This window comes from Pseudomonas sp. Sample_20 (assembly GCF_004307585.1).
Taxonomy (GTDB): domain Bacteria; phylum Pseudomonadota; class Gammaproteobacteria; order Pseudomonadales; family Pseudomonadaceae; genus Aquipseudomonas; species Aquipseudomonas atacamensis.
The window spans coordinates 1-55,958 of sequence record NZ_RCOA01000043.1; the positions used below are offsets into that span (position 1 = coordinate 1).

The window sequence follows — 55,958 nt, forward strand, 5'->3', positions numbered from 1 at the left end:
GCCGACCGAGTTGTCTTGCGGGATACATCGACCTGAAAGACCGAGTTGATTATGGATTCAATACAAATCGTTCAAGTCGGTGAGCCTCTCCAATATTCCCCATTCAGTCCCCTCTCCCTCTGGGAGAGGGCTAGGGTGAGGGGCTTTTGCTTTTAGAGGTCGCCAAGGCCGTCGATCAACGCCTGATTCTGCTCCGGCGTACCCACCGATATCCGCAGGAACTGCGCAATCCGCTCCTGCTTGAAGTGCCGCACGATCACGCCCTGCTCGCGCAGCTTGGCCGCCAGGCCCGCCGCGTCATGCTGCGGGTGGCGAGCGAAGATGAAGTTGGCCGCCGACGGCAGCACTTCAAAGCCTTTAGCCTGCAATTGCGCCACCACCCACTCGCGGCTTTCGATCACCTGACGGCAGGTCTTGTCGAAATACTCGCGATCGGCAAAAGCCGCCGCCGCGCCGACAATCGCCAGACGATCCAGTGGATAGGAGTTGAAGCTGTTCTTGATCCGCTCCAGCGCTTCGATCAGGTCCGGATGCCCTACCGCCAGACCGACACGCAGGCCGGCCAGCGAGCGTGACTTGGACAGCGTCTGCGTCACCAGCAGATTCGGATAGCGGTCCACCAGACTGATCGCCGTCTCGCCGCCGAAGTCGATGTACGCCTCATCCACGACTACGACCGAATCAGGACTGGCCTTGAGGATTTGCTCGACCGCGTCCAGCGCTAGCAGGCATCCGGTCGGGGCGTTCGGGTTGGGGAAAATGATCCCGCCATTCGGTTTGGCGTAGTCGGCCGGGTTGATCTGGAACTGCGCATCCAGTGGCACCGCATCGAATTCAATCCCGTACAGACCGCAGTAGACCGGATAGAAGCTGTAGCTGATGTCCGGGAACAGCAGCGGCTGATCGTGTTGCAGCAAGCCGTGAAAGATGTGCGCGAGCACTTCGTCCGAACCGTTGCCGAGGAACACCTGACTGGTTTGCACTCCGTAATATTCGGCCACGGCGTTTTTCAGCAGATCACTGTTCGGGTCCGGATACAGGCGCAGGTTGTCGTTGAGCTCGGCTTGCATCGCCGCCAGTGCCTTCGGCGAGGGACCATACGGATTTTCGTTGGTATTGAGCTTGACCAGTTTGGTCAGCTTCGGCTGTTCGCCCGGCACGTAGGGCACCAGATCCTTGACGAACGGGCTCCAGAATTTACTCATCGCTCAGTTCCCCTGCCCTTTCAGAAAGTCTTGGTCTTTGATGCGGTATTCGGCGCTGCGCGCGTGGGCGCTCAGCGATTCACCACGGGCCAGTACCGATGCAGTTTTGCCCAGCTCGGAAGCGCCGGCCTCGGAGCAGAAGATGATCGACGAGCGCTTCTGGAAGTCGTAGACGCCCAGTGGCGAGGAGAAACGCGCGGTGCCGGAAGTCGGCAACACGTGGTTCGGACCGGCGCAGTAATCGCCCAACGCTTCGGAAGTGTGGCGGCCCATGAAGATCGCACCGGCGTGACGAATCTGCGGCAGCCAGGCTTGTGGATCAGCGACCGACAATTCCAGGTGTTCCGGGGCAATGCGGTTGGCGACTTCGATGGCTTGGGCCATGTCGCTCACCTGAATCAGCGCACCACGGCCATTGATCGAAGTTTCGATGATGGTCGCGCGGTCCATGGTCGGCAGCAGTTTGTCGATGCTCGCGGCGACCTTGTCGAGGAACTCGGCGTCGGGGCTGACCAGAATCGCTTGCGCGTCTTCGTCGTGCTCGGCCTGGGAGAACAGATCCATGGCGATCCAGTCCGGATCGGTCTGGCCGTCGCAGACCACAAGAATTTCCGAAGGGCCGGCAATCATGTCGATGCCGACCTGGCCGAACACATGACGCTTGGCCGTGGCCACATAGATATTGCCCGGGCCGACAACCTTGTCGACACGCGGCACGCTTTCGGTGCCATAAGCCAGTGCGGCAACCGCTTGCGCGCCGCCGATGGTGAACACGCGGTCGACACCGGCGATGCAGGCAGCGGCCAGCACCAGCTCGTTGATTTCACCGCGCGGGGTTGGCACGACCATGACCACTTCGGTCACGCCGGCCACCTTCGCCGGAATCGCGTTCATCAATACCGACGACGGATACGAAGCCTTGCCGCCCGGCACGTACAGGCCTGCGCGATCCAGCGGCGTGACCTTCTGGCCGAGCACCGTGCCGTCAGCTTCGGTGTAGCTCCAGGAATCCTGCTTCTGTTTTTCGTGATAGCTGCGCACCCGGGCGGCGGCTTTTTCCAAGGCCTCGCGTTGCGGCACAGTGATGCGGGTCAGGGCCAGTTCAAGGCGCTCGCGCGGCAGGATCAGGTCGGCCATCGAGGCGACTTCGAGGCCGTCGAACTTCTGGGTGAACTCGACCAGCGCCGCGTCACCGCGCTCGCGCACAGCCTTGATGATGTCCAGCACGCGCTGATTGACCGAGTCGTCAGACACACTTTCCCAGCTCAGCAGATGATCCAGATGATGCGCGAAATCCGGGTCAGCAGCGTTGAGTCGGCGAATTGCAGTGGTTGCGGTCATAGCGAGAGCCTCATAGGAATGGCAAATAACTCAGGCGCCCGAAACTAGCATTCGATCCGCTTGGGCACCTGAGAATTCTGGCTATGAGGCGGATAGACGGCGCGGCCTCGGGCCGCGCAGGTAGATCAGCCGCGGTGTCGCGATTCCACTGCGTTGCGCAGGGTGTCGATCAACGCCTGGATCCGGGCGTGCTGCATTTTCATTGAAGCCTTGTTGACGACCAGACGCGAGCTGATCGTGGCGATCAGTTCCTGGGGTTCCAGGCCGTTGGCGCGCAGGGTGTTGCCGGTGTCGACCACGTCGATGATCTTGTCGGCCAGCCCGATCAGCGGCGCCAGCTCCATCGAGCCGTACAGCTTGATGATGTCGACCTGACGGCCCTGCTCGGCGTAATAACGCTTGGCAACGTTGACGAACTTGGTCGCCACGCGCAGACGGCCCTTGGGCTCGGCCGCGCCGATCTTGCCGGCGGTCATCAGCTTGCACTGAGCGATCTGCAGGTCCAGCGGCTCGTACAGGCCCTGGCCGCTGTATTCCATCAGCACGTCCTTACCGGCGACGCCGAGGTCGGCCGCGCCATGCTCGACATAGGTCGGCACGTCGGTGGCACGCACGATCAGCAGACGCACGTCGTCCTGGGTCGTGGGAATGATCAGCTTGCGGCTCTTGTCCGGATTCTCGGTCGGCACGATGCCCGCTTCAGCGAGAAGCGGCAGGGTGTCGTCAAGGATGCGGCCCTTGGACAGTGCGATGGTCAACATGGGAAACGTCAGTCCTTATCAAGGTACTCATGCCCGGTCGCAATCGGCGCCGGACACACATCGAGGGTGCGCACACCCTTGACTCGAAACGAATTCAGTGGACACGTCCGTGTGTCCCGATGCAGCGATCAGCCCGGAACGCGACGGATCTTGGCACCCAGCATTTGCAGTTTTTCTTCGATGCACTCGTAACCACGGTCGATGTGGTAGATGCGGTCGATCAGCGTGTCGCCTTCGGCAACCAGCGCCGAGATCACCAGGCTGGCCGACGCGCGCAGGTCGGTAGCCATGACTGGCGCGCCCTTGAGCTTCTCGATACCGGTGACGATCGCGGTGTTGCCTTCAACCTGGATGTGCGCGCCCATGCGGTGCAGTTCGTACACGTGCATGAAACGGTTTTCGAAGATCGTCTCGATCACCGCACCAGTGCCTTCGGCAATGGCGTTGAGCGAGATGAACTGGGCCTGCATGTCGGTCGGGAACGCCGGGTACGGCGCGGTGCGCACGTTGACCGCTTTCGGGCGCTTGCCGTGCATGTTCAGCTCGATCCAGTCTTCACCGCAGGTGATTTCCGCGCCGGCTTCACGCAGCTTTTCCAGCACTGCTTCGAGAATGGTCGGATCGGTGTCCTTGACCTTGACGCGGCCACCGGTCACGGCAGCAGCGACCAGGTAGGTGCCGGTTTCGATACGGTCAGGCATGACCTTGTAGAAAGCCGAACCCAGGCGCTCGACGCCATCGATGGTGATGGTGTCGGTGCCGGCGCCGGAAACCTTGGCGCCCATGGCATTGAGGAAGTTCGCCAGGTCGACCACTTCAGGCTCGCGCGCGGCGTTCTGCAACACGCTGCGGCCCTTGGCCAGAGCAGCGGCCATCATGATGTTCTCGGTACCGGTCACGCTGACGGTGTCGAAGAAGAAGTGCGCGCCGCGCAAGCCACCTTCAGGTGCCTTGGCCTTGATGTAGCCGCCTTCGACGTCGATGACCGCGCCCATGGCTTCCAGACCGCGAATGTGCAGATCGACCGGACGCGAACCGATGGCGCAACCACCAGGCAGTGCGACTTCGGCTTCACCGAAACGCGCGACCATAGGACCCAGTACCAGAATCGACGCACGCATGGTTTTCACCAGTTCGTACGGGGCGATCAGGGTCTTGATGGTGCGCGGGTCGATTTCGACGCTGAGCTTCTCGTCGATCACCGGCTCGATGCCCATGCGCCCGAACAGCTCGATCATGGTGGTGATGTCGTGCAGGTGCGGCAGGTTGCCGACGGTGACCGGGCCATCGCACAGCAAGGTCGCGGCCAGAATCGGCAGGGCGGAGTTCTTCGCGCCGGAAATGCGGATCTCGCCATCAAGACGAGCGCCACCGGTAATAATCAATTTATCCATTAGTATCTCGACGCCCTAGGGCTCAGGTGCGCTCGGCCCAGGCCGCGCGGCTGAAAAATTTCATAGTGACCGCATGGATGCTGCCATCGGTGATCCATGGGTTCAAATGGGCATAGACCTGCTGCTGACGCTTCACCGGGCTCAACGCCGCCAGTTCATCGCTAATCACGTTCAGCTGGAAGTTGCAGCCTTCGCCTTCAACTTCTACCAGCGTTCCTGGCAGCTTTCCTTCAAGGAAGCTCTTCACTTCTACGGCCTGCATGCTCAACCTCAATCGGCGCCCTGTGCGCACGGGTCGGACATCATACAAAAAAGCCCCGCGCCTGCGAACCCCGCAACGCAGGACTCTGACGGGGGGCTTCTTTATAGATGATGGTTCAGGGTTGCGCCAACAACTCGGTCAATTCACTGACCTGAGCGATTTCACACATGTCGTCAGGCATCGCGCGAATGCTGACGGCCTTGCCGGCCGCCTGCGCATCACGCATGAAGCACAGCAGCAACGACAGGCCGACGCTGCTGGACTTCTGCACCGCCGAACAATCGATGACCAGCGCCGATGCCTTGCTCGACTTGATCAGCGCCTGCCCTTCCTTGCGCAGGTCGGGCCCGGTGCGGTAATCCAGCACGCCACTGAGCACCAGCTCGTCGACATCACTCATACGAACTGCCGCCTCACTCATTGCGCTGGCTTCGCGGCGGCTTTGTCGGTTTCCTGCTTGGCCTTGGCCACTTCACCGGCCCAGCCATCGATGGTCTTGTCCAGATCGTTGCCATTGCGTTGCATGGCGTCGGCGAACTGGTCACGGAACAGCTTGCCGATATTGATGCCGTTGATGATCACGTTGCGCAGTTTCCACTCGCCGCTGATCTTCTCAAGCGTGTATTGCACCGGATAGATCGCGCCGTTGCTGCCCTTGACGGTCATGTTGACGCTGGTGCGGTCGCCCGATTCGTCTTTGGCCGGGTCAACAGTGATGCCCTGGTTGTTGTATTCCAGCAAAGCGTTGCCGTAGAACTGGAACAGACCGCGCTTGAAGTTTTCCTGAAAGCGCTGCATCTGCTCAGGCGTGGCCTTGCGCGAATACTTCACGGTCATGATGCTTTTGGAGATGCCCTCGGCATCCACCACCGGACCGACAATGTTATTCAGCGCCGCATAGAAATCCTGCGGATCCTGCTTGTACTTCTCTTTGTTCGCCTGCAAGTCGGCAAGCATCCGGTTCGTGGTGTCCTGAATCAGGTCATGAGCCGATTGCCCCGGTGCAGCGTTAGCCATCAACGGCAGGGCCGCGAGCAACACCAACAGGCCACGTCGCAAGATAGAGATCATTCAAAAGCTCCTCATTTGGCGTCTTTGCTAACGGTATTGAGCAGGAATTTACCGATCAGGTCTTCCAGTACCAGTGACGACTGCGTGTCGTGGATGGTTCCACCGTCTTTCAACTGGGTGTCTTCACCGCCGACGCTGATACCGATGTATTTCTCGCCCAGCAGACCCGCGGTCAGGATAGACGCTGTGGAATCGACCGGCAGGTTGTCGACCTTTTTATCCACTTGCAGCGTGACCCGACCGGTGAAGCTGTCGCGATCCAGATCGATTGCGGTGACCTTGCCGATGGTCACACCGGCCATGGTCACTTTGGCTCTGACCGTCAGACCGGCGATATTGTCGAAATACGCATACAACTTGTAAGTGTCGGTGGACGAAGTCGGAGACAGGCCGCTGACGCGCAAGGCGAGCAGCAGTAAAGCCAGGATCCCTGCCAGCAGGAACAGGCCGACACCGATTTCCAGGGTGCGGTTTTGCATCAGAAATCTCCAAACATCAAAGCGGTCAGAATAAAGTCCAGGCCGAGCACTGCCAGCGAGGCAAATACCACGGTCTTGGTGGTGGCACGACTGATCCCCTCGGAAGTGGGCTCACAGTCATAGCCTTGGAATACGGCGATCCAGGTCACCACAAAGGCGAAAACGACACTTTTGATCACGCCATTGAGCACGTCACTGGTGAAGTTCACGCTGTTCTGCATGTTCGCCCAGTACGAGCCTTCATAAACGCCCAGCCAGTCGACTGCGACCCACGAACCGCCCCAGATGCCGACGACGCTGAAGATCATCGCCAGCACCGGCAGGGAAATGAAGCCGGCCCACAGGCGCGGGGCAATGATGTACTTGAGCGGATCGACACCGATCATTTCCAGGCTGGACAACTGCTCGGTGGATTTCATGTTGCCGATCTCGGCGGTCAACGCCGAACCGGCGCGCCCGGCAAACAGCAAGGCGGTGACCACCGGCCCCAGTTCACGCAGCAGCGTCAGGGCGACCATCTGCCCCACCGCCTGCTCTGAACCATAGCTGGAAAGAATGCTGAAGCCCTGTAGCGCCAGGACCATGCCGATGAAAATGCCGGAGACCACGATGATCACCAGCGACATGACGCCGACCGAATGCAGCTGCTTGACCAACAGGCCAAAACCACCGCTGATACCGCCACGGCCCAGCAGGGCGTGAAACAGGAACAGGGTCGCCCGACCAAACACCGCGACCGCGTCGATCGCCGATTCGCCGAACCGACGCACGCGTTCCATCAATGAAATTCTGCGCATCAACGCTTCCCCAGAAGATCTGCGCGGTAATCCGTCGCTGGAAAGTGATACGGCACCGGGCCATCGGGATCACCGGTCATGAACTGGCGGATACGCGGATCATCGGAATTCATCAGCTCATCCGGTGTGCCTCGGCCCAGCACCTGACCATCGCCCACTACATAGATGTAGTCGGCAATGCTCGCGGTTTCCGCCAGATCGTGCGAAACCACGATGCTGGTGATGCCCAGAGCATCGTTGAGCAGGCGGATCAGGCGCACCAGCACGCCCATGGCGATCGGGTCCTGGCCCACGAAGGGCTCGTCGTACATGAGAATCTGCGGATCGAGGGCAATCGCCCGGGCCAGCGCCACGCGGCGCTTCATGCCGCCGGACAGTTCGTCCGGCATCAGCTCGATGGCACCACGCAGGCCCACCGCCTGCAATTTGAGCAGGACGATGTCGCGGATCATGTCTTCCGGCAACTGGGTGTGGACCCGCAGCGGAAAGGCCACGTTCTCGAACACATCGAGGTCGGTGAACAGCGCACCGCTCTGAAACAGCACGCCCATGTGCTTGCGCGCATCGAACAGATCACTGCGCGACAGCGTCGGCAGGTTCTGCCCGTTGACCCAGACCTCGCCAGCGGACGGCCGCAACTGTGCGCCCATCAGGCGCAGCAGCGTGGTCTTGCCGCAGCCGGAAGGCCCCATGATGCCAGTGACCTTGCCGCGCGGGATGCGGATATCGACGTTATTGAAAATGCTCCGCGCACCGCGCTTGAAGGAGACTCCCTTCAGCTCGACCGCGTAGGCGTTATCGGCACTCATCTAAACTCCTTGCGATGCAGCCTCTCACTGGGATGCCAGACTTTCCTCGGAAACACCTGCATCCCGGGCAGGCCGAACTGGCGGCGAACTATATCACTGCAAAGGCTGAGCGCCCAAGCGAGAACCCGGCCAAGATCGCCGACTGAAGAGGGCCCGAGCGAGTTTCAGAGGGTTTTGGTAACCAGTAATGACAAAGCACGTCGAACTTGCGTGAGGCTTTGCCACATAACCGCTATAATCGCCGCCTTTTCATCGGCCCATACGATTCTGACATGAGCAAAACCCGCGACCTGATTCAATCGGCACAACGCACCATCCGCCTCGAAGTGGAAGCCGTCCAAGGCTTGATGGCCCATATCGACGCCGATTTCGTACGCGCCTGCGAGATGATTCTGGCCAGCAAGGGCCGCGTGGTCGTAGTGGGCATGGGCAAATCCGGGCATATCGGCAACAAGATCGCCGCCACCCTGGCCAGTACCGGCACCCCGGCGTTTTTCGTGCATCCGGCCGAAGCCAGCCATGGCGACATGGGCATGATCACCCGCGACGACGTGATTCTGGCCCTGTCGAACTCTGGCTCGACCAACGAAATCGTGACGCTGCTGCCATTGATCAAACGCCTCGGCATCCAGCTGATCAGCGTCACCGGTAATCCGCAGTCGCCATTGGCGAAGGCTGCGGAGGTCAATCTCAATGTGCATGTCGAGCACGAAGCCTGTCCGTTGAATCTGGCACCGACCTCTTCGACCACGGCCGCGCTGGTCATGGGCGACGCTCTGGCCGTGGCCTTGCTGGAAGCGCGCGGTTTCACTGCTGAAGATTTTGCCTTCTCGCATCCCGGCGGCGCCCTTGGCCGTCGCCTGCTGCTGAAAGTCGAAAACGTCATGCACGCCGGACAGGAGCTGCCGCAGGTACAACGCGGCACCCTGCTCAAAGACGCGCTGATGGAAATGACCCGCAAGGGTCTGGGCATGACCGCTATTATTGAAGCCGATGGCAAGCTCGCCGGGATCTTCACCGACGGTGATTTGCGCCGCACCCTGGATCGCGCCATCGACATCCGCAGCGCCACCATCGACCAGGTAATGACTGCACGCGGCAAGACCGCCCGGCCCGACATGCTCGCCGCCGAAGCCCTGAAAATCATGGAAGACCATCGAATCAACGCTCTGGTAGTCGTCGACGAGGAGGATCGCCCGATCGGCGCCTTCAACCTCTCCGATCTGCTGCGCGCAGGAGTCATGTAATGAGCAACGATCTGCTGCAACGCGGCAAAGCAATCAAACTGGCTGTGTTCGACGTCGACGGTGTGCTCACCGACGGGCGCCTGTACTTCCTTGAAGACGGCAGCGAGTTCAAGACCTTCAACACGCTCGACGGCCAGGGCATCAAGATGTTGATGAATGCCGGCGTGCAGACGGCGATCATAAGTGGTCGCAAGACCCCGGTGGTTGAGCGCCGCGCGAAGAACCTCGGCATCCCGCATCTGTTTCAGGGGCGCGAGGACAAACTGGTGGTACTCGACGGTCTGCTCGCGCAACTGGGCCTAAGCTATGAAGAAGTCGCCTATCTCGGTGACGATCTGCCAGACTTGCCGGTGATCCGCCGTGTAGGGCTGGGCATGGCGGTGGCCAACGCTGCCGATTTCGTCCGCGAAAACGCCCACGGCGTTACCCGCGCCCGTGGCGGCGAAGGTGCCGCCCGCGAATTCTGCGAATTGATCCTGCGCGCCCAGGGCCGCCTCGAAGCGGCCAACGCCGCGTACCTGTGAGCCTGACCATGTTTAGCAAAAAGTTTCGCAACTTCCTGCTGTTCGGCTGCATCGCGGCGATTTTCGCTGCGGTCGGCTATTGGAACATCAGCCCGGAACGCTTCCTCGACAAGCCACCGGTTTCGGCTGCCGAGAATCCGATCGACTGGTACGCGACCAACACGCATACCATTCAGTACCTGCCGGACGGCAAGGTGCAGTACGAGATGACTTCCGACAAGGCCGAGCACGTCAAGGCTACCGATGTCACCCTGGTGACCAAGCCTGATTTGAACATGTACCGCGGCACCGACTTCCCGTGGCACGTGACCAGTGAGCGCGGCGAGGTGAATTCCGGCGGTACCGAAGTGGAATTGATCGACTCGGTACGCGTACAGCGCACCGACGAGAAACAGCGCGGCACCCTGATCACCAGCACCCGCATGACCGTGTTCCCGCAGCAGGAATATGCGCAGACTGCGCAACCCGTTAGAATCGAGGGCGCTGGCGGTGTATCGACTGGCGTCGGAATGAAAGCGTACCTGAAGGACAGCAGGATACACCTGCAATCGAACGTAAGAGGACAGTATGAGGCTCGTTAAAACCCTCCCTATTTTGCTCAGTCTGGGCGCAGCACTGGGAAGCGCGAGCGCCTGGTCCCTGCCGAACGATCAGGAGCAGCCGATCCGCATTCAGGCCGACGACGCCCAACTGGACGACAAGAATGGCATCGCCACCTATAAAGGTGACGTGGTCATTACCCAGGGTTCGATGATCGTCAAAGGCAACACCGTGACCATGACTCGCGCGCCCAATGGCGACATCGACGTGGTGACCTCGGTCGGCAACCTGGCTTACTTCGAGCAGTTGCAGACCCAGGGCGACGCCAAACCGGTTCAAGGCTGGGGCGTGACCATTCAATATCACGCTCAGCAGAATCGCGTCGTGCTGATCGACAAGGCCAAGGTTGTCGACAAGGACAACAACACCACCCAAGGCGAGAAAATCGTCTACGACACCGTGAAGAAACTGGCCAGCGCCGGTCGCGCCACGGGCAGCAAGGTCACCGAAGCGCGTCCGCGCATCGACATGGTGATCCAGCCGAAGAAGAAAACCGAAGAGAAATCCCAGTAATGGCAACTCTGAAAGCTCAGCACCTGGCCAAGGCCTATAAAAGCCGCCAGGTCGTGCGTGACGTCAGCCTGTCGATCGACAGTGGGCAGATCGTCGGCTTGCTCGGCCCGAACGGCGCCGGCAAGACCACGTGCTTCTACATGATCGTCGGCCTGGTGCAGGCGGATCAGGGTCGTGTGCTGATCGATGATCTGGACGTCAGCCACCAGCCGATGCATGGCCGCGCCAAGGCCGGTATCGGCTATCTGCCGCAAGAAGCGTCGATCTTCCGCAAACTGTCGGTTGCCGACAACATCATGGCGATCCTCGAGACTCGCCCGGAGCTCGACAAGGCCGGTCGTCGCAAGGAGCTGGAAAGCCTGCTGCAGGAATTCCACATCAGCCACATCCGCGACAACCTCGGCATGAGCCTGTCCGGTGGTGAGCGCCGCCGGGTGGAAATCGCTCGTGCCCTGGCCACTGCGCCGAAATTCATCCTGCTCGACGAACCGTTCGCCGGTGTCGACCCGATCTCGGTCGGCGACATCAAGCAGATCATTCACCACCTCAAGGCCAAGGGCATCGGTGTGCTGATCACCGACCACAACGTCCGTGAGACGCTGGATATCTGCGAAACCGCTTACATCGTCAACGACGGTCAACTGATCGCCGAAGGTGATGCCGAGACCATCCTGGCCAACGATCTGGTCAAGGAAGTGTATCTGGGTCACGAGTTCCGCCTGTAAGCGCGACAGCGCTGTATCGATTCAAGGCGCATTTATCCGCTTTAATTGTTACAGCGCTCTAGGCAAACACTTCAGTTTCAGGCATATAATTTGCTTAAGTTTGGCGCTTCGGCGCCCTGTAGTGGATGGCGCAAAGCGCCGGCGAATAAGGTGTTAAGCCCCTGCCATGAAACCATCGCTAGTCTTGAGAATGGGCCAGCAGCTGACGATGACACCGCAGCTGCAACAGGCCATCCGCCTGCTCCAATTGTCGACCCTGGACCTGCAACAGGAGATCCAGGAGGCTCTGGAATCCAATCCGATGCTCGAACGCCAGGAAGAAGGCGACGACTTCGACAACGCCGATCCTCTGGCCGACAACGCCGAACAGAAGCCCGCCGAAATCCAGGAACCCTCCTACCAGGAAACCGCCCCGACGGTGGACAACCTCGAGGATGGCGAATGGAACGAGCGCATCCCCAACGAACTGCCGGTGGATACCGCTTGGGAAGACGTCTACCAGACCAGCGCCAGCAGCCTGCCCAGCAGCGATGATGATGAGTGGGATTTCACCACCCGCACGTCCGCCGGCGAGAGCCTGCAGAGCCATCTGCTCTGGCAACTGAACCTGGCGCCGATGTCCGACACCGATCGCCTGATCGCCGTGACCCTGATCGACTGCATCAACAATCAGGGCTATCTGGACGAAACCCTCGAAGAAATTCTTGAAGCGTTCGATCCGGAACTGGACATCGAGCTCGACGAGATCGAGGCCGTCCTGCATCGCATCCAGCAATTCGAGCCCGCCGGGATCGGCGCCCGCAACCTCAGCGAATGCCTGCTGCTGCAATTGCGCCAGCTGCCCGCGAAGACGCCGTGGCTGACCGAGGCCAAGCGTCTGGTCGCCGATTACATCGACCTGCTCGGCAGTCGCGATTACAGCCAGTTGATGCGCCGGATGAAGCTCAAGGAAGACGAGCTGCGCCAGGTCATCGAACTGGTGCAGAGTCTCAATCCGCGTCCCGGTTCGCAGATCGAGTCGACCGAAGCCGAATATGTCATTCCCGATGTGATCGTGCGCAAGGACAACGAGCGCTGGCTGGTCGAGCTGAACCAGGAATCGGTGCCACGTCTGCGCGTCAACGCCCAGTACGCCGGTTTTGTGAAACGTGCCGACACCAGCGCCGACAACACTTTCATGCGCAACCAGTTGCAGGAAGCCCGTTGGTTCATCAAGAGCCTGCAGAGCCGCAACGAAACCCTGATGAAAGTGGCCACGCAGATCGTCGAACATCAGCGCGGCTTCCTCGAATACGGCGACGAAGCGATGAAGCCGTTGGTATTGCATGACATCGCCGAAGCGGTCGGCATGCACGAATCGACGATTTCCCGGGTGACCACGCAGAAATTCATGCATACCCCGCGCGGTATTTATGAGCTGAAATACTTTTTCTCCAGCCACGTCAGCACCTCCGAAGGCGGCGAATGCTCGTCCACGGCGATCCGCGCGATCATCAAAAAACTGGTCGCCGCGGAAAATCAGAAAAAGCCGTTGAGTGACAGCAAGATCGCTGGTTTACTGGAGGCACAAGGCATTCAGGTGGCTCGCCGCACCGTCGCCAAGTACCGCGAATCCCTCGGAATCGCGCCTTCGAGCGAACGCAAGCGGTTGATGTAAGCCACGTTACAGCGTTCCAGTGGCAGGCTTTTCGGCCTGCCGCTTTATGCACTGGCAACGAAGGAGAAGCTGTATGCAAGTCAACATCAGTGGACACCAACTGGAAGTGACCGAACCTCTGCGTTCCTACATCGAGGAAAAACTCGACCGATTGGAGAGGCATTTCGACAAAATCACTAACGTGCAAGTCACGATGTGCGTCGAAAAACTGCAGCAGAAGATCGAAGCCACACTGCATATACCCGGCGGAGAAGTAGTTGCCAACGCAGAAAATACCGACATGTACGCTGCGATCGACTCACTCACCGATAAGCTGGATCGCCAACTCAAAAAGCATAAGGAAAAGACCCAGAGCCTCCTCCAGGGCGCGACCGGTCGTTAACACCCCTATCCCATGATCCGACTTGAAACCATCCTGACCCCCGGCCGTTCCCAAGTGAACGCGCCGGGCGGCAGCAAGAAAAAAGCCCTCGAACAGATTGCCAACCTGATCCACCGCGAAGTGCCGGATCTGGCGATGCAGGAAGTCTTCGAGGCGCTGATCGCCCGCGAAAAACTCGGCTCCACCGGTTTTGGCAACGGCATCGCCATTCCCCACTGCCGCCTCAAGAGCTGCACGGCGCCGATCAGCGCCCTGCTGCACCTCGAAGCCCCGATCGATTTCGACGCCATCGACGGCGCTCCGGTAGACCTGCTGTTCGTGCTGCTGGTCCCGGAAGCCGCAACCGACGCGCATCTGGAGTTGTTGCGCCAGATCGCCAGCATGCTCGACCGCAAGGAAGTTCGTGAAAAACTGCGCAGCGCCGCGAGCAACGAAGCCTTGTACCAGGTTGTACTGGACGAGCAGAACGGGCACTAATCATGCGTTTGATCATTGTCAGTGGCCGTTCGGGCTCGGGTAAAAGTACCGCCCTGAATGTCCTTGAGGACAACGGCTACTACTGCATCGACAATCTGCCGGCCGGTTTGCTGCCGGAACTGGCCGAGCGTGCGCTGATTCACACGGAACTGGCGCAGCCGCTGGTCGCCGTGTCGATCGATGCGCGCAACCTGCCCAGCCATCTGTCACGCTTTCCCGAATTGCTCGAAGACGTGCGTGCCAAACACATCAAGTGCGATGTGCTGTACCTGGACGCCGATGAAGAAACCCTGCTCAAGCGTTTTTCCGAGACCCGTCGTCGTCACCCGCTGAGCAACGCCAATCGCTCGCTGGCCGAGGCGATTCACGATGAAACCGCCCTGCTCGGCCCGATCGCCGACCTGGCTGACCTGAAAATCAACACCACCAGCCTGAATCTGTATCAACTGCGCGATACCCTGAAGTTGCGTCTGTTGAATCAGCCTGAGCCCGGCACGGCGTTTCTGGTTGAATCATTTGGCTTCAAGCGCGGCATGCCGGTCGATGCCGATCTGGTCTTCGATGTGCGCTGCCTGCCCAATCCGTACTGGAAACCCGAATTGCGCGCTCAGTCCGGCCTCGATGCCCCTGTGGCCGAGTATCTGGCGCAGCAGCCGGATGTCGAAGAAATGTATCAGGACATCTACGCCTACCTGAACAAGTGGCTGCCACGTTTCGCCGCCAGCAACCGCGCCTACGTGACCATTGCCATTGGCTGCACCGGCGGGCACCACCGCTCCGTCTACCTGACCGAACGTCTGGGTCAGGCCCTGCAGAAAACCCTGAAGAACGTCCAGGTTCGCCACCGCGACCTCACCTAAAGGATTCACACCGCGATGCCTGCTCGTGAAATCGAAATCATCAATAAGCTGGGTCTGCATGCTCGGGCATCGGCCAAATTCGTCGGCGTGGCCGGTCAGTATCCAGACTGCACGATCCGGGTGGGACGCAGCCCTGAAACGACTGTCGACGGCAAGAGCATCATGGCAATGATGATGCTCGCGGCGGGTAAAGGCACCAAAATCCATTTGAGCACCGAAGGCGAACAGGCTCAGGAAGCCATGGACGCATTGGTCGATCTGATCGAAAGATATTTCGACGAAGGTGAATAATCCTTGAGGCGGGGACACTGTTCCTCGCCTCCATTCACCCCAACGCCGTATCCATCACCATCATCAGACAAAACCCGATCAGAAGGCCCAGACTCGCCAGCTTGTCATGCCCATGACGGCGCGACTCCGGAATCACTTCGTGGGTCACCACCAGCAACATCGCCCCGGCCGCCAATGCCAGTCCCAGCGGCAACAGCACTTGAGCCAGACTCACCAGCCACGCGCATAACAGTGCAAATACCGGTTCGACCAGCCCAGACGCCGCGCCGATCAGAAACGCCCTGAACCGTGACATTCCCGCCCCGGCCAGCACCAACGCAATCACCAGGCCTTCCGGCACATCCTGCAACGCAATGCCCATCGCCAGACTGTCGGCGTCCGCCATCCCACCGCCGGCAGACACGCCGACCGCCATGCCTTCCGGAATGTTGTGCGCGATGATGGCGAACACGAACAGCCAGATTCGTGGTGGAATCACCGGATGCTCCAGCGTGCCGACGAGCATCTCCGGCGAGGCACCCGAAACGCGCCGATCCACCAGATACAGACCGAACGCGCCGAGCAGGATGCCGAAGCAGATCAGGCCACTGGCGGCCCACGGCGTAAGACCAAGACTCTCCGCCGCAGCAATGCCCGGCACGATCAGCGAAAACGCCGTCGCCGCCAGCATCACCCCGGCACCAAATCCCAGCAAGGTGTCGCTGAGTGCCTGCGGCATGCGCCGGATTACCAGCACCGGCACCGCGCCAAGCGCCGTGCCCAATGCGCAGATGGCACCGCCGTGCAAGGCGCGCAACAGCTTCGGTTCCAGATTCAGCCACTGCAAACCGTGGGCGACCAGCAAAGCCATCCCCGCCAGCAGCAACAGCGAGCCCACCGCGTAACGAAACATGCGTCCGCTGCCAATCGCCAGTGTTTCCGTGCCCATAGTCAGCCCTGGATTGTTTTTATTGAAGGCTTAAACCAGTGCGGCGTGATAGCGCGCAGCAACTTCCGGCCAGTTGATCACGTTGTAGAACGCGTTGATGTATTCCGGGCGACGGTTCTGGTAGCGCAGGTAGTAGGCGTGCTCCCAGACGTCGAGACCGAGGATTGGGGTATTGCCGTTCATCAACGGGCTGTCCTGATTGCCGCTGCTTTCCACGACCAGTTTTTTCTCCGGTGTCACGCTGAGCCAGGCCCAACCGCTGCCGAAACGGGTCAGCGCGGCCTTGGTGAAGGCTTCCTTGAAACTGTCGAGTCCGCCCAGTTGCTCATCAATAGCCGTGGCCAGCGCGCCGTCGGGCTTGCCGCCTCCGTTGGGCACCATCACTTCCCAGAACAGCGAGTGATTGGCGTGACCGCCGCCCTGATTGATCACCGCCGCGCGAAGCTTTTCCGGCAGTTGCTGGACGCTGGCGACAAGTTTTTCCACCGGCCACTCGGCGAATTCGGTGCCTTCCACGGCGGCGTTGAGGTTGTTGATGTAGGTCTGGTGATGCTTGGTGTAATGGATTTCCATGGTCTGCGCATCGATGTGCGGCTCAAGGGCATCGTAGGCATAAGGCAAGGCAGGCAAGGTAAAAGCCATTTCAGTGGACTCCATACTGATGGGGATTTGAGGCGCGGCGGGCATTGCCGGTGTCCGGATGCAGCAGGCGCTGGGTGCGCGGGTACTCGCCGTGCTCGCTGATGAAATTCAACAGTTCGACGTAGGTCTTGCTGCTCTGGCGCAACGCCGCCTCACGCAGGGCCGGACGCAGGCGTTCGTCCTGCATGGTCTGCAACAAACGTTGATGAATAGCGCACAGGTATTCGGCGCTCTCCTCCGGTTGATTCAGGCGCAAATGCAGGTCGGCGAGGTTGTGATGAGAGACGACGCAGGCCGCCACCGCTTCGTCGGCATCCGCCCAGCGTTCGAACAACACTTGCGCCAGGGCCAGGGCTTGCAGGTAAGCCTCGCGGGCGTCGATCAGTTCGCCCAGCATGAAGCAGCGATTGGCCCGTTCGATCGTGCGTTTCCAGTGCTCCATGGTGAGCCTCCAAAGCGGTTACGGGGTTTACACGCCGCCGGCGGTGAGCTTCTCGGGGTTGAGCAACTCTTCCAGCTGGCTGCGCGACAGGTCGGTGTGTTTCAGGGCGACGTCGATCACCGCGCGGCCTTCCTTGTAGGCCTGCTTGGCGATTTCGGCGGCTTTCTGATAACCGATGATGGGGTTGAGTGCGGTGACCAGAATCGGATTGCGCGACAACGCTTCTTGCAAGCGCGATTCGTTGACCTTGAAAGTAGCGATTGCCTTGTCACCAAGCAGGCGACTGGAATTGGCCAGCAGTTCGATGCTGCTCAGCAGGTTCTGCGCGATGATCGGCAACATCACGTTCAGTTCGAAGTTGCCGGATTGACCGGCGACGGTGATCACCGAGTCGTTGCCGATCACTTGCGCAGCGACCATCGCGGTGGCTTCCGGGATCACCGGGTTGACCTTGCCGGGCATAATCGATGAACCCGGTTGCAGCGCTTGCAGTTCAATTTCGCCGAGGCCGGCCAGGGGACCTGAGTTCATCCAGCGCAGGTCGTTGGCAATTTTCATCAGCGACACCGCAGTAGCTTTGAGCTGGCCGGAGACAGAGACCGCGGTGTCCTGCGAGCCAATCAGCGCGAACAGATCCTTGCCCGGGGTGAACTGCACGTCGGTCAGTTGGCTCAGATGCCGACTGAATCGCGCGGCGAACTCCGGATGCGCATTGATCCCGGTACCGACCGCGGTGCCGCCCTGCGCCAGCGCTTGCAGGCTTGGCAGCAAATCCTGCAGATGGCCGATATTGGCCTTGAGCTGCTGCGCCCAACCGTTGAGCACCTGGCTCATGCGCACCGGCATCGCGTCCATCAGGTGGGTGCGCCCGGTCTTCACATGGTGATGCACTTGCTCGGCCTTGCGCTCGATCACCTGGACCAGATGCAACAGCGCCGGCAGCAATTGTTCATGCAGCGCCAGCGCGGCGCTGACGTGGATGGTGGTCGGGATGATGTCGTTGCTGCTTTGCCCGCAGTTGACATGATCGTTGGCGTTGACCGGCTCGCCGAGCATGCGAGTGGCCAGCGTCGCGATCACTTCGTTGGCGTTCATGTTCGAGCTGGTGCCGGACCCGGTCTGGAAGATATCCACCGGGAAATGCTGCATGAAATCGCCTTCGAGCAGACCTTGCGCGGCATCACTGATGGCTTTGCCCTGGGCCGCGCTGATCTGGTTCAGCTCGACGTTGGCCCGGGCAGCGGCGGCTTTGGCGAGGATCAGCGCGCGGATGAACTGCGTCGGCATCGGCTTGCCGCTGATCGGGAAGTTGTCCACGGCGCGCTGGGTCTGCGCGCCATAGAGCGCATCGACCGGCACCTGCAGTTCGCCCATGCTGTCGCGCTCAATACGTGTCTTGGTCATGCGAATGTCCTTGCAGCAAATCAATGAGAGGAATCGACGGTTGCAACTCGCAAGTGGCGAGCTGCCAGGTGTAGCGTTGCCAGCGCCGCAAGCGGCATTGGCATAGCGACAGACGCTCCATTTCACGCAAGGGGCGCCAGGCTTGATCGAGACAGACGCTGCGCCAGTGCCACGGCAACGCGATGTCGGTGGCGGTATCGAGCAGCAGACGGAAAGACGTTTCGGCGACAGTCCAGGGCGAAGTGGCTGTGCAACAGGACAGATAGCGCCCTTCGGCGAGGTAGTGTTCGATCAGGCGCGGTTCGTCAGGATCCAGCGCGCAACGGATCTGGCGACTCATCCAGCGCCAGCTTTCGAGGTAGGGCTGCTCGTGCAAGGCAGAACTCATGATCCGGGACTCGTTCGGAGATGAGATTTATTATTAGATGATAATGATAACCAACACAAGCACTCGAGTTTGCGCTGCACACTTGTGGGAGCGAGCCTGCTCGCGAATGCGCTGTGTCAGTCAGCACATTTACAACTGATCCACCGCTTTCGCGAGCAGGCTCGCTCCCACAGGGGATTTGTGCGAAGCGAATAAAAAAGGCGCGGCATCCAGAACGGATGGCGCGCCTTTTTTTGTTGGCGGATTCGCGGCTTAGCTGCCGGCGACAGTCATCCGCTCGATCAACACCGAGCCGGTGCGGATGTTGCTGCGCAGCTCCAGATCATTACCCACCGCGACAATTTGCTTGAACATGTCGCGCATGTTGCCGGCGATGGTCACTTCCTGCACGGCGAACTGGATCTCGCCGTTTTCCACCCAGAAGCCCGCAGCGCCGCGCGAATAGTCGCCGGTGACCATGTTCAGGCCGTGGCCCATCAATTCGGTGACCAGCAGTCCTCGGCCCATGCGCTTCAACAGCGCTGCCTGATCCTCGTCGCCATGGGTGACGAACAGGTTGTGCACGCCGCCCGCGTTGGCGGTGCTCGGCATGCCCAGTTTGCGCCCGGAATAGGTGCCGAGGATGTACGAGACCAACTCGCCCTTCTCGACGAACGGTTTCGCGTAAGTCGCCAGGCCATCACCGTCGTAGGAAGCACTGCCCATGGCACGCATCAGATGCGGGCGCTCATCAATGGTCAGCCATTCCGGGAACAGCTTCTGCCCGAGGGTGCCTTCGAGAAACGACGATTTGCGATACAGGCTGCCGCCCGACACGGCCGAGAGGAAGCTGCCGAACAGACCACCCGCCAGTTCGGCGGAAAACAGCACCGGCACCTCGCATGTCGGCACCGGCCGCGCGCCCAGACGGCTCGCCGCCCGTTGCGCGGCACGCTGGCCGATGCTCACCGGATCGGCGAGCAGACTGCCCTGGCGATTGACGTCATACCAGTAATCGCGCTGCATCTGGCCGTCGGCTTCAGCGATCATCACGCAACTCAGGCTGTGCCGGGTCGATGCGTAACCGCCGATGAAACCGTGGCTGTTGCCGTAAACCCGGCAGCCCTGATGGGTGCTGAGGGTGGTGCCGTCGGCGTTCTTGATTCGCGCATCGGCATCGAACGCCGCGGCCTCGCAGAGCAACGCCTTCTCGATGGCCTGCTCCGGGGTGATGTCCCACTCGTGGAACAGGTCGAAATCCTGCACATCCCTGGCCATCAGTGCGGCGTCGGCGAGGCCCGAGGCTTCATCTTCGGAAGTGTGCTTGGCGATGGCCAGTGCTGCTGCGACGGTTTCACGAATCGCCTCCGGCCCGGTGGCCGAGGTGCTGGCCGAGCCTTTGCGCTGGCCGACGTACAGGGTGATGCCAAAACCCTGATCACGATTGAATTCAACGGTTTCGACCTCGCGCTGACGCACCGAAGTCGACAGCCCCTGCTCCAGCGACACCGCGACTTCACAGGCGCTGGCGCCCTGGCGCTTGGCTTCGGCGATGATCTGCTCGACCTGTTCTTGCAGTGCCGGCAATGCCTGCGGGCCGACGCTTTGAACTGCACTCATGCTCATCTCCACTCAAATTCTGCTTTCGGCTGGGGTCATCGAGCGACCGGGCCGGACAAGCGGCCCCCGACTGGTTATCATGGCGGCGTTTCTTTGCGGACTGCCACCATGGTTGATTCTTACGACGACTCCCTCGATACGGGAGAAAAAAGCAAATCTCAGGTCAAACGCGAGTTGCATGCGCTGGTTGACCTCGGCGAGCGCCTGACCACACTCAAGCCTGATCTGGTCGCCAAACTGCCGTTGACCGACGCTTTGCGCCGGGCATTGGCCGATGCGCCCAAGCACACCGCGAACATCGCGCGTAAAAGGCATTTGCAGTTCATCGGCAAACTGATGCGCGACCAGGACACTGACGCGATTCTGACTCTGCTCGATCAACTCGATGCCTCCACTCGCCAGTACAACGAGCGTTTCCATAATCTGGAACGCTGGCGTGACCGCCTGATCGCTGGCGATGACGCCGTGCTGGAGAAATTCGTCATCGAGTACCCGGACGCCGATCGCCAGCAATTGCGTTCCCTGATCCGTCAGGCCCAGCATGAGGTTGCGCAAAACAAACCGCCTGCTTCAAGCCGCAAGATCTTCAAATACATTCGGGAGCTGGACGAGACTCAACGCGGCCTGCGTTGATAATCGTCACCGGGTGGCCGTCCTGCGCGCCACCCGAAAGCCCCGCCTCTCTTATGCGCCCGTGCCACCCACGGTAATCGCATCGATTTTCAGCGTTGGCTGGCCGACACCCACCGGCACCGACTGCCCATCCTTGCCGCACGTACCCACACCGCTGTCCAGCGCCAGATCGTTACCAACCATCGACACCCGGCTCATCGCCTCGGGACCGTTGCCGATCAACGTCGCGCCTTTGACCGGGGCAGTAATCTTGCCGTCCTCGATCAGATAAGCCTCGCTGGTGGAGAACACGAACTTGCCACTGGTGATATCGACCTGACCGCCGCCGAGGTTGGCGCAGTAGATGCCCTTCTTCACCGAAGCGATGATTTCCGCCGGATCACTTTCGCCACCGAGCATGTAGGTGTTGGTCATGCGGGGCATCGGCAGATGCGCATAGGATTCGCGGCGACCGTTACCGGTGCGGGCCACGCCCATCAGCCGCGCATTGAGCTTGTCTTGCATGTAGCCCTTGAGTACGCCGTTTTCGATCAGCGTAGTGCACTCGGTCGGCGTGCCTTCGTCATCGACGCTCAGCGAACCGCGACGGCCACTCAAGGTGCCGTCATCGACGATGGTGCAAAGTTTGGAGGCAACCATTTCACCCATGCGCCCGCTGTAGGCCGAGCTGCCCTTGCGGTTGAAATCGCCTTCCAGACCGTGGCCGACCGCTTCGTGCAAGAGCACGCCGGACCAGCCGGAACCCAGCACCACCGGCAAGGTACCGGCCGGCGCCGGAATCGCTTCCAGATTGACCAGAGCCTGGCGCAGCGCTTCGCGGGCATAACCCATGGCGCGGTCTTCGGCGAGGAAGTAGCGGTAATCGGTACGCCCGCCGCCGCCATGTCCGCCACGTTCGCGGCGGCCATTCTGCTCAACGATGACGCTGACGTTGAAGCGCACCAGCGGACGCACATCAGCGGCCAGACCGCCATCGGTGGACGCGACAAGGATTCGCTCCCAGACCCCGGCCATGCTCACGCTGACCTGCTGAATTCGTGGGTCGAGTGCGCGGGTGGCGACGTCGATGCGTTTGAGCAACTCGACTTTTTCCGCGCGGCTGAGCACTTCCAGCGGGTTATCGGGCGCGTACAGTTGCGCGACGTCCTGGCTGGTGAACGCCTGCACGGTGCCGTTCTGCCCGGCGCGGGAGATCGAACGCGCCGCACGCGCCGCTGCACCGAGGGCTTCGAGGGTAATCGCGTTGCTGTAGGCAAAACCGGTTTTCTCACCGGACTGCGCGCGCACGCCGACACCCTGATCGAGGTTGAAGCTGCCTTCCTTGACGATGCCGTCTTCCAGCGCCCATGACTCGGAAATCTGGCCCTGGAAATACAGGTCGGCGGCATCGATGCCCGGCCCGGCCAGATCGCCGAGCACGCCTTGCAGGCTCTCGATCGTGACACCGCCGGGTGCCAACAGGTGATCACTGACTGAGGACAACAACTCGCTCATAGGTTTACGCCTTAAATTCGTGTTCTGAAGCAGGCCGCTGGGCGCCCTGCGAGAAAAACCGCCGATGACGCGTCACCGGCATGCGCGCCCGGATGGACGCTTGTTCATCGCTGTCGCGGGCGGCCAGCAACACCGCCTCGCCTTGATCCTGCTGGGCCAGCACACGCCCCCACGGGTCGACAATCGCCGCATGCCCGAAGGTCTCGCGTGGCCCCGGATGACTGCCGCCCTGTGCGGCCGCGAGGATATAACACTGTGTTTCGATGGCCCGCGCGCGGATCAGTACATCCCAATGCGCGGCGCCGGTTACGGCCGTAAAGGCCGACGGTGCGGTAATCAATTCGGCACCGGCGGCACGCAATTCACTGTACAGCTCCGGGAAACGCAAGTCGTAACACACGCTCAGACCGACTCGCCCCACCGGCGTATCCGCCACCACTACATTACCGCCATAAGCATAGTCATCGGATTCACGGTACCGGCCGCGATTGTCGGCGACATCGACATCGAACAGATGCAGCTTGTCATAGCGCGCGACGATCTCGCCGTATTCATTGATCAACAACGAGCAGGCATTGGCTTTGGCCGTGGGTTGACCCAACGGTGGCAACGGCAAAGTGCCGGCGACTATCCATAAGGTGAGGTCGCGGGCGGTCTGTTTCAACCAGGGCAGGATCGGCCCTTCGCCCAAGGCCTCGGCGCGGCCGATATCGGCGACGTCGCGACGGCCCATGGCGGCGAAGTTTTCCGGCAGCACCGCGAGCTTCGCTCCGCCGGCGGCGGCCTGTTCAAGCAGGCGTCGGGCTTGGGCCAGATTGGCCGGCACGTCACTCTGGCTGACCATTTGAATCACCGCTAAAGACATGGCGAACTCCCAAAGAGGTATTTGGCCATGCTACTCCATCGCTTCAAGGCCGGGCCGTTCAAAAAGGCTTGTCGAAGGTGATTTTCGGCTCTTTCCATGGGCCTTTAACCGTGTACTTGACGCTGGCGAAGCGCGCGACGCGGTCGCCGATCAGCTTGTCGATGAGGAACAGCGCGCCGCCGACCGCCGGTGCGCCGACGAGCAGCGCGGCGATCGGCAGGTTGTTGGTCACCGGCAAGGTCACCAGCAATTTCGCATCGACCTTGTCACCGACCAGATCCAGCGTGCCGTCCAATTCCAGGTTGCTCGAAGGCCCGGTCAGGCGAATCGGCTCACGTGTCACGTAGACACCATTGTTCGCCACCAGCAAACCTTTGACCCGGTCGTAGCTCAAGCCTTTGCCGAACAGGTCGGAGAAGTCCAGACGCAGACGCCGGCCGATCGAGTTGAAGTTGAGCAGGCCGAAAACCCGCAGCGCCTGAGCACCACCTTCCACTTCAACGAACTGGCCCCTGTTCAGCGAGGCGTCGAGGGTGCCGGAGAAGCGCTTGGTCGCCAGCCACGCCGGCGAGCCCGGCCAACGTCCATCGACGTCCATATGGAATTCTTCGCTGGTCACGCTAGGCGCGAAGCCCCAGCCTTTGAGCACGTCGGCCAGATTCTTGCCGCCAATGCGGCCCTTGTACCAACTGCTGGTCGCCCCCGGCGCGCCTTCCCAGCCGCCGTTGCCTTGCAGGAGGATGCCCTTGAGCCCCATATCGAGGTTATTCAGGGCGATGCCCTTGGCGGTCGGCCGCACTTTCAGCGACCAGCCACCGACCAGATCGGGGCCGAGGAACAACTGATTGAGGGTGATATCCAGCGCCGGAATTTTCGTCGGGTCGACCGACGCCAATGGATCCGGCGCATTCTCGTCAGCCTGCACCGCCGGGTCCGGCGCCGGCAGTTTCACGTATTGCAGATTCACCGCAATCGGCACGCCGTTGGCGTCCGGCAGGCTGGCGCTGCCCTTGGCCTGTTGGCTGTCGAGCGCCAGGTTCCACGCGCCTGGCTTGCGATTGATCTGCACCGAAGCCTGATCCAGCGTGGTGCCGAACGCGGTCAATTTGCCGACCTTGATGTCAGCACTGCTCAGCAGTTGTTTGGCGCTGCCGCCTGGATCCCCGCCAGCGTACTTGCTGGCCAGATCCTGCCACGGCGCGACGTCCAGTTCCGACAGCACCCCGCGTATGCGCAGGCCCTTGGCGCCCGGCAACACCGCTTCGCCAGCACCGAGAAACAGTTCGCCACGGCCATCGGCGAAATTGCTCGGCGGCGCAGCAAAAGTGAAATTGGCCAGTTGATCGTAATTGACCCAGTACCGCCGCTCCTGCCCTTGCAAGGTCATGCGGAATACCGTGTCACGTCCGACATCGGCGGCCATGCCGAACGGCGCTGGCAGATCCACCACCACGCCTTTGAGGCTGGAGCTGACCAGCAACTGGCTGTCGGCCCCTGAAAGATTCAGCTGCAACTGATACGGAATCGTCCCGGACACCGGCAACGGCTGGGTCACGCCGAGCCAGTCGGTGAGCTTTTTGACTTCAACCTGTCCGGATGCGGCGACGCGAGTCTTGATCTGGTTGGGGCTGCCATCAGCGAAGATCTGCGCAGTGACCGGTTTATCGAAGGCCCGTGCAGAGATGTTCTGGCCGCTGAGGCCTTTATTGCTGTCGAAGCGGAAATCGCCCTTGAGCTGGCTCAGTTCCAGTTTCGGTTCGGCCAGTTTCAGCCGCGCGTTGGCAGTTTTGAAATCGACGAGGATTTTCGGTTGCTCGCCCTTGGCCAGCGGAATATCCAGCTTGAGCTTGCCGTTGAGATCACCCGCGCCCTCCCAACCGGCAAAGGTTTCGCCAGTGCCGATCGGCGCGTCCTGAAGAATTTTCAAGCCATCGCCCAGGGCACCGGCAAATGCGCCATCAAGAAACAAATGCGAGTTCTGCCCGGCCGGTACGTGAGGAATATTGACGAAGACATCGCTGACTTGCGTATCGAGCAATTGGCCCTTGCTGGCCCAGATGCGCACGCCGCTGTCCTCGATGAACACGTCACCGCTGACCTTGCTCACGTGCGGCCAGCCCGGCTGAAAGGCCAGTTCGGCGTCATGCACTTTGAAGAACAGGCTGATGCTGCGATCAGCCTCGCCGGCATTCTTGCTCAGCGAGCCCTGATACTGGAAGAAACCCTGATCCACCGCGCCTTTGAGGATCGCTGTGCGCAGCCACTCATCAAGCGCCGGGCTCAACACCGCCGGCAGATATTTCGCGGTATAGCGACCGTCGCCATCGACCAGGCCGACGCGCAAGTCCATGTAGTCTTCCTGGCTATGGTCGAAGTGCAGGCGGATAAGGAAGTCGCCGGCAATCTTGCCCTCCTCGCCCAGCACTTTGAGGTACGGCGCAATCAGGGTGAAGCCATCCTTGTCGAGCTTCCAGGTCAGCCGCGCATTGGCCTGCAGGTATTGCCATGGCTTGGCGAAAATCGGATCGAGGTGCAGGACGAAGTCCTTGCTGTCGAGGCGCAACTCACCGCCGTCCAGATTGCCGCTGAGGCTGCCGCTGACATTTCGCGCCGCTGGAGCGCCGTGGTAGGCATCGAAACCGACATTGTCGAGGTTGGCGGCAAAGCCGAATTTGCTGCCATCGGTGGCGGTCGGACGGAAATCCAGCAGGACGTTGCGCAGACCGCCGGTAACCTTCAAACGCTCGACCACTGTGGCGAAACTCTGCGGCAATGGCCCCAGCGCATTGAGCAGCGGCGTGATCGGGGTCAGATCGAGGCGATCGGCCTGCAGATGCCAGAGCTCTTCAGCCTTGGCGCTGGCGCGAGTCTGCTGCACCTGCACATGGGATTCCCAGCGGGTTTCGCCGAAGCTCATCGCCAGTGAATCAAGAGTGACCTTCGCGCCCTCGGCGGTGTTGCGGTAATAGGCGTTGAGCGCCAGATTGTTGATCTGGATCGGCTTGCGCTCGGCGTAGGCACCGGTCACTTGCGGCGCATTCAGGCGCAACGCGGCGCTTTGCAATGCGCCTTCGGCCCAATCGACCCAGAGTTCGCCGCCGGCCTTGATCTCGGAAAAATTCCATTGCTGGGTCAGGCGCTCGGGCAGCCACTTCGACCAGTCGCTCTGCGGCAGGCTGGCATAGCCCTCGATAGCGCTGTTCTGCCACTGATCAGGACGCAACTGGCTGCGCAGGCTCAGCGCCACAGGCTGGCCATCGGGCAAGGTCAGACGCGCGTCGAGACGCTGGCGGCTGGCTCCGGTGCGCAGATTCAGACCGACATAGGTGAGCGTCATGGGCGCGTGGTCGAGCGGTTGCAGGGTCACCTGGCTGTCGAGCACCGACAGTTGCTCGATCATCTGCGAGCGCTGGAACAATTGTGCCGGATCGAACGGTTGATCCTTCTGCACCGGCAGGCCTTCCAGCGCCCAAGTGCCGTCTTCGGCTTCCTTGAGGCTGATCTTCAAACCGTTGAGTTCGATATGCGCGAGGCGCACTTCGCGGGCGAGCACGCTGCCCCACATATCCGGCACCACCCGCACGCGGTCGAGGCGCAGCGCGTTGGCACCGTCGCCGACCATCACGTCGTGGGCCAGCAGGATCGGCGCGAAACCGCTCCAGTTGCCTTCCAGCTCACCGATTTGCAAAGGCATGCCGAGGGCGGCGCTGGCCTTGTCTTCGATGTCGGCGCGGTATTCGGCCACCAGTGGCGTCAGCTCGCGGCCGAGGCTGACGTACAACGCCATCAACACCAGAACCAACGCGCACAGGCCCAGCCCCCAGCGGGTGAGTGCGGCCAGAATGCGTGTCAGACGCTCCATGTCAGTTGGCTCCCATGGCAAAAATACTGCGAAAAGCTGAGGCCAGCCGCGTTGAATGAGTGGTGATGCAGGGCTTCAGAGCAGCACCACGTCATATTGTTCCTGGGAATACATGGTTTCCACCTGGAAGCGTATGGTGCGGCCGATAAAGCCTTCAAGTTCGGCGACGTTACCGGACTCTTCATCGAGCAGACGATCGACCACTTTCTGGTTGGCCAGCACCCGATAACCCTCGGCCTGATAGGCCCGGGCCTCGCGCAGAATCTCGCGGAAGATCTCGTAACAGATGGTTTCGGCGGTTTTCAGTTTGCCCCGTCCCTGGCAACTGCTGCACGGTTCGCACAGTACCTGCTCAAGGCTTTCGCGGGTGCGCTTGCGGGTCATCTGCACCAGGCCCAGCTCGGTAATGCCGATGATGTTGGTCTTGGCGTGATCGCGCTCCAGCTGTTTCTCCAGAGTGCGCAGGACCTGACGCTGGTGCTCTTCATCTTCCATGTCGATGAAGTCGATGATGATGATCCCGCCGAGATTGCGCAGACGCATCTGCCGGGCGATCGCCGTGGCCGCTTCGAGATTGGTCTTGAAAATGGTTTCTTCGAGGTTGCGATGACCGACGAACGCCCCGGTATTGACGTCGATGGTGGTCATGGCTTCCGCCGGATCGATCACCAGATAGCCGCCGGATTTCAGCGGTACCTTGCGCTCCAGCGCGCGCTGGATTTCGTCTTCGACACCGTACAGATCGAAGATCGGCCGCTCGCCCGGATAGTGTTCCAGACGATCGGCGATTTCCGGCATCAGTTCGGCGACGAATTGCGTGGTTTTCTGGAAGGTTTCCCGGGAGTCGATGCGGATCTTCTCGATCTTCGGATTGACCAGGTCACGCAGGGTGCGCAGGGCCAGGCCGAGGTCTTCGTAGATCACGCTGGGCGCGGCGATGGTCTTGATCTGCTCGTTGATCTGGTCCCATAGGCGCCGCAGATAGCGAATGTCCATCAAGATTTCATCAGCGCCCGCGCCTTCAGCAGCGGTGCGCAGAATGAAGCCGCCGGCCTCCTTGATGCCTTCTTTGGCTACGCAATCGCTGACCACCTGCTTGAGACGCTCGCGCTCGGCTTCGTCTTCGATCTTCAGGGAAATGCCGACGTGGGCGGTGCGCGGCATGTACACCAGATAACGCGAAGGAATCGACAGTTGCGTGGTCAGGCGTGCGCCTTTGGAGCCGATCGGGTCTTTGGTGACTTGCACCACCAGACTTTGACCTTCGTGCACCAGCGAACTGATGCTTTCCACCGCCGGGCCTTCGCGCAGGGAGATTTCGGCGGCGTGAATGAAAGCTGCACGATCGAGGCCGATGTCGACAAATGCCGCTTGCATGCCCGGCAGTACACGAACGATCTTGCCTTTATAGATGTTGCCGACGATCCCGCGTTTCTGCGTGCGCTCGACGTGGACTTCTTGCAGCACACCGTTTTCGACCACCGCCACGCGCGACTCCATCGGCGTGATGTTGATCAGAATCTCTTCACTCATGGCAGGATCTCGTTCAGGCATGTTCACGATAGTGGCCGCATCTGGATTCGTACGACGCTCAGGGCGTGTTCAGGTTTTGCCAACAGGGTATGCCGAAATGGCCCAACACCTCGCAGGTTTCGCACAGCGGCAGGCCGACCACCGCCGAATAGCTACCCTCGAGCCCGGCGACAAACACCGCACCCAGGCCCTGAATGCCATAGCCGCCGGCCTTGTCGCGCGGTTCGCCACTGGCCCAGTAGGCGCCGGCCTCTTCGCGGCTGATGCTGCGAAAACGCACGCGACTGCGCACTACCCGCGACTCGCAGCGCTCACCTGCGAGCAAGGCGATGGCGGTCAGCACTTCGTGTTCGCTGCCGGACAACATCATCAGCATGGCGCATGCGTCGGCTTCGTCCACCGGTTTGCCAAGTATTTTGCCGTCGAGCACCACAGCGGTGTCGGCGCCAAGCACGCAGAACGGCTGATCAGAGACGACCGAGCGGCGCCCGGCCTCAGCCTTGCCACGCGCGAGGCGCTCGACATAGGCCGATGGGGATTCTTCAGGAAGCGGGGTTTCGTCGATGTCCGCGCTGATGGCGGAGAACTGCACGCCGATCTGCGTGAGCAATTCACGGCGGCGCGGTGAGCCGGAGGCGAGGTAAAGCAGTTTCATCAAAACATCTCCCTGTTCAGTGCCCTGCTTCACCGGCTCAATAGATTCTGTAGCGTCGGCACATCCCGCGAAGGGCGAAGCTGACCCACGGCCAGAGCAAGGCACTGACCAGCGCCGGCAAGACCAGCGCCAGGGTTGGCTGACGGTTGCCGGTCAGAGCGCTGAGCCACAGTTGCGCCAATTGTGCGAGGCCGAAGATCACCAGGATCACCAGACACTGCTGCCACATCGGGAACATGCGCAGGCGCTGCTGCAATGACAACACGAGGAAAGTAATCAGGGTCAGGATCAGCGCGTTCTGTCCGAGCAAGTCGCCCTGCAGGACATCTTCGGCCAGCCCCAGACAGAACGCCGTGACCATGCCGACCGTGTGCGGCATGTACAGCGCCCAAAACGTCACGAGCAAGGCCAGCCACAGCGGGCGAAGGATTTCCATGAAGATTGGCAACGGCGATACGCTGAGCAGGATGCCGACGAAGAACGTCAGCCAGATCATCCAGCCGTTTCCGGATTTTTTCGCGCCGACCATTATTCTCGTCCCCCGGTAGTCGCTGGCGGTTTCGCCGGTGGTTTGCTCGCCGCCGGTGGTTTGGCAGCGGCCGGAGCGGCAGCGGGCGGTTTGCTCGCGGCAGGCTTGGCAGGCGTGGTGGCAGGCGCCGCTGCTTCAGCGGCCGGCGCTGCGGTAGCGGTCGACGGCGTGGCAGGCATGATCAACGGTTTCGGCACGCTGGCCGGCAACATCGGGCCGCCGCCGTGGGCATCAAGCTGTTCCTGCGCCTGGGCCGCGTCATTGGCGCGTTCCTCGGCAGTGCGGCTGTCGCTGAACACCAGCAGCAGATAGCGGCTGCGGTTCAGGGCGGCAGTCGGCACGGCGCGGACAATGGCAAACGGTTGGCCGGAATCGTGGATGACTTCCTTGACCGTGGCCACCGGATAACCGGCCGGAAAACGCTGGCCAAGGCCGGAGCTGACCAGCAGATCGCCTTCCTTGATGTCCGCCGTGTCGGCGACATGGCGCAATTCCAGGCGCTCCGGGTTGCCGGTGCCGCTGGCAATCGCGCGCAGACCGTTACGATTCACCTGCACCGGAATGCTATGGGTGGTGTCGGTCAGCAGCAGGACCCGCGAGGTGTACGGCATCAACTCAACCACCTGGCCCATCAGCCCGCGTGCATCGAGCACCGGTTGGCCGAGCACCACGCCGTCGCGCTCACCTTTGTTGATGATGATGCGATGGGTGAAGGGGTTGGGGTCCATGCCGATCAGCTCGGCCACTTCGACCTTTTCATTGACCAGTGCGGAGGAGTTGAGCAACTCGCGCAGCCGAACGTTCTGCTCGGTCAGGGCCGCGAGCTTTTGCATGCGTCCCTGCAACAGCAGGTTTTCGGTCTTGAGTTTTTCGTTTTCGGCGACGAGCTCGGTGCGGCTGCCGAACTGACTGGCGACCCCTTCCCACAAGCGGCCGGGCAGGTCCGTGATCCAGTAGGCATCCATGAGCACCAGCGACGCTTGCTTGCGCGCGGGCTTGAGCAGGTCGAAACGTGCATCGACCACCATCAGCGCGACCGCGAGCACGGCCAGCACCAACAGGCGCACGCCCAACGAAGGGCCTTTGGTGAAAAGCGGTTTAATAAGCCGCTCCTCCCAGGCAAATGTTCTGTTTATTCATACGGCATCAAACCGGCCTGGATGAAGACTGACAGAAGATAAACGCCAACAGGCAGCACTGCAAAGTGCTGCCTGTGCGTTCACCCACGTATTGCATTCGAAGCTTATTCGCTCGAAAGCAGATCCATGGTGTGCTTATCCATCATTTCCAGCGCACGGCCACCGCCGCGAGCAACGCAAGTCAGCGGATCTTCGGCAACGATCACCGGCAGACCGGTTTCCTGGGCCAGCAACTTGTCGAGGTCACGCAGCAGCGCGCCACCACCGGTCAGCACCAGGCCACGCTCGGCGATGTCGGAAGCCAGTTCCGGCGGCGATTGCTCCAGCGCGCTTTTCACCGCCTGAACGATGGTGGCCAGCGACTCTTGCAGAGCCTCAAGCACTTCGTTGGAGTTCAGGGTGAATGCGCGTGGAACGCCTTCGGCCAGGTTGCGACCGCGAACATCGACTTCGCGTACTTCGCCGCCCGGGTAGGCCGTACCGATTTCCTGCTTGATGCGCTCAGCGGTGGATTCACCGATCAGGCTGCCGTAGTTGCGGCGCACGTAGGTGATGATCGCTTCGTCGAAACGGTCGCCGCCGACACGAACGGATTCGGCGTAGACCACACCGTTCAGGGAGATCAGGGCGATCTCAGTGGTACCACCACCGATGTCCACGACCATCGAACCGCGCGCTTCTTCAACCGGCAGGCCGGCACCGATCGCAGCAGCCATCGGCTCTTCGATCAGGAACACTTCACGGGCACCGGCGCCAAGGGCCGATTCACGGATGGCGCGACGCTCAACCTGGGTGGACTTGCATGGAACGCAGATCAGCACACGAGGGCTGGGCTGCAGGAAACTGTTTTCGTGAACCTTGTTGATAAAGTACTGCAGCATCTTTTCGCAGACGCTGAAGTCGGCGATCACGCCGTCCTTCATCGGACGAATGGCAGCAATGTTGCCCGGCGTACGGCCGAGCATGCGCTTGGCCTCGGTGCCGACAGCGACGACACTTTTCTGGTTACCGTGTGTCCGAATGGCCACAACCGATGGCTCATTCAGGACGATACCGCGCTCGCGCACGTAAATAAGGGTGTTGGCAGTGCCCAGGTCAATGGAAAGATCGCTGGAAAACATGCCACGCAGTTTCTTGAACATGGGAAAGGGACCCTAGGCAACGCGTGGGTAAAAAAGTGCGGCAAACTCTAACAACGACAGGGATTTTGGGCAAGGCGCCAATATGTTAAATTGGCCGCTTTTCTGTGCACCAAGCCCCACAATCGCGGCCTTATGACCGTAGAAGTGCGGTAGTGTTCCGACAATCTAACACACGGACGCCGTCCGTTCTGTTTTCCACTGGAGAATCCCGATGGCGCTAGAACGCTCCGACGTGGAAAAAATCGCGCATCTGGCCTGCCTTGGCCTCAACGATGCCGATCTTCCGCACATTACTTCCGCCCTCAACAGCATTCTCGGGCTGGTCGACGAAATGCAGGCCGTTGATACCGACGGTATCGAGCCGCTGGCCCACCCCCTGGAAGCCAGTCAGCGCCTGCGCGCCGACGTGGTGACCGAGACGAATAATCGCGAGGCCTACCAGTCCATCGCACCAGCGGTCGAAAACGGCCTGTATCTGGTTCCGAAAGTCATCGACTAAAGGGAAAGAGCCTGCAATGCATCAAATGACTCTGGCCGAGATCGCCCGCGGTCTCGCCGATAAAAAGTTTTCCTCCGAAGAGCTGACCAAAGTCCTGCTGGCGCGTATTACCCAGCTCGATCCGCAGCTCAACAGTTTCATCAGCCTCACCGAGGATCTGGCCATCGAGCAGGCGAAAGCCGCCGATGCACGCCGGGCCAGCGGTGAGAGCGGCGCCCTGCTCGGCGCGCCGATCGCCCACAAGGATCTGTTCTGCACCCAGGGCATACGCACCAGCTGCGGCTCGAAGATGCTCGACAACTTCAAAGCCCCGTATGACGCCACTGTCGTTGCGAAACTGGCCGCTGCCGGCGCCGTGACCCTGGGCAAGACCAACATGGACGAATTCGCCATGGGTTCGGCCAACGAGTCGAGCTGGTACGGCGCAGTGAAAAACCCGTGGAACCTGGAACACGTGCCGGGCGGTTCGTCCGGTGGCTCGGCCGCCGCCGTGGCCGCTCGCCTGCTGCCTGCCGCCACCGCAACCGACACCGGCGGTTCGATCCGCCAGCCGGCAGCATTCACCAACCTCACCGGTTTGAAGCCGACCTACGGTCGCGTTTCGCGCTGGGGCATGATTGCCTACGCGTCCAGCCTTGATCAGGGCGGCCCGTTGGCGCGCACGGCCGAAGATTGCGCGATTCTGCTGCAAGGCATGGCCGGCTTCGACCCGAACGACTCCACCAGCATCGATGAGCCGGTTCCGGATTACTCCGCCAGCCTCGGCGAGTCGCTGCAAGGCCTGCGCATCGGCGTGCCGAAGGAATACTTCAGCGCCGGTCTCGACCCGCGCATTGCCGAGCTGATCCAGAACAGCATCCAGCAGTTGCAGAAGCTCGGTGCGGTGATCAAGGAAATCAGCCTGCCGAACATGCAGCACGCCATTCCGGCCTACTACGTGATCGCCCCGGCAGAAGCGTCTTCCAACCTGTCGCGTTTCGACGGCGTGCGTTTCGGCCATCGCTGCGAGAACCCGGAAAACCTCATCGACCTGTACAAACGCTCCCGTGGCGAAGGCTTCGGCGCGGAAGTACAGCGCCGGATCATGGTCGGTGCCTACGCGCTGTCCGCCGGTTACTACGACGCCTACTACCTGAAAGCGCAGAAGATTCGTCGTCTGGTGAAGAACGATTTCATGGCTGCCTTCAATGAAGTCGACATCATCCTCGGCCCGACCACGCCGAACCCGGCCTGGAAGCTTGGCGCCAAGAACAGCGACCCGGTCGCTGCCTATCTGGAAGACGTCTACACCATCACCGCCAACCTCGCCGGCCTGCCGGGCCTGTCGATGCCGGCCGGTTTTGTCGACGGTCTGCCGGTGGGCGTGCAGTTGCTCGCGCCGTACTTCCAGGAAGGCCGTTTGCTCAACGTTGCGCACCAGTATCAGCTCAACACTGACTGGCACACCCGCACCCCAACCGGCTTCTGAGGAGACACACATGCAATGGGAAGTCGTGATCGGGCTGGAGATTCACACTCAGCTCACCACCCGGTCGAAAATCTTTTCCGGTAGTTCCACCACCTTCGGTTCCGAGCCGAACACCCAGGCCAGCCTGATCGACCTGGGCATGCCCGGTGTGCTGCCGGTGCTCAACCAGGAAGCGGTGCGCATGGCGGTGATGTTCGGTCTGGCGATTGACGCCGAGATCGGCCAGCACAACGTGTTCGCCCGCAAGAACTACTTCTACCCGGATCTGCCGAAGGGCTATCAGATCAGCCAGATGGAATTGCCGATCGTTGGCAAAGGCCACCTGGACATCGCCCTGGAAGACGGCACGGTCAAACGCGTCGGCATCACCCGCGCGCACCTGGAAGAAGACGCCGGCAAGAGCCTGCACGAAGAATTCAACGGTGCCACCGGCATCGACCTGAACCGTGCCGGCACGCCGCTGCTGGAAATCGTTTCCGAGCCGGACATGCGCAGCGCCAAGGAAGCCGTGGCTTACGTCAAGGCGATCCACGCGCTGGTGCGCTACCTGGGCATCTGCGACGGCAACATGGCCGAAGGCTCGCTGCGTTGCGACTGCAACGTCTCGGTACGCCCGAAAGGCCAGGTCGAGTTCGGCACTCGCTGCGAGATCAAGAACGTCAACTCGTTCCGCTTCATCGAGAAGGCGATCAACTCCGAGATCCAGCGCCAGATCGAGCTGATCGAAGACGGCGGCAAAGTGATCCAGCAGACCCGCCTGTACGATCCGAACAAGGACGAGACCCGTCCGATGCGTTCGAAAGAGGAAGCCAACGACTACCGTTACTTCCCCGATCCGGACCTGCTGCCGGTGGTCATCGAAGAGTCGTTCCTCGGTGAAGTGCGAGCGACCCTGCCGGAACTGCCACCGCAAAAGCGCGAACGCTTCCAGAGCCAGTTCGGTCTGTCGGCCTACGACGCCAACGTGCTGGCCACCAGCCGTGAACAGGCGAATTACTTCGAGAAAGTCGCAGCCATCGGTGGCGACGCGAAACTGGCGGCGAACTGGGTGATGGTCGAGTTGGGCAGCCTGCTCAACAAGCAGGGCCTGGACATCGAAGACTCGCCAGTCTCCGCCGAGCAACTGGGCGGCATGCTGCAGCGCATCAAGGACAACACCATCTCCGGCAAGATCGCCAAGGTGGTGTTCGAAGCGATGGCCAACGGCGAAGGCAGTGCTGACGAGATCATCGAGAAGCGCGGCCTCAAGCAAGTCACCGACACCGGCGCGATCTCCGCCGTGCTCGATGAAATGCTCGCGGCCAACGCCGAACAGGTCGAACAGTACCGCGCGGCAGACGAAGCCAAACGCGGCAAGATGTTCGGCTTCTTCGTCGGCCAGGCCATGAAAGCCTCGAAAGGCAAGGCCAACCCGCAGCAGGTGAACGAACTGCTGAAAAGCAAGCTCGAAGGCTGACCACCAATGGAGCCAGATCCAAAGCCTGGCTCCATCCCCTGTGGAAGGGACCTGTGGCGAGGGGATTTATCCCCGTTGGGCCGCGAAGCGGCCCCAATTGCTGAGCTTGATTTGCACCAGATAAATCGAGTTCTCAGTTTTGGGACTGCTGCGCAGTCCAACGGGGATAAATCCCCTCGCCACAGGTCACTCCTACATTTGATCCGGGATACCTTTGAATGAAGCGTCTGTTGCTGAGCAGCGCCCTGCTCTCCCTGCTGGCCGGTTGCGCCAGTACCGACACCATCGACCCGCACGGTTACGACCAGACCGGCGTCGCCTCCTACTATGGAGCCAAACATCACGGTAAACGCACCGCCAGCGGCGAAGCGTTCAACCAGCATTCCCTGACCGCCGCCCACCGCCAGTTGCCGTTCGGCACGCGAGTGAAGGTCACCAACCTGAAAAATGATGAATCAGTCGTGGTCCGCATCAATGACCGTGGCCCGCACACCCGTGGCCGGCTGATCGATCTGTCGCGCGAGGCCGCCGATGAAATCGGCATGCTGCGCAGCGGCACCGCACGGGTTCGCGTGCAGGCCCTGGACTGATGGAGCGCCGACCATTTTCGGACTAGCCGATCTGCCGCTGATCAACGTCGTCGAATTGTTCAGTGGCCTGGTTCTTTTGATCATCGGCGCCGAGCTGATGGTGCGCGCCGCCGTTCGTCTGGCCGAGCGCCTGCATGTGCGTCCGCTGATCATCGGCCTGACCATCGTCGCCCTCGGCAGCAGCGCCCCGCAAATGGCCGTGAGCCTGCAAGCGGCGCTGACCGACAACCCGGACATCGCCGTCGGCAGCGTGGTCGGCAGCGGCATCTTCAATATCCTCGTAACCCTTGGCCTCTCTGCACTGATCATCCCGCTGCGCGTGTCGCGGCAATTGGTGCGTCTGGATATCCCGTTGATGATCGGTGCCAGCCTGCTGGTATTCATCCTCGCCTGGAATAAAGACCTCGGGCGTTTCGACGGCGTCCTGCTGCTCGGCGCGTTGGCGCTGTACCTTGGCTTGTTGTTCCGCCAGTCGCGACACTCGACCCGCCCCCATACCGAACGCCCGAAGGATACGCAGCAATCCTGGCTGATCAGTGTGCTGATGATTCTCGCTGGCCTGGCCATGCTGGTGTTCGCCGGGCGTTTGCTGCTCGGCGCCGCCGTGGTCGTGGCCACCGACTTGGGCCTGTCGGAACGGGTCATCGGTCTGACCGTGGTCGCGGTCGGCACTTCGCTGCCGGAGCTGGCGACTTCGCTGATCGCTGCGTTGCGCGGGCAGCGCGACATTGCCGTGGGCAACGTGATCGGCGCCAACCTGTTCAACCTGCTCGGGGTGCTCGGGCTGACCGCCCTACTCGCACCGACGCCGCTTTCCGTTTCCCCGAATGCGCTGGATTTCGACTTGCCGGTGATGCTCGGCGTCGCGGCGCTGTGCCTGCCAGTGTTTTACTCGGGCTATCGCGTGACCCGGGCCGAAGGCTTGCTGCTGCTCGGTTTGTATCTGGTCTACGGGCTGCATGTGGTGTCGTTCACCACCGGCATGCCGCTGGCCGGCAAACTCGAGCGCTTGATGCTGTTTTATGTCCTGCCGGCGCTGCTGACGTTTCTGCTGTTCACGTCGATCCGCGCCTGGCGTCGCCAACACCACAAGAGAGATGTGCCATGAGCGAGTCGAAGCAGTCCGGGGTTGAAATCCGTCGTCAGGTCATGGGCGATGCGTTCGTTGATCGCGCCATGGGCAACGCCACCGAGTTCACCCAGCCGTTGCAGGATTTCGTCAATGAACACGCCTGGGGTGGCGTGTGGAATCGCGAAGGTTTGTCGCTGAAAACCCGCAGCCTGATTACCCTCGCCGCGCTGACCGCGTTGAAGTGTCCGCAGGAGTTGAAGGGCCACGTGCGCGGTGCCCTGAACAATGGCTGCAGCGTGGAAGAGATTCGCGAAGCGCTGCTGCATTGCGCGGTGTATGCCGGCGTGCCGGCGGCGATCGATGCGTTTCGCGCGGCGCAGGAAGTGATTGATACCTACCAGAAACCTGAGTGATTCAGTGCTGCTGAAATAGCTTTCGCGAGCAGGCTCGCTCCCACACCTGGAATGCATTTCAAATGTGGGAGCGAGCCTGCTCGCGAAGAGGCCCTGACAGACACTGCAAATCCTTGTCAGATCCACCCACCCCACTGCAACACAAAGATCCCGACGTTGGTGGTAATCGCCGCCATCAAAGTGGTCATCACGATAATCGCCGCTGCCAGCTCATGATTGCCCTGCGCCGCCCGGGCCATGACGAAACTCGCCGCCGCCGTCGGGCTGCCAAAGTAGAGAAACAGAATCCCCAATTCCGCCCCGCGAAAGCCCCACAGCCATGCCCCCAGTGTCGCCAGCACCGGCAGACCGATCATCTTCACCAGGCTGGAACTGAGCGCCATGTTGCCGCTCTTGCGCAGCGCCGCCAGTGACAGCGTGCCACCGATACAGATCAGCGCCAGTGGCAAAGTGGTCTGCGCCAGATACTGGCCGGAGGTCTCCACCCAGCCCGGCAGTCCGATCTTGAAATAGGCAAACGGCGCTGCCGAAATCACGCTGATGATCAGCGGGTTGCTGAACACGCTTTTGCAGATGCTCCACGGATCGGACTTGATCACCGGGCTGTACACCGCCAGCACAATGGTCGACAGGGTGTTGTAGAACAGGATCACCAGCGCCGCGAGAATTGCCCCGAGGGAAATGCCGTAATCGCCGTACATGCTCGCGGCGAGCGCCAGGCCTATCACGCCGTTGTTGCCGCGAAACGCACCCTGGGTGTAGATGCCGCGATCTTCGCGCGGACACCTGAAAATCGCCCACCCCCAGGCCACAGCGAAACTCACCAGCGTTGCGAGGGAAAAGTAGATCAGTAGCGAAGGTTGCAGCGCGGCGTGCAGGTCGGCGTGGAGGATGCCGAGAAACAGCAGCGCCGGCATGGTCACGTTGAACACCAGCGACGAGGCGGTGTGGATGAAGTTGTCGTTGATCCAGTCGATGCGCTTGAGCAGCACACCGAGAAACAGCATGGCAAACACCGGCGCGGTGATGTTCAGGGTTTCAAGAAAGATTGCCAGCATGCCGGGGAGCCTTGGGTGAGCGTCGATAGGGGGCTAATGATAAGCCACTTTCACCCTGATCGTTCCCACGCTCTGCGTGGGAATGCAGCCCCGGGACGCTCTGCGTCCCAAAGCGTGACGCGGAGCGTCACATGAGGCATTCCCACGCAGAGCGTGGGAACGATCACAGGCACCGCAAGTCCTCCGGCGTCTGGCAGATCGCTTTCGCGAGCAGGCTCGCTCCCACATTTGCAATGCATATCCCTGTGGGAGCGAGCCTGCTCGCGAAGAACGATGACGCGGTCTCAGGTAATCGGCGCCGGGTTGAACAAGGTGATGTCGTTGTGCAGCTTGTGTTTCTCCGCCCAGGTCTGTTGCTTGCCACTGGCAACGTCCAGGTAATAGTGAAACAACTCCCAGCCCAGTTCTTCGATGGTCGCGCGCCCGGTGGCAATGCGTCCGGCATCGATGTCGATCAGATCCGGCCAGCGCTGCGCCAGTTCAGTCCGCGTCGATACCTTGACCACCGGCGCCATGGCCAGCCCATAAGGCGTGCCGCGACCGGTGGTGAACACGTGCAGGTTCATCCCCGCCGCCAGTTGCAACGTACCGCAGACAAAATCGCTGGCCGGCGTCGCGCAGAAAATCAGGCCCTTGTGCTTGAAACGCTCGCCCGGGCCGAGCACGCCATTGATCGCGCTGCTGCCGGACTTGACGATCGAGCCCAGCGACTTCTCGACAATGTTCGACAACCCGCCCTTCTTGTTGCCCGGCGTGGTGTTGGCGCTGCGATCGGCTTCGCCCTTGGCCAAGTAACGGTCGTACCAGTCCATCTCGCGCACCAGCTCTTCGGCGACGGTTTGCGTTTGCGCCCGCGACGTCAGCAGATAGATCGCATCGCGCACTTCGGTGACTTCGGAAAACATCACCGTCGCCCCGGCACGCAGCAGCAAATCCGAGGCATAACCCAGCGCCGGGTTGGCGGTGATGCCGGAGAAGGCATCGCTGCCGCCACACTGCATACCGAGAATCAGCTCGGAGGCCGGCACGGTTTCGCGACGGCGCTGGTCGAGTTTCTTCAAGCGCACTTCGGCCAGCTCCATGATCTGTTCGATCATTTCGGTAAAGCCGTGACTGGAATCCTGCAAGCGGTACAGCCACGGATCGCTGAGATCCACCGAGGCATCGTCCTCGTGCATCACCTGCCCGGCCTGCAATTTCTCGCAGCCCAGACCGATCACCAGCGCCTCGCCACCCAGGTTCGGGTTGCGCGCCAGATTGCGCACGGTACGAATCGGGATATAGGCGTCGGTGGCGGTAATCGCCACACCGCAGCCATAACTGTGGGTCAGTGCCACCACGTCATCGACGTGCGGGTACTTCGGCAACAACTCTTCCTTGATGCGCTTGACCGCATGATCGAGCACGCCGGTGACGCACTGCACGGTGGTGGTGATGCCGAGAATGTTGCGCGTGCCGACGGTGCCGTCGGCGTTGCGATAACCCTCGAACGTGAAGCCTTCCAGCGGTGCCTGCGCATCCGGCACATCGGTGGACAGCGGCAAGCTGTCCAGCGGCGGCGCGGTCGGCATGCGCAGTTGATCTTCCTTGACCCAACTGCCACGACGGATCGGCTGCAAGGCATAGCCGATGATCTGCCCATAACGAATCACCGGGCCGCCTTCGGGAATATCCTCCAGGGTGACCTTGTGGCTCTGCGGTACGAAATCCAGGGTGACCAGGCCGTCGGCGAACTCGGTACCGGCCGGTACGCCCTGATCGTTGACCACCACTACAACGTTGTCCCGCTCGTGCAGGCGGATGTAGCGCGGCGAGTCGGAATGTTCAATCAACTGCATGACGCCGCTCCTCAGGAATGCGCTTGAGACAAATTGCCGGTGGCTTCATTGCCGCCCTTGGCTGGCGGCTCTTTCAACACCACACGCTTGATCGGGCCGACGATCACCAGATAGCTGAACACCGCGACCAGTGCGTTGGCACCGACAAACACCAGCGCCCACTTGAACGAGCCGGTGGAGCTGATGATGTAGCCGATGACGATCGGCGTGGTGATCGAAGCGATGTTGCCGAAGGTGTTGAACAAGCCACCGCTCAGACCGGCGATCTGTTTCGGCGAAGTGTCGGAAACCACCGCCCAGCCCAGTGCGCCAACGCCTTTGCCGAAGAATGCCAGGGCCATGAAGCCGACAACCATCCATTCAACTTCAACATAGTTGCACGCCACGATGCTGCTCGACACCAACAGGCCGGCGATGATCGGCGCCTTGCGAGCGAAAGTCAGCGAATGGCCCTTGCGCAGCAGGTAGTCGGAAATCACCCCGCCGAGCACGCCGCCGATAAAGCCGCAGATCGCCGGCAACGAAGCGATGAAACCGGCCTTGAGAATGGTCATGCCACGCTCTTGCACCAGATACACCGGGAACCAGGTCAGGAAGAAATAGGTGATGCCGTTGATGCAGTACTGGCCCAGATACACGCCCAGCATCATGCGGTTGGTCAGCAGCTGACGGATGTAATCCCACTTCGGACCGTCGGACTTCTTGCCCTTCTGATCCATGTCGACCATGCCGCCGTTGTCAGCGATGTGCTTGAACTCGGCCTCGTTGACCCGTGGGTGTTCGCGCGGGCTGTAGATGACTCTCAGCCACACCAGCGAGAACACGATACCGAGGATACCCATGACGATGAACACGTGCTCCCAGCCGAAGCTGTAGACGATCCAGCCCATCAACGGCGCGAACAGCACGGTGGCAAAGTATTGCGCCGAGTTGAAGATCGCCGAAGCGGTGCCGCGTTCAGCGGTCGGGAACCACGCCGCCACGATGCGCGCGTTGCCGGGGAACGATGGCGCTTCGGCCAGGCCCACCAGAAAACGCAGCATGAACAGCGCAACCACTGCCGTGGACATGCCGAATTCACCGACGAAGCCTTGCAGCACGGTGAACAGCGACCAGGTGAAAATGCTCAGGGCATAGACTTTTTTCGAGCCGAAGCGATCGAGCAGCCAGCCACCGGGAATTTGCCCGGCGACGTAGGCCCAACCGAATGCGGAGAAGATGTAGCCGAGGGTGACGGCGTCAATGCCAAGGTCCTTTTGCAGGCTGGAGCCGGCAATGGCGATCGTGGCACGGTCGGCGTAATTGATCGTGGTCACCAGAAACAGCATGAGCAGGATCAAATAGCGGACGTGAGTCGGCTTGGAGGATTGCATGCAGATGTACTCCCACTGATTATTTTTATGCGGGTAAAACATTCTTTGGTCTTTGTGGGAGCTGGCTTGCCAGCGATGGCATCAGCGCGGCGTGCCTGCAGCACCGCGTTGCCTGAATCGCTGGCAAGCCAGCTCCCACAGGTATTGCGTGTATCAGGAACCGATGTAGGCAGTCTTCACGACCGTGTAGAACTCTTGTGCATAGCGGCCCTGCTCACGGGAGCCGTAGGACGAGCCTTTACGCCCGCCGAACGGTACGTGGTAATCCACGCCGGCGGTCGGCAGGTTGACCATCACCATCCCGGCCTGGGAGTGGCGCTTGAAGTGGTTGGCGTACTTCAGCGAGGTGGTGGCGATGCCGGCCGACAAGCCGAATTCGGTGTCGTTGGCCATTGCCAGCGCAGCTTCGTAATCGGCCACGCGAACGATGTTGGCCACCGGGCCGAAGATCTCTTCGCGGCTGATACGCATCGACGCTTCGCTGTCGGCGAACAGGGTTGGCGCGAGGAAGTAGCCCTCAGTGTCGCAAGTCACCACACCGCCGCCGCTGACCAGACGTGCACCTTCGGACTGGCCGATGTCGATGTACTTCATGTCCTGCTCAAGCTGCGCCTGGGAGACCACCGGACCGATGTCGGTGCCGGCTTTCAGCGCGTGGCCGACCTTGATCGACTTCATGCGCTCGGCCATCGCTTCAACGAACTTGTCGTGAATGCCGGCGGTAACGATCAGACGGCTCGACGCAGTGCAGCGCTGGCCGGTGGAGTAGAACGCGCTCTGCACCGACAGCTCGACCGCTTGCTTGAGGTCGGCGTCGTCGAGAATGATCTGCGGGTTCTTGCCGCCCATTTCCAGCTGCACCTTGGCCTGGCGCGAAACGCAGTTGACCGCGATCTGACGACCCACGCCCACCGAACCGGTGAAGCTGATGCCGTCGACTTTCGGGCTGTTGACCAACGCCTCGCCAACCACGCGACCGCTGCCCATTACCAGGTTGAACACACCGGCCGGGAAGCCCGCGCGGGAAATGATTTCGGCCAGCGCCCAGGCGCAGCCCGGCACCAGATCGGCAGGCTTGAGTACGACGCAGTTGCCATAGGCCAGGGCCGGAGCAATTTTCCACGCCGGGATGGCGATCGGGAAGTTCCACGGGGTGATCAGACCGACCACGCCCAGCGCTTCGCGGGTGACTTCGACGTTGACGCCCGGGCGAACCGACGGCACGTAGTCACCGGACAGGCGCAGGCATTCACCGGCGAAGAACTTGAAAATATTGCCGGCGCGGGTCACTTCACCGATCGCTTCCGGCAGGGTCTTGCCCTCTTCACGGGCCAACAGCGTGCCGAGCTCTTCGCGACGGGCGAGGATCTCGCTGCCGACTTTATCCAGCGAATCGTGACGGGCCTGAATGCCCGACGTGGAGTACGCCGGGAACGCAGCGCGGGCAGCGTCGATGGCGGCATTGACCTGGATCAGGTCAGCCTTGGCGTAGTCGCCGATGGTGTCGCTGAGTTCGGACGGGTTGATGTTGGCCGAGTAATCGGCACCGGCGACCCATTCGCCATTGATGTAGTTGTCGTAGCGTTTTGCAGTTGTCACAGGGCAGCCCTCAACTCTAAAAGCCTTCACGCAAAAAGCCGCTGATTGCTCAGCGGCCTCGCTTTTCTCGTTTATTGCGCGCCTTGCTTGTCGATCAGCGCGGCGAGCATTTCGTACTCTTCGCCGGTCAGGTCGGTCAGCGGCGCACGCACCGGACCTGCGTCATAGCCGGCGATTTTTGCACCTGCCTTGACGATGCTCACGGCATAACCGGCCTTGCGGTTACGGATGTCCAGGTACGGCAGGAAGAAGTCGTCGATGATCTTGCCGACGGCGGCGTGATCTTCGCGAGCGATCGCGTGGTAGAAGTCCATCGCGGTTTTCGGGATGAAGTTGAACACCGCCGAGGAGTAGACCGGCACGCCCAACGCCTTGTAGGCAGCGGCGTAGACTTCAGCGGTCGGCAGACCACCCAGGTAGCTGAAGCGATCACCGAGGCGGCGACGGATCGACACCATCAACTCGATATCGCCCAGGCCATCCTTGTAGCCGATCAGGTTCGGGCAGCGCTCGGCCAGACGTTCCAGCAGCGGCGCGTTGAGGCGGCAAACGTTGCGGTTGTAGACGACCACACCGATATTCACCGATTTGCACACGGCTTCAACGTGGGCGGCAACACCGTCCTGGCTCGCTTCGGTCAGGTAGTGCGGCAGCAGCAGCAGGCCTTTGGCGCCCAGACGCTCGGCTTCCTGAGCGTATTCGATGGCCTGGCGGGTCGAACCACCGACGCCGGCCAGGATCGGCACGCTGGTTGCGCAGGTGTCGACGGCAGTCTTGATGATTTCCGAGTATTCGCTGGCGGCCAGGGAGAAGAACTCACCGGTGCCACCGGCGGCGAACAGAGCCGAAGCGCCATACGGAGCCAGCCATTCCAGGCGTTTGATGTAGCCCGCGCGGTTGAAATCGCCCTGCGCGTTGAAATCGGTTACCGGGAAAGACAGCAGGCCGGCAGAGAGGATGGACTTCAGTTCTTGTGGATTCATTATTCGAACACCCTGGTAGCAACGTTTTATTGTGAGTGGACCGTTCAGCCTTCGCCGAAGTTGTAGGTCATCGTACAACTTAAAAAATAACCGTCAACTGCATTTCATCGTTGGCAGGGCTTTTTTGTCCGACAAAATCACTGCCTATGCTTCTGGAAATCGCTGGAAGGCCCGTCCTTGAAGCATTTGCTCGCGGAAATATCTGGTCTGGATTCGTTTAATTCTGAGAGGACCAGCGGCTCGTAAAGTACCTCGACTGCCACGAAGGATCGTGGCGGACCACTCAAAGGAAGCCGCTATGTCGATGCATTTTGCCGCCCCCACCCTCACCCACATCGCCCCTGCGCAAGACGACTGCGTGACACTTCAGCTCTCGCAACTGCCGGAGATCCTCACCGTGCAGGTCCCGGATTCCAGCGATTTCGAGGCGAACTGGAGCGTCTACGCGATCCTCGGCAGCGATGGCGAGGAACCCGAATGGGAAGGTGATGAGGTGGACACTGGCGCCTGGGACGACGCCGAGGATGAAATGGAAAAGCTGCTCGACATCGAGGTGCAGTTGCCCAAAGAGGCGCTGCAACCTTACCTGAACCGTGAGGTGGAGCTGCGCTACAAATTTCGTGACGAGTCGAGCATGGAGCCGTATTCGCTGCCGCTGCGAATGCGCATAGAGGCGTAAGACTCAGCTTCGCTGCGCCTGCGCCTCTTCATGGGCCTGGCGCAGTCTTTCACGGCTATTGGTCAGGTGCAGACGCATCGCCGCACGCGCGGCATCGGAGTCCTGACGGGCAATCGCGTCGTAGATTTCCTCGTGCTCGCGGCTCAGGCGGCTCATGTAATGCTGTTGATCATCGTGGGCCAGGCGCGCCGAGTTCAGCCGCGTACGCGGAATGATGCTGGTACCCAGGTGGGTCATGATGTCGGTGAAGTAGCGGTTGCCGGTGGACAGGGCGATTTCCAGGTGGAAAGCAAAGTCCGACGACACCGCATCGCTGGCATGCGAGGCGCTTTCGTTCAGGGCGTCGAGGGCGGCGCGCATGGTTGCCAGTTGTTCGGGGCTGCGGCGTTGCGCGGCAAGGCCGGCGGATTCGACTTCGAGGCTGATGCGCAATTCGAGAATCGCCAGGACGTCACGCAGAGTGACGACAGTGGCCGGGTCGATGCGGAAACCGCTCGGGCTCGGTGTGTCGAGAACAAAGGTGCCAATGCCGTGGCGGGTTTCCACCTGACCAGCGGCCTGCAGACGGGAAATCGCCTCGCGCACCACGGTGCGGCTGACACCATGGGCTTCCATGATCGCCGACTCGGTGGGCAATTTGTCGCCACGCTTGAGCAGGCCATCACGGATCTGCTCGCTCAACACCGTCACCAATTCCTGGGCGAGGCTGCGGCGCTTGCGGGGGAGGCGCGGGGTGTCGATCAGCTTTTCCATGGTCTGCATCTTGTCTCGAAAGTTCGGCTTGGCGCCATCATAGCTCAAGCGAGTTGTACGATCACCGGGCAGATCACATTACCCCACTGTGGGAGCGAGCCTGCTCGCGAAAGCGGTGGTTCAGACGACAGATTCGTCGACCAAGACGGCCCCTTCGCGAGCAGGCTCGCTCCCACAGGTGAGTGTTCAGACAGTTATAGCCTGTTCGACCAGACGACCGCTGTCGATCCGCACATGCCGTGGATGGAATCGTTTCAAACTGCTTCGGTGACCGACGCTGACGATGCTCAGACCCGGAATCTCGTCAATCAACGCTTGATACAAGGTCGCCTCATCCTCTTCATCCATCGCCGATGTAGCCTCGTCCATGTACAGCCATTGCGGTGCATAAAGGAGCGCGCGGGCGAAGGCCAGGCGTTGTTGCTCGCCCGGCGAGAGCATGCGCTGCCAGTGATTGGCTTCATCCAGCCGCCCGACCAAGTGCGGCAGACGACAGGTTTCCAGCACCTGTGCATAACGCTCCGGCGCGTAAGTATCGCCCGGCTGTGGATAACTCAGCGCTTCACGCAATGTGCCGATCGGCAGATAAGGCTTCTGCGGCAAGAACAGATAACGCGCTGCCGGCAAACGAATATTGCCGTGCCCCGCCGGCCACAAATGCCCCATCGCTCGCAGCAGTGTCGACTTGCCGCTGCCGGAACGGCCGCTGAGCATCACTCGCTCACCCGGTTCAACGGTCATGTCAGCGTCGGTCAGCAGGTGACGACCATCAGCCAGATCCAGGCCGAGGTTGTGCACCTGCAACTCACTGCCCTGATTCTGCACGTCGATGGCCGGGGTGCGTTGTTCGTTGTCGCTCATGGCCTGACGGAAACTCAGCAGACGATCACAGGTGGCGCGCCACGCGGCGAGATCCGAGTAGGCGGTGATAAACCAGCTGAAATTCTCCTGCACGTTGCCGAACGCCGAGTTGATTTGCATCAGCTCGCCCAGTTCGATCTTTCCGGACAGATAGCGCGGTGCGGCGACGACAAACGGGAAAATGATTGCGATCTGACCGTAGCCGGAGGTGAAGAACGTCAGGCGCTTGGACACGCGCATGATGTCCCAGAAATTGTGCCAGACCAGCCCGAAGCGGTTGCTCAGGCGGCGGTTCTCATTCGGTTCGCCGTTGTACAAGGCGATGCTTTCCGCGTTCTCACGCACGCGCACCATGGAAAAACGCAGGTCTGCTTCGAAGCGTTGTTGCTTGTTGTTCAGACCGATCAGACGGCGACCGATCAAATGCGTCAGCCAACTGCCGACCGCTGCATACAACAGCGCACACCAGAACATGTAGCCGGGAATCTCGATGCCGAACACTTCGATACTGCCCGACACTCCCCACAAAATGATCGAGAACGACACCAGACTGACAATCGTGCGCAGCAGCCCGAGGCCCAGGCTCAGGGTGTTGGCGGTGTAAGTGTTGAGGTCTTCGGAAATCCGCTGGTCGGGGTTATCGGTATAACCGCCCTGCTCCAGCTGATAGTAATTCTTGTGGTCGAGCCAGCGCTTGAAGTGCTTTTCGGTCAGCCAAGCCCGCCAGCGAATCGTCAGCATCTGCGTCAGATACAACCGATACACCGCGCCGAGAATCGCCACCGTCGCGATGCCGCAGAAATACAGGATCAACTGCCAGAACGCGGCTTCATCCTTTCTCTGCAAAGCGTTGTAGAAATCCTTGTACCAACTGTTGATCCACACCGAGATCGCTACGCTGAACAGCGTCAGCGCAATTACGGCAATCAGCAACGTCCAGGCCTTGCCCTTCTCTTCGCTGCGCCAGTAAGGCGTGGTCATCGCCCAGACTTTGCGAAAAAACTGCCCGCGCACAGCATCGTTGACCGCGGAATATTCAGCGTTCTGATTCATGGATAAGGCTCGATAGTAAAAAGAACGGACACGCGCCGATCATAGATGATCGGCGCGTTTTATCGCGAGGGCTGGCGATAGTCGTTCAGCGCAGGTTCAGCGACGAACCGGACGCTTCTGCAGTTTGCGTTGCAGGGTGCGGCGGTGCATGCCCAGCGCGCGGGCCGTGGCGGAAATGTTGCCTTCGTGCTCGGTGAGCACGCGCTGGATGTGCTCCCATTGCAGGCGATCGACCGACATCGGGTTTTCCGGCACCAGACTGTCGAGGTCGGCATGCTCGGACAGCAGCGCGGCCAGAACGTCGTCGGCATCGGCGGGTTTGCACAGGTAGTTGCAGGCGCCACGCTTGATCGCCTCGACTGCCGTGGCAATGCTCGAATAACCGGTGAGGATCACCACGCGCATTTCCGGATCGAGTTCCAGCAGCTTGGGCAGCAGGACCAGACCGGAGTCGCCGTCCATTTTCAGGTCCAGCGCGGCGTAATCAGGCAGATCGGCCTGGGCGATGGTCAGGCCTTCTTCCGCAGAACCGGCAGTGCTGACGCGAAAGCCGCGGCGGGCCATGGCGCGGGCCATGACGCGGGTGAAGGTCGCGTCGTCGTCGACCAGCAGCAGATGCGGCAGTTCTTCGCCTTCGACTTGGATTTCGTCACTCATGTTGGTCTCCTCGGGCGCCGTGGGGCAGGCGCAGCTCGGTGAGCGTGCCGCCTTCCTCATGACTATAGAGTTTCACTGAGCCGCCGGCGCGTGTCACGCTGGCCTTGCTCAAAAACAGGCCCAGGCCGAAACCTTTGCCCTTGGTGGTAAAAAACGGCTTGCCGATCTGCTCGGCGATGGCCAGCGGCACACCGGCGCCGTGGTCGCGAATGCTGATCGTCAAAGTCTCTGCGTCCCAGTCCAGCGTCACCTGGAGATTTTCCGGGCAGGCGTCGGCTGCATTGTTGAGCAGATTCAGCAAAGCCTGGGTCAGATCCGGCGGCGGCGCCATGCGCGGCACCGCACCCTGGCCGAGACGCTGGAAGCGGTAACTGGCTTCCGGGCGCATCAGGTGCCAACGGTTCAACGCCTCGTCGAGCCAGTCGGTGACGTCCTGCATCTCCACCGCCAGACGCCGGTTGGCCTCGGCGGCGCGGACCAGTTGCTGCAAGGTTTCCTTGCACAGCTTGACCTGATCCTGCAGCACTTTCAGATCGTCCTGCAGCAACGCATCGGGGTGATCCTGCTGCATTTCCTTGAGCAGCACGCTCATGGTCGCCAGCGGTGTGCCCAATTCATGCGCAGCACCGGCGGCCTGGGTCGCAACGGCGAGCAGCTGCTGATCGCGCAGGCCTTCTTCGCGGCGAATCGCGCGCAATTCTTCCTGCCGGCGCAGCTCTTCAGCCATACGCGCGGCGAAGAACGTGATGACCGCAGCAGCCAGGGCAAAGCTCAGCCACATGCCGTAGATCTGCAGATTCTCACGGGCGACCGGCAGGGTTTCCAGCGGATAGAAACGCGTCAGCATCAGCGTGTACAGCGCCAGCGCGATACCGGACAGAATCACCGAATAACGCCACGGCAGCGTCACCGCCGCGATGGTCAGCGGCACCAGATAATAAGAAACGAAGGGGTTGGTCGAACCGCCGGAGAAATACAGCAGCGCACTGTGGATCACCAGATCGCAGGCCAGTTGCAGCGCGTATTCGAGCTCGGTCACCGGCCACGATGTGCGCAGGCGCACGGCAGTGAACACGCAGAGCAGAATCGAACAGCCCAGGGTCATCGCCAATTGCACCCACGGCAACGGCAACAATTGCAGCCAGTAGGCCAGGCCCACGGACCCGGCCTGCGCGGCGAGCACCAGGGTGCGGATGAAAGTCAGCCGCCAGAGGTTCTGGCGAGTGGCGGAAGTCAGTTGTACGGGGGCGAGCATGAGCTCTCCTGATGAGCGCTCCAGGCGGATCGCACGGAGTATAACCAAGGCGCGGGGTTCAGAGGCGAAAGTGCGGCAAACGACCACATGGCGACGATGGAGAATTCATCTGAGTTGAAGAAGATTCCGAGGGCTATTGGAGATCAATTGTGGCGAGGGGATTTGTCCCCACTGGGTGGCGGAGCCGCCCCCAAATCATGCGACCTCATTTAACCAGACATACCGCATCAGCCGGATTTGCGACTGCTGCGCAGCCGAACGGGGATAAATCCCCTCGCCACAGAAGCACTCCCCACTGCGCGCAGGCATCTGTATAGAAGTTGTAACTGGGCGAACCGGATCATAGAAGTTAGAGTCTGATGGTTCACGCAGGCCGCGACTCATCACCTGCGCCTCATTCAAGGAGCCTTCATGCACACATTTCGCCGCAGCGCCGCCCTCCTCGCCCTGACCGTCGGCAGCGTCGCCAGCCTCCCGGTTCTGGCCGCCGATGAGCTGCACTACAACCAGATTTCCCTGCGCGCCGAAGTCAGCCAGGAAGTGGCCCGCGACCAGATGATCGTGACGCTCTACACCGAAGAGCAGAACACCGACCCGGCCAAACTCGCCGCCGCCATCAGCACCACCATGAACAAGGCCACCGTCCAGGCCAAGCAAGTCAAAGACATCACCCTGCGTACGGGCAGCCGCAACAGCTACCCGATCTACGACACCAAAGGCCAGAAAATCACCGGCTGGCGCGAACGCGCCGAACTGCGCCTGGAAAGCACCGACTTCGCCGCCCTGTCCAAACTCACCGGCGAGCTGCTGACCGACCTGAAAATGGGCGGCATGGACTTCGCCATCGCCGACCCGACCCGCAAGGCCAGCGAAGACCAGTTGCTCAAAGAAGCCGTCACCGCCTTCAAGACCCGCGCCCAACTGGCCACCGACGCCCTGGGCGGCAAAGGCTACAAAATCGTCAACCTGAACCTCAACAGCAACGGTTACCCACAACCGTACCTGCGCGCGCCGATGATGATGAAAGCCGCGGCCATGGATTCCGCGCCAGTCACGCCGGAAGTCGAAGCAGGCACCAGCCAGGTCAGCATGACCGCCGATGGCTCGATTGAAGTGTTGATGCAGTGATTTGAGCTTGGCTGAATGAAGGACCGGCAATCAGTCAATGGTTGCCGGTTTTTTTGTGCCCGGGTTTTGTAGTGAATGATCCACCGCTATCGCTGACAAGCCAGCTCCCACAGGTTTTGTAGTGTCTTGAAATCGCATATAACCCTGTGGGAGCGGGCTTGCCCGCGAAAAACGATAACGCGGTGGCCCTGACTGATTACGTACGCGGATCAACCCGATCCAGCGCCCGATTCACCGCCAGCTCCGCCAGCATGATGATCTGCTGAATCGCCAGCGCCGTATTGCGCTGCGGACGACCGAGCTGATCGGCGAAATCGCTGGCCAGCGTATTGGCTGAAGCGAGGGACTCACAGGCGTGAGCCAGCAGGCTTTCGGTGTCGATGTCGGGCCGGATCAGAAACATCGTGCCGGGTGGATGGGGTTTGCCGGGGGGCGGGCAGAGATAGAAATCGAGGGCACGCTTGATGGCTTCGCGGTTCTTCGCGAGATCGTCGGCGCGCAGCGCGGCTTCAAGGGGGGTTGAGGTTTCTTCGGGTGGGTCGGGGACTGGTTTGCTCATGCGCTTCACCTATGAGGTTGAGCCATCTCGATGCCGTTTCTCACACGGCGAAGAGGTGGCAGCTTTGTGCGGGGTGAGAAAACCGGTCATAGGCACCCGGCCGGACATAAGCCCGCCCGCACAGAGCCGCCATAACGCACTTGCAGGCAGCAAACTTGCTGGCGGCAATTATGCGGATCTGGGCACTGAATGACTATGAATGTCGGGTTCTCACACCCGATCGCTGAACAACCAGCGACGACCCAAGCCTAGAGAGCGGACGTCCGACGGACAACCTGAAAATCTTGTGGGAAGGTTCTGGCTGTTTCGCAGCGGATTTAAACAGCCAAAAAGCAAACCCTCACCCTAACCCTCTCCCAGAGGGAGAGGGGACTGACCGAGGTGTTTGGGGGAGATACGCCAACGTGAAACTCCGAGTTGAACTCAGGATTTGAAAAGCACACAAATCAGCCCCCTCTCCTCGGGGAGAGGGCTGGGGTGAGGGGCAAATCCACAACAAAAATAACGCCGAACACCCGCTCTTCACCACTCAATAGGCCGAGTGTCAGCTCGCCTGCTCTTGATCCACCGGCGACGTCGGAAGGCTGAGTGGAGGGATTGATCCGGGCGTGGGAGCGCAGCGACCGTCTGGCGCAGCCAGACACAGCGGAAGGAGGTGCAGCGAAGCAAACCGGAGCCGCTGCGCCCGGATCAGTCCCGGAGCGAAGGAACCCGAGCCTGCGAGGGCCGAACGCAGGAGCAAGCCTTTTCGGTTACCTTTTTGGCGTTTGAAAAAGGTGACCCGCCGTAAGGGAGGAACCGTAATCAGCAACACCCGCAGCAACGGATATTCACCCAAAACCCCAACAGCCTGGTCGGCCCACAGGCCGCCACGGCCCCAAAAAAAAGCCCCTCAAAACCGAGGGGCCCAAAAAAACCAGTCAGAAACCCGAATCAGGTCATCTGAATAATGGTCTGCATAATCGTGCTCTGAGTCGAAATGGTCTTGGCGTTCGCCTGATAGTTGCTCTGACCCTTGATCAGATCAACCAGCTCGTTGGTCAGGTTAACGTTCGACTCTTCCAGCGAGTTGGACACCACCTCACCCAACGTACCGGTCTTCGGCGCGTCGTAGCCCGGAATACCCGAAGCGAAAGTCTCTTTCCAGCTGGTACCGCCGACAGCCTGCAAGCCCTGTTCGTTGGTGAAGCTGGCCAGCGCAACCTGGCCGATCGCCTTGCTCTGGTTGTTACTGAAGTTGGCAAACAGCGTACCGGTGCCGTCGATGGTCAGGTTAGTGATCTGGCCAGTCGCGTAACCATCCTGAGTCGGGATCGTACGCGAGGTATCAGCGTTGTACTGAGTGGTGTTGGCCATCGAGATGGTCACGCCATTCGGATTCGCTGCCGCGCCGTTAGGCGTAAACACGCCATTGGTCACAGTGCCCGGCACCCAGCCGGTCATCTTCAGATCGCTGCTGATGATCGGGTTGGCTGGATCCGCCGGGTTAGGCGTGCTCACCTGAACCAGCTTGCCGGAGCTGTCGAACGACAATGTCGAGGCAACCGGCGCAGTGGTCACAGGGTTGCTGCCGGTAGCGTCCGGGTTACGGCCATCGACCAGGGTGTAAACCTTCCAGGTGTTCCCGCCAGTCTTGACCATGTACTGGTCCATGACGTGGGCGTTGCCCTGGGTGTCATAGATCGGCGTGCTGAACGACTTGGTGTACGTTTCCGGCTTCGACGGGTCGAACGTCACGGCGCTGGCGCCGGTATCAACGATCACTGGCGAAGACGAATTGAGGTTGATGCTCGAGGTCACCGCAGAAGACGACTTCGGCGCCAGGTTCGACGTGTCGATCTTCAGATCGGTCAACACACCGTTGATGATCTTGCCGTTGGCATCCACACCGTAACCCTGCAGACGCGAGGTGTAGTCGGTATTGGTAATGAAACCTTGGTCGTCGACCTTGAACGTACCGGCACGGGTGTACGAGATCGAGCCGTTGTTGCTCATGGTGAAGAAGCCGGAACCGTTGATCCCCATGTCCAGCACGTTGCCAGTGTTGTTGATGTCACCCTGGGTGAACTGCTGGGACACATTGGCCAGGCGCACGCCGTTGCCGATCACTTTGGTACCGGTACCCAAACGAGTGGCCGAGTACACGTCTGCGAATTCTGCCCGCGAGGATTTGAAACCGGCGGTGGCGACGTTGGCGATGTTGTTGCCGGTCACGTCCAGTTGCTTGTTGGCTGCATAGAGACCGCTAAGGCCGATGTTAAAAGACATGTTCCACTCCTTCGTGCCGGGTTAGTCGGCTCTATATACCAATGGTTTGTACTTTGGACAGGGCAACGGTGCCCTTGCCGGCCAGGTTGAGCATCAGCTCGCCACCGGTCTGGCTGATCGTCACGCTGTTGACGGTCGCTGGCAGGTAGGTCGCCAGGTCGGTCGCGGTGCCGTTGATCGGTGCGTTGGCCTTGAACGTGTAAGTGCCGACCGGAACCACGGTGCCGGCGGTGTCCTTGCCGTCCCAAGTGAAACTGGCATCGCCGGCAGCGCGGCTGCCCAGGTCGATGGTGCGCACGGTCTTGCCGTCCTTGTCGGTGATGGTCACGGTGCCGCCGGCAATCGACGAAGGCACGGTGACCGAACCGGTCAGGCCTTTGCTCGGGTCATCGAGCTGCGCGGTGTTGGTCTGCACGATCACGTTGCGACCGACCAGCGACGACGCTTGCAGCGCCTGCGACGAGTTGTAGTTGCCGGCAAGGCCACTGACCGTGGAGTTCAGCGTGGTGATGCCTTCAAGGCTGCTGAACTGCGCCAACTGCGCGACGAAAGCGCTGTTGTCCTGCGGGTCGAGCGGATTCTGGTTTTTCAGCTGGGTGACCAGCAATTGCAGGAAAGCATCCTTGCCCAGCGCCTGGCCGCCGGTGGCACTATTGGTCGCCGAAGCGATGCCGCCCGACGTAGTGCTGCTGGCCTTCTTCGACGAGTTGGCCAGGATGTCGTTCATGCTCAGGCTGCTGGTGGTATCCGTAACGCTCATGGCAGTCGCCCCTTATTACTGACCGAGGGTCAGTACCTTCTGCATCATGGTTTTGGCGGTGTTCATCATTTCCGCGTTGGTCTGGAACGAGCGGCTCGCGGAAATCATGTCAGCCATTTCTTCCACCACGTTGACGTTCGGGTAGTAGACGTAGCCCTTGGCGTCGGCGGCCGGATGGTTCGGCTCGTAGCGCGCTTCGAGGTTGCTCTGGTCTTCGACGACGCCGAGCACCTGCACGCCCTGCCCGGCTGCGTCCTGATTCTGGAACAGCGAATTGCTACCGCCGGCCTGACCGCCCTGGAACATGGTGGCGAATACCGGATGGCGCGCGCGGTAGGTCTGGTCGATGCTCGACGAAACGGTTTCGGCGTTGGCGATGTTCGAGGCCACGGTGTTCAGACGCGTGGTCTGCGCGCTCATGCCGCTGCCGGCAATGTTGAAAACGCTGGACAGGGACATGGATTATTCTCCGCGCAGGGCTGACACCAGCCCTTTGAATTTGCTGTTGAGCAAGGTGAAGCTGGCCTGGAAGCCGACGGCGTTTTCCGCGTAGTTCGACTGTTCCAGTTGAGCGTCGACGGTGTTCTGGTCGATCGAAGGCTGCATCGGCGTGCGATACATCAGCGACTCGTCGCCGTTGCCCAGCCCTTCAGCCTCGATGTGCCGGCTGTTGGTCATGTTCAGGGCAAAGTGGCCGCCGGTCTTGGTCTTCTCGGTCTGTGCTTCGAGCACTTTGGAGAAATCCAGATCCCGCGCCTTGTAGTTCGGGGTGTCGGCGTTGGCGATGTTGTTGGCCAGTACTTCGGCACGCTGGGCGCGGAAGCCCAATGCCTTTTCGTGAATGCCCAGCGCTTTGTCGAAGCTGATGCTCATGTCGGGAACCTTCAGGTGACCGGTTTTTCGTATCTGAGCTTTAGCAAGCGCCGTGCCAAATGAACAAAGGCCCGTATTCCGGGGCTTTGCGCCGAGCAGGCTAAGCGGCAATG

The 55,958-nt window shown here is 60.8% G+C and carries 57 protein-coding genes; 19 read left to right on the top strand and 38 right to left on the bottom strand.

Translation table 11 applies throughout. The annotated features are described in order from the left end of the window. Window positions 1-152: 152 nt before the first annotated feature. From hisC to D8U70_RS10800, 10 genes are all read right to left on the bottom strand, one after another. Window positions 153-1,205 (bottom strand): histidinol-phosphate transaminase, encoded by a 1,053-nt coding sequence (gene hisC, locus D8U70_RS10755; protein WP_016771666.1) that lies wholly within the window; start codon window positions 1,203-1,205, stop codon window positions 153-155. A 3-nt stretch (window positions 1,206-1,208) separates the two neighbouring features. Continuing rightward, window positions 1,209-2,546 (bottom strand): histidinol dehydrogenase, encoded by a 1,338-nt coding sequence (gene hisD, locus D8U70_RS10760; protein WP_016771667.1) that lies wholly within the window; start codon window positions 2,544-2,546, stop codon window positions 1,209-1,211. Between the two features lie 125 nt (window positions 2,547-2,671). Continuing rightward, window positions 2,672-3,307 (bottom strand): ATP phosphoribosyltransferase, encoded by a 636-nt coding sequence (gene hisG, locus D8U70_RS10765; protein ID WP_016771668.1) that lies wholly within the window; start codon window positions 3,305-3,307, stop codon window positions 2,672-2,674. A gap of 128 nt (window positions 3,308-3,435) precedes the next feature. Then, window positions 3,436-4,701 (bottom strand): UDP-N-acetylglucosamine 1-carboxyvinyltransferase, encoded by a 1,266-nt coding sequence (murA, locus tag D8U70_RS10770; RefSeq protein ID WP_016771669.1) that lies wholly within the window; start codon window positions 4,699-4,701, stop codon window positions 3,436-3,438. Between the two features lie 22 nt (window positions 4,702-4,723). After that, window positions 4,724-4,963 (bottom strand): BolA family protein, encoded by a 240-nt coding sequence (locus tag D8U70_RS10775; protein ID WP_016771670.1) that lies wholly within the window; start codon window positions 4,961-4,963, stop codon window positions 4,724-4,726. A gap of 115 nt (window positions 4,964-5,078) precedes the next feature. After that, window positions 5,079-5,384, bottom strand: a complete 306-nt coding sequence (locus D8U70_RS10780; protein WP_130928868.1) for an STAS domain-containing protein — start codon at window positions 5,382-5,384, stop codon at window positions 5,079-5,081. Beyond that, window positions 5,381-6,034 carry an ABC transporter substrate-binding protein gene (locus D8U70_RS10785; RefSeq protein ID WP_056782946.1) on the bottom strand — a complete coding sequence of 218 codons (654 nt, stop codon included), beginning with the start codon at window positions 6,032-6,034 and terminating at the stop codon, window positions 5,381-5,383. Before D8U70_RS10785 ends, D8U70_RS10780 begins: the two co-directional genes overlap by 4 nt. Before the next feature lie 11 nt (window positions 6,035-6,045). Next, entirely contained in the window at window positions 6,046-6,513 is a 468-nt protein-coding gene (gene mlaD / locus D8U70_RS10790) for an outer membrane lipid asymmetry maintenance protein MlaD (RefSeq protein WP_016771673.1), read from the bottom strand. Beyond that, entirely contained in the window at window positions 6,513-7,310 is a 798-nt protein-coding gene (mlaE, locus tag D8U70_RS10795) for a lipid asymmetry maintenance ABC transporter permease subunit MlaE (RefSeq protein ID WP_016771674.1), read from the bottom strand. Before mlaE ends, mlaD begins: the two co-directional genes overlap by 1 nt. After that, the gene (locus D8U70_RS10800; RefSeq protein WP_110603724.1) at window positions 7,310-8,119 is read right to left on the bottom strand and encodes an ATP-binding cassette domain-containing protein; all 810 of its coding nucleotides are present in this window, start codon (window positions 8,117-8,119) and stop codon (window positions 7,310-7,312) included. Before D8U70_RS10800 ends, mlaE begins: the two co-directional genes overlap by 1 nt. Before the next feature lie 272 nt (window positions 8,120-8,391). Here D8U70_RS10800 and D8U70_RS10805 point away from each other — a divergent pair, with 272 nt between their 5' ends. The 10 genes from D8U70_RS10805 (at window position 8,392) to D8U70_RS10850 (ending at window position 15,395) form a co-directional block, all read left to right on the top strand. After that, entirely contained in the window at window positions 8,392-9,366 is a 975-nt protein-coding gene (locus D8U70_RS10805; RefSeq protein WP_130928869.1) for a KpsF/GutQ family sugar-phosphate isomerase, read from the top strand. Next, the gene (locus D8U70_RS10810; protein ID WP_130928870.1) at window positions 9,366-9,890 is read left to right on the top strand and encodes an HAD family hydrolase; all 525 of its coding nucleotides are present in this window, start codon (window positions 9,366-9,368) and stop codon (window positions 9,888-9,890) included. The genes D8U70_RS10805 and D8U70_RS10810 overlap by 1 nt, the downstream gene beginning before the upstream one ends. Before the next feature lie 8 nt (window positions 9,891-9,898). Then, entirely contained in the window at window positions 9,899-10,471 is a 573-nt protein-coding gene (lptC, locus tag D8U70_RS10815) for an LPS export ABC transporter periplasmic protein LptC (protein ID WP_024011622.1), read from the top strand. Further along, window positions 10,458-11,003, top strand: coding sequence for a lipopolysaccharide transport periplasmic protein LptA (gene lptA, locus D8U70_RS10820; protein ID WP_073473782.1), 546 nt, complete (start codon window positions 10,458-10,460; stop codon window positions 11,001-11,003). The genes lptC and lptA overlap by 14 nt, the downstream gene beginning before the upstream one ends. Then, window positions 11,003-11,728 (top strand): LPS export ABC transporter ATP-binding protein, encoded by a 726-nt coding sequence (lptB, locus tag D8U70_RS10825; protein WP_024011621.1) that lies wholly within the window; start codon window positions 11,003-11,005, stop codon window positions 11,726-11,728. Before lptA ends, lptB begins: the two co-directional genes overlap by 1 nt. A 166-nt stretch (window positions 11,729-11,894) precedes the next feature. After that, entirely contained in the window at window positions 11,895-13,385 is a 1,491-nt protein-coding gene (locus D8U70_RS10830; protein WP_016771682.1) for an RNA polymerase factor sigma-54, read from the top strand. A 73-nt stretch (window positions 13,386-13,458) separates the two neighbouring features. After that, complete coding sequence (gene raiA, locus D8U70_RS10835) at window positions 13,459-13,767, top strand: ribosome-associated translation inhibitor RaiA (RefSeq protein ID WP_073473786.1); 309 nt, start codon at window positions 13,459-13,461, stop codon at window positions 13,765-13,767. 12 nt (window positions 13,768-13,779) lie between these two features. Then, the gene (gene ptsN, locus D8U70_RS10840; RefSeq protein ID WP_073473788.1) at window positions 13,780-14,244 is read left to right on the top strand and encodes a PTS IIA-like nitrogen regulatory protein PtsN; all 465 of its coding nucleotides are present in this window, start codon (window positions 13,780-13,782) and stop codon (window positions 14,242-14,244) included. 2 nt (window positions 14,245-14,246) lie between these two features. Continuing rightward, window positions 14,247-15,104 carry an RNase adapter RapZ gene (gene rapZ, locus D8U70_RS10845; protein ID WP_016771684.1) on the top strand — a complete coding sequence of 286 codons (858 nt, stop codon included), beginning with the start codon at window positions 14,247-14,249 and terminating at the stop codon, window positions 15,102-15,104. 15 nt (window positions 15,105-15,119) lie between these two features. After that, entirely contained in the window at window positions 15,120-15,395 is a 276-nt protein-coding gene (locus tag D8U70_RS10850) for an HPr family phosphocarrier protein (RefSeq protein WP_024011619.1), read from the top strand. Window positions 15,396-15,429: 34 nt separating this feature from the next. Here D8U70_RS10850 and D8U70_RS10855 read toward each other — a convergent pair whose 3' ends face one another. The 6 genes from D8U70_RS10855 to pmbA all read right to left on the bottom strand — a co-directional run bounded on the left by D8U70_RS10855 (window position 15,430) and on the right by pmbA (window position 20,804). Further along, window positions 15,430-16,323: a ZIP family metal transporter gene (locus D8U70_RS10855; protein WP_130928871.1), complete on the bottom strand. Its 894-nt coding sequence runs from the start codon at window positions 16,321-16,323 to the stop codon at window positions 15,430-15,432. Window positions 16,324-16,353: 30 nt separating this feature from the next. After that, window positions 16,354-16,965 (bottom strand): superoxide dismutase, encoded by a 612-nt coding sequence (locus D8U70_RS10860; RefSeq protein ID WP_071174388.1) that lies wholly within the window; start codon window positions 16,963-16,965, stop codon window positions 16,354-16,356. A 1-nt stretch (window position 16,966) separates the two neighbouring features. After that, a complete protein-coding gene (locus D8U70_RS10865) occupies window positions 16,967-17,407 on the bottom strand; it encodes a hypothetical protein (protein ID WP_016771688.1) in 441 nt (146 codons plus the stop codon). Between the two features lie 27 nt (window positions 17,408-17,434). Beyond that, window positions 17,435-18,811 carry a class II fumarate hydratase gene (locus D8U70_RS10870; RefSeq protein WP_130928872.1) on the bottom strand — a complete coding sequence of 459 codons (1,377 nt, stop codon included), beginning with the start codon at window positions 18,809-18,811 and terminating at the stop codon, window positions 17,435-17,437. Further along, on the bottom strand, window positions 18,792-19,199 hold the full coding sequence (locus tag D8U70_RS10875) for a hypothetical protein (RefSeq protein ID WP_016771690.1): 408 nt from the start codon (window positions 19,197-19,199) through the stop codon (window positions 18,792-18,794). Before D8U70_RS10875 ends, D8U70_RS10870 begins: the two co-directional genes overlap by 20 nt. A gap of 252 nt (window positions 19,200-19,451) precedes the next feature. Beyond that, window positions 19,452-20,804 (bottom strand): metalloprotease PmbA, encoded by a 1,353-nt coding sequence (pmbA, locus tag D8U70_RS10880; protein WP_172834015.1) that lies wholly within the window; start codon window positions 20,802-20,804, stop codon window positions 19,452-19,454. 102 nt (window positions 20,805-20,906) lie between these two features. Between pmbA and yjgA the strand changes: the two genes are divergently transcribed. Continuing rightward, a complete protein-coding gene (gene yjgA, locus D8U70_RS10885) occupies window positions 20,907-21,431 on the top strand; it encodes a ribosome biogenesis factor YjgA (RefSeq protein WP_016771692.1) in 525 nt (174 codons plus the stop codon). Window positions 21,432-21,482: 51 nt separating this feature from the next. On the opposite strand, the gene tldD is transcribed toward yjgA, so the two are convergent. From tldD to mreB, 8 genes are all read right to left on the bottom strand, one after another. Then, entirely contained in the window at window positions 21,483-22,925 is a 1,443-nt protein-coding gene (gene tldD, locus D8U70_RS10890; RefSeq protein WP_016771693.1) for a metalloprotease TldD, read from the bottom strand. A gap of 4 nt (window positions 22,926-22,929) precedes the next feature. After that, on the bottom strand, window positions 22,930-23,790 hold the full coding sequence (locus tag D8U70_RS10895; protein WP_073473797.1) for a carbon-nitrogen hydrolase family protein: 861 nt from the start codon (window positions 23,788-23,790) through the stop codon (window positions 22,930-22,932). 58 nt (window positions 23,791-23,848) lie between these two features. Next, window positions 23,849-27,652, bottom strand: coding sequence for a YhdP family protein (locus tag D8U70_RS10900; protein ID WP_130928873.1), 3,804 nt, complete (start codon window positions 27,650-27,652; stop codon window positions 23,849-23,851). 75 nt (window positions 27,653-27,727) lie between these two features. Then, window positions 27,728-29,185, bottom strand: coding sequence for a ribonuclease G (gene rng / locus D8U70_RS10905; protein ID WP_016771696.1), 1,458 nt, complete (start codon window positions 29,183-29,185; stop codon window positions 27,728-27,730). Between the two features lie 58 nt (window positions 29,186-29,243). After that, on the bottom strand, window positions 29,244-29,840 hold the full coding sequence (locus D8U70_RS10910) for a Maf family protein (RefSeq protein ID WP_130928874.1): 597 nt from the start codon (window positions 29,838-29,840) through the stop codon (window positions 29,244-29,246). A 37-nt stretch (window positions 29,841-29,877) separates the two neighbouring features. Next, window positions 29,878-30,369: a rod shape-determining protein MreD gene (gene mreD / locus D8U70_RS10915; RefSeq protein WP_024011608.1), complete on the bottom strand. Its 492-nt coding sequence runs from the start codon at window positions 30,367-30,369 to the stop codon at window positions 29,878-29,880. Then, on the bottom strand, window positions 30,369-31,472 hold the full coding sequence (mreC, locus tag D8U70_RS10920) for a rod shape-determining protein MreC (protein WP_076565845.1): 1,104 nt from the start codon (window positions 31,470-31,472) through the stop codon (window positions 30,369-30,371). Before mreC ends, mreD begins: the two co-directional genes overlap by 1 nt. 140 nt (window positions 31,473-31,612) lie before the next feature. Then, window positions 31,613-32,650 (bottom strand): rod shape-determining protein MreB, encoded by a 1,038-nt coding sequence (gene mreB / locus D8U70_RS10925; RefSeq protein ID WP_002555108.1) that lies wholly within the window; start codon window positions 32,648-32,650, stop codon window positions 31,613-31,615. Window positions 32,651-32,861: 211 nt separating this feature from the next. Here mreB and gatC point away from each other — a divergent pair, with 211 nt between their 5' ends. From gatC to D8U70_RS10955, 6 genes are all read left to right on the top strand, one after another. After that, window positions 32,862-33,149 carry an Asp-tRNA(Asn)/Glu-tRNA(Gln) amidotransferase subunit GatC gene (gatC, locus tag D8U70_RS10930; RefSeq protein WP_024011606.1) on the top strand — a complete coding sequence of 96 codons (288 nt, stop codon included), beginning with the start codon at window positions 32,862-32,864 and terminating at the stop codon, window positions 33,147-33,149. Between the two features lie 16 nt (window positions 33,150-33,165). Further along, window positions 33,166-34,617, top strand: a complete 1,452-nt coding sequence (gene gatA / locus D8U70_RS10935) for an Asp-tRNA(Asn)/Glu-tRNA(Gln) amidotransferase subunit GatA (protein ID WP_130928875.1) — start codon at window positions 33,166-33,168, stop codon at window positions 34,615-34,617. A gap of 10 nt (window positions 34,618-34,627) precedes the next feature. Beyond that, a complete protein-coding gene (gene gatB / locus D8U70_RS10940; RefSeq protein WP_130928876.1) occupies window positions 34,628-36,073 on the top strand; it encodes an Asp-tRNA(Asn)/Glu-tRNA(Gln) amidotransferase subunit GatB in 1,446 nt (481 codons plus the stop codon). 218 nt (window positions 36,074-36,291) lie between these two features. Continuing rightward, window positions 36,292-36,663 (top strand): septal ring lytic transglycosylase RlpA family protein, encoded by a 372-nt coding sequence (locus D8U70_RS10945; RefSeq protein WP_024011604.1) that lies wholly within the window; start codon window positions 36,292-36,294, stop codon window positions 36,661-36,663. Window positions 36,664-36,694: 31 nt separating this feature from the next. After that, window positions 36,695-37,771, top strand: coding sequence for a calcium/sodium antiporter (locus D8U70_RS10950; protein ID WP_177433961.1), 1,077 nt, complete (start codon window positions 36,695-36,697; stop codon window positions 37,769-37,771). After that, the gene (locus tag D8U70_RS10955) at window positions 37,768-38,148 is read left to right on the top strand and encodes a carboxymuconolactone decarboxylase family protein (RefSeq protein ID WP_130928877.1); all 381 of its coding nucleotides are present in this window, start codon (window positions 37,768-37,770) and stop codon (window positions 38,146-38,148) included. Before D8U70_RS10950 ends, D8U70_RS10955 begins: the two co-directional genes overlap by 4 nt. A gap of 116 nt (window positions 38,149-38,264) precedes the next feature. Here the strand turns inward: D8U70_RS10955 and D8U70_RS10960 are convergent, their stop codons facing one another. The 5 genes from D8U70_RS10960 to kdgD form a co-directional block, all read right to left on the bottom strand. Continuing rightward, on the bottom strand, window positions 38,265-39,206 hold the full coding sequence (locus D8U70_RS10960) for an AEC family transporter (RefSeq protein WP_130928878.1): 942 nt from the start codon (window positions 39,204-39,206) through the stop codon (window positions 38,265-38,267). A gap of 284 nt (window positions 39,207-39,490) precedes the next feature. Further along, a complete protein-coding gene (gene garD, locus D8U70_RS10965) occupies window positions 39,491-41,044 on the bottom strand; it encodes a galactarate dehydratase (protein ID WP_016771706.1) in 1,554 nt (517 codons plus the stop codon). Between the two features lie 11 nt (window positions 41,045-41,055). Next, window positions 41,056-42,417, bottom strand: coding sequence for an MFS transporter (locus D8U70_RS10970; protein ID WP_122707662.1), 1,362 nt, complete (start codon window positions 42,415-42,417; stop codon window positions 41,056-41,058). 153 nt (window positions 42,418-42,570) lie between these two features. Then, window positions 42,571-44,016, bottom strand: coding sequence for an aldehyde dehydrogenase family protein (locus tag D8U70_RS10975; protein ID WP_130928879.1), 1,446 nt, complete (start codon window positions 44,014-44,016; stop codon window positions 42,571-42,573). 71 nt (window positions 44,017-44,087) lie between these two features. Next, window positions 44,088-44,999 (bottom strand): 5-dehydro-4-deoxyglucarate dehydratase, encoded by a 912-nt coding sequence (kdgD, locus tag D8U70_RS10980; RefSeq protein WP_130928880.1) that lies wholly within the window; start codon window positions 44,997-44,999, stop codon window positions 44,088-44,090. Between the two features lie 298 nt (window positions 45,000-45,297). On the opposite strand from kdgD, the gene D8U70_RS10985 reads away from it, so the two are divergent. After that, a complete protein-coding gene (locus tag D8U70_RS10985) occupies window positions 45,298-45,678 on the top strand; it encodes a hypothetical protein (protein ID WP_130928881.1) in 381 nt (126 codons plus the stop codon). A 3-nt stretch (window positions 45,679-45,681) separates the two neighbouring features. Here D8U70_RS10985 and D8U70_RS10990 read toward each other — a convergent pair whose 3' ends face one another. The 4 genes from D8U70_RS10990 to D8U70_RS11005 all read right to left on the bottom strand — a co-directional run bounded on the left by D8U70_RS10990 (window position 45,682) and on the right by D8U70_RS11005 (window position 50,257). Next, entirely contained in the window at window positions 45,682-46,431 is a 750-nt protein-coding gene (locus tag D8U70_RS10990) for a FadR/GntR family transcriptional regulator (RefSeq protein ID WP_177327011.1), read from the bottom strand. 186 nt (window positions 46,432-46,617) lie between these two features. Beyond that, window positions 46,618-48,345, bottom strand: coding sequence for an ABC transporter ATP-binding protein/permease (locus D8U70_RS10995; protein ID WP_056782917.1), 1,728 nt, complete (start codon window positions 48,343-48,345; stop codon window positions 46,618-46,620). A 96-nt stretch (window positions 48,346-48,441) separates the two neighbouring features. Beyond that, window positions 48,442-49,002, bottom strand: coding sequence for a response regulator transcription factor (locus tag D8U70_RS11000; RefSeq protein WP_003221630.1), 561 nt, complete (start codon window positions 49,000-49,002; stop codon window positions 48,442-48,444). Further along, entirely contained in the window at window positions 48,995-50,257 is a 1,263-nt protein-coding gene (locus D8U70_RS11005) for an ATP-binding protein (protein WP_016771713.1), read from the bottom strand. The genes D8U70_RS11000 and D8U70_RS11005 overlap by 8 nt, the downstream gene beginning before the upstream one ends. 411 nt (window positions 50,258-50,668) lie before the next feature. On the opposite strand from D8U70_RS11005, the gene D8U70_RS11010 reads away from it, so the two are divergent. Further along, window positions 50,669-51,385 carry an SIMPL domain-containing protein gene (locus D8U70_RS11010; RefSeq protein ID WP_130928882.1) on the top strand — a complete coding sequence of 239 codons (717 nt, stop codon included), beginning with the start codon at window positions 50,669-50,671 and terminating at the stop codon, window positions 51,383-51,385. Between the two features lie 196 nt (window positions 51,386-51,581). Here D8U70_RS11010 and D8U70_RS11015 read toward each other — a convergent pair whose 3' ends face one another. The 5 genes from D8U70_RS11015 to flgB form a co-directional block, all read right to left on the bottom strand. Further along, complete coding sequence (locus tag D8U70_RS11015) at window positions 51,582-51,944, bottom strand: DUF6124 family protein (protein WP_122610845.1); 363 nt, start codon at window positions 51,942-51,944, stop codon at window positions 51,582-51,584. A gap of 933 nt (window positions 51,945-52,877) precedes the next feature. Further along, a complete protein-coding gene (gene flgE, locus D8U70_RS11020; protein WP_130928883.1) occupies window positions 52,878-54,212 on the bottom strand; it encodes a flagellar hook protein FlgE in 1,335 nt (444 codons plus the stop codon). 31 nt (window positions 54,213-54,243) lie between these two features. Next, on the bottom strand, window positions 54,244-54,972 hold the full coding sequence (flgD, locus tag D8U70_RS11025; protein WP_016773615.1) for a flagellar hook assembly protein FlgD: 729 nt from the start codon (window positions 54,970-54,972) through the stop codon (window positions 54,244-54,246). Between the two features lie 15 nt (window positions 54,973-54,987). Further along, window positions 54,988-55,431: a flagellar basal body rod protein FlgC gene (gene flgC, locus D8U70_RS11030; protein WP_016773614.1), complete on the bottom strand. Its 444-nt coding sequence runs from the start codon at window positions 55,429-55,431 to the stop codon at window positions 54,988-54,990. A gap of 3 nt (window positions 55,432-55,434) precedes the next feature. Next, the gene (gene flgB, locus D8U70_RS11035; protein WP_016773613.1) at window positions 55,435-55,845 is read right to left on the bottom strand and encodes a flagellar basal body rod protein FlgB; all 411 of its coding nucleotides are present in this window, start codon (window positions 55,843-55,845) and stop codon (window positions 55,435-55,437) included. Between the last annotated feature and the right edge of the window lie 113 nt (window positions 55,846-55,958).

Bases quoted from the DNA above. Each gene is read 5' to 3' on its own strand.
- lptB (WP_024011621.1), top strand. From the start codon at position 11,003: ATGGCAACTCTGAAAGCTCAGCACCTGGCCAAGGCCTATAAAAGCCGC.
- gatC (WP_024011606.1), top strand. From the start codon at position 32,862: ATGGCGCTAGAACGCTCCGACGTGGAAAAAATCGCGCATCTGGCCTGC.
- tldD (WP_016771693.1), bottom strand. From the start codon at position 22,925: ATGAGCGAGTTGTTGTCCTCAGTCAGTGATCACCTGTTGGCACCCGGC.
- pmbA (WP_172834015.1), bottom strand. From the start codon at position 20,804: ATGAGCATGAGTGCAGTTCAAAGCGTCGGCCCGCAGGCATTGCCGGCA.
- D8U70_RS10810 (WP_130928870.1), top strand. From the start codon at position 9,366: ATGAGCAACGATCTGCTGCAACGCGGCAAAGCAATCAAACTGGCTGTG.
- D8U70_RS10850 (WP_024011619.1), top strand. From the start codon at position 15,120: ATGCCTGCTCGTGAAATCGAAATCATCAATAAGCTGGGTCTGCATGCT.
- D8U70_RS10865 (WP_016771688.1), bottom strand. From the start codon at position 17,407: ATGGAGCACTGGAAACGCACGATCGAACGGGCCAATCGCTGCTTCATG.
- D8U70_RS10800 (WP_110603724.1), bottom strand. From the start codon at position 8,119: ATGAGTGCCGATAACGCCTACGCGGTCGAGCTGAAGGGAGTCTCCTTC.
- hisG (WP_016771668.1), bottom strand. From the start codon at position 3,307: ATGTTGACCATCGCACTGTCCAAGGGCCGCATCCTTGACGACACCCTG.
- hisD (WP_016771667.1), bottom strand. From the start codon at position 2,546: ATGACCGCAACCACTGCAATTCGCCGACTCAACGCTGCTGACCCGGAT.
- murA (WP_016771669.1), bottom strand. From the start codon at position 4,701: ATGGATAAATTGATTATTACCGGTGGCGCTCGTCTTGATGGCGAGATC.
- raiA (WP_073473786.1), top strand. From the start codon at position 13,459: ATGCAAGTCAACATCAGTGGACACCAACTGGAAGTGACCGAACCTCTG.
- hisC (WP_016771666.1), bottom strand. From the start codon at position 1,205: ATGAGTAAATTCTGGAGCCCGTTCGTCAAGGATCTGGTGCCCTACGTG.
- garD (WP_016771706.1), bottom strand. From the start codon at position 41,044: ATGCAGTTGATTGAACATTCCGACTCGCCGCGCTACATCCGCCTGCAC.
- rapZ (WP_016771684.1), top strand. From the start codon at position 14,247: ATGCGTTTGATCATTGTCAGTGGCCGTTCGGGCTCGGGTAAAAGTACC.
- mlaE (WP_016771674.1), bottom strand. From the start codon at position 7,310: ATGCGCAGAATTTCATTGATGGAACGCGTGCGTCGGTTCGGCGAATCG.
- D8U70_RS11015 (WP_122610845.1), bottom strand. From the start codon at position 51,944: ATGAGCAAACCAGTCCCCGACCCACCCGAAGAAACCTCAACCCCCCTT.
- D8U70_RS10805 (WP_130928869.1), top strand. From the start codon at position 8,392: ATGAGCAAAACCCGCGACCTGATTCAATCGGCACAACGCACCATCCGC.
- D8U70_RS10860 (WP_071174388.1), bottom strand. From the start codon at position 16,965: ATGGCTTTTACCTTGCCTGCCTTGCCTTATGCCTACGATGCCCTTGAG.
- mlaD (WP_016771673.1), bottom strand. From the start codon at position 6,513: ATGCAAAACCGCACCCTGGAAATCGGTGTCGGCCTGTTCCTGCTGGCA.
- flgB (WP_016773613.1), bottom strand. From the start codon at position 55,845: ATGAGCATCAGCTTCGACAAAGCGCTGGGCATTCACGAAAAGGCATTG.
- D8U70_RS10945 (WP_024011604.1), top strand. From the start codon at position 36,292: ATGAAGCGTCTGTTGCTGAGCAGCGCCCTGCTCTCCCTGCTGGCCGGT.
- D8U70_RS10960 (WP_130928878.1), bottom strand. From the start codon at position 39,206: ATGCTGGCAATCTTTCTTGAAACCCTGAACATCACCGCGCCGGTGTTT.
- D8U70_RS11005 (WP_016771713.1), bottom strand. From the start codon at position 50,257: ATGCTCGCCCCCGTACAACTGACTTCCGCCACTCGCCAGAACCTCTGG.
- kdgD (WP_130928880.1), bottom strand. From the start codon at position 44,999: ATGAATCCACAAGAACTGAAGTCCATCCTCTCTGCCGGCCTGCTGTCT.
- lptA (WP_073473782.1), top strand. From the start codon at position 10,458: ATGAGGCTCGTTAAAACCCTCCCTATTTTGCTCAGTCTGGGCGCAGCA.
- D8U70_RS11010 (WP_130928882.1), top strand. From the start codon at position 50,669: ATGCACACATTTCGCCGCAGCGCCGCCCTCCTCGCCCTGACCGTCGGC.
- D8U70_RS10775 (WP_016771670.1), bottom strand. From the start codon at position 4,963: ATGCAGGCCGTAGAAGTGAAGAGCTTCCTTGAAGGAAAGCTGCCAGGA.
- D8U70_RS10955 (WP_130928877.1), top strand. From the start codon at position 37,768: ATGAGCGAGTCGAAGCAGTCCGGGGTTGAAATCCGTCGTCAGGTCATG.
- ptsN (WP_073473788.1), top strand. From the start codon at position 13,780: ATGATCCGACTTGAAACCATCCTGACCCCCGGCCGTTCCCAAGTGAAC.
- mreD (WP_024011608.1), bottom strand. From the start codon at position 30,369: ATGGTCGGCGCGAAAAAATCCGGAAACGGCTGGATGATCTGGCTGACG.
- D8U70_RS10995 (WP_056782917.1), bottom strand. From the start codon at position 48,345: ATGAATCAGAACGCTGAATATTCCGCGGTCAACGATGCTGTGCGCGGG.
- D8U70_RS10780 (WP_130928868.1), bottom strand. From the start codon at position 5,384: ATGAGTGAGGCGGCAGTTCGTATGAGTGATGTCGACGAGCTGGTGCTC.
- flgC (WP_016773614.1), bottom strand. From the start codon at position 55,431: ATGTCCCTGTCCAGCGTTTTCAACATTGCCGGCAGCGGCATGAGCGCG.
- D8U70_RS10990 (WP_177327011.1), bottom strand. From the start codon at position 46,431: ATGGAAAAGCTGATCGACACCCCGCGCCTCCCCCGCAAGCGCCGCAGC.
- gatA (WP_130928875.1), top strand. From the start codon at position 33,166: ATGCATCAAATGACTCTGGCCGAGATCGCCCGCGGTCTCGCCGATAAA.
- gatB (WP_130928876.1), top strand. From the start codon at position 34,628: ATGCAATGGGAAGTCGTGATCGGGCTGGAGATTCACACTCAGCTCACC.
- D8U70_RS10900 (WP_130928873.1), bottom strand. From the start codon at position 27,652: ATGGAGCGTCTGACACGCATTCTGGCCGCACTCACCCGCTGGGGGCTG.
- D8U70_RS10855 (WP_130928871.1), bottom strand. From the start codon at position 16,323: ATGGGCACGGAAACACTGGCGATTGGCAGCGGACGCATGTTTCGTTAC.
- D8U70_RS10895 (WP_073473797.1), bottom strand. From the start codon at position 23,790: ATGTCTTTAGCGGTGATTCAAATGGTCAGCCAGAGTGACGTGCCGGCC.
- mreB (WP_002555108.1), bottom strand. From the start codon at position 32,650: ATGTTCAAGAAACTGCGTGGCATGTTTTCCAGCGATCTTTCCATTGAC.
- flgD (WP_016773615.1), bottom strand. From the start codon at position 54,972: ATGAGCGTTACGGATACCACCAGCAGCCTGAGCATGAACGACATCCTG.
- D8U70_RS10870 (WP_130928872.1), bottom strand. From the start codon at position 18,811: ATGACCAAGACACGTATTGAGCGCGACAGCATGGGCGAACTGCAGGTG.
- D8U70_RS10910 (WP_130928874.1), bottom strand. From the start codon at position 29,840: ATGAAACTGCTTTACCTCGCCTCCGGCTCACCGCGCCGCCGTGAATTG.
- D8U70_RS10970 (WP_122707662.1), bottom strand. From the start codon at position 42,417: ATGCAATCCTCCAAGCCGACTCACGTCCGCTATTTGATCCTGCTCATG.
- D8U70_RS10785 (WP_056782946.1), bottom strand. From the start codon at position 6,034: ATGATCTCTATCTTGCGACGTGGCCTGTTGGTGTTGCTCGCGGCCCTG.
- lptC (WP_024011622.1), top strand. From the start codon at position 9,899: ATGTTTAGCAAAAAGTTTCGCAACTTCCTGCTGTTCGGCTGCATCGCG.
- D8U70_RS11000 (WP_003221630.1), bottom strand. From the start codon at position 49,002: ATGAGTGACGAAATCCAAGTCGAAGGCGAAGAACTGCCGCATCTGCTG.
- rng (WP_016771696.1), bottom strand. From the start codon at position 29,185: ATGAGTGAAGAGATTCTGATCAACATCACGCCGATGGAGTCGCGCGTG.
- D8U70_RS10985 (WP_130928881.1), top strand. From the start codon at position 45,298: ATGTCGATGCATTTTGCCGCCCCCACCCTCACCCACATCGCCCCTGCG.
- yjgA (WP_016771692.1), top strand. From the start codon at position 20,907: ATGGTTGATTCTTACGACGACTCCCTCGATACGGGAGAAAAAAGCAAA.
- flgE (WP_130928883.1), bottom strand. From the start codon at position 54,212: ATGTCTTTTAACATCGGCCTTAGCGGTCTCTATGCAGCCAACAAGCAA.
- D8U70_RS10830 (WP_016771682.1), top strand. From the start codon at position 11,895: ATGAAACCATCGCTAGTCTTGAGAATGGGCCAGCAGCTGACGATGACA.
- D8U70_RS10875 (WP_016771690.1), bottom strand. From the start codon at position 19,199: ATGAGTTCTGCCTTGCACGAGCAGCCCTACCTCGAAAGCTGGCGCTGG.